The following is a 57,671-nucleotide window of genomic DNA, read 5'->3' as shown; positions in this document are numbered from 1 at the left end:
TGGCCGGGGTGCCGACATTCAGCGCAGCGTGCACCTGCCCCGCGGGGTCCCGCAGGGGTACGGCCAGCGAGCGCAGGCCCGGTTCCAGCTCCTGATCACTGATCACCCAGCCCCGCTCACGGATCTGCGCTATGGTCTCGCGCAATGCTTCGGGAGTGGTCAGGGTGCGGCTGGTGCGGGGTTGCAGATCGGCGTGCTCCAGATACTCGTCCAGCGCCGCATCGTCCAGTGCCGCCAGCAGTATCTGGCCCATGGATGTGCAGTAGGCAGGCAGCCGGCTGCCGATGCTCAGGTCGATGGAGACCAGCCGCAGGGGGATCGATGAGCGGGCCACGTAGAGAATCTCGTCCCCCTCCAGGGTGGCCATGGAGCAGGCTTCACTCAGACGATCGCTGAGCCGGTCGAGAATCGGTTGCGCAGTAACCGCCAGCGGCGTGGAGGACAGGTAGGCGTGGCCCAGGGTCAGCACCTTGGGCAGCAGCGAGAAGGTTCGCCCGTCGGTGGTGACGTAACCCAGCTTCATCAGCGTCAGCAGGCAGCGCCGTACCGACGCCCGGGGAATCTCGGTGCGGTGGCTGATCTGGGCGATGGTCAGATGCCGCTTGCGCTCCTGGAAGGCATGGATCACCGCCAGCCCCCGGGCCAGCGAGGTCATGAAATCCGGGTCACCGGTCAGCGCATCGATACGCCGCGCTGGCGAGGCGATGATCGCCGGAGCCTGGGGGACATTGGCGGAGCGGGACGGGTCGGACATGGGTGCCACCTGCAGCGATGATGACAGTGGATCATCGCCCATCGCTGCGGTGGAGGCAAAATGGAGTGTCGAGTTCCACCTCGACACCAGGCGGTCTGCGGTAACCTCAGATTGTCGGGGTGGACCCGGCCCTCCCTTACAACAGCGTCCAGGTGTAATTGAAGACCAGCCGGTTTTCGTCGATGTCGGTGCGGTAGTTGGAGCGGGCGGTGACGTTGCGCAGGCGGATGTTCAGATTCTTCAACGCGCCGCTCTGCACGGTGTAGCCAATATCCAGATCCCGCTCCCACTCCTCGCCCTCGAAGCCCAGACCGGTATCGACGTTATCGCCCCGGATATAGCGCACCGTGGTCGTCAGACCCGGTACACCCAGCGCAGCGAAGTCGTAGTCGTGGCGCACCTGCCAGGAGCGTTCGTCCGCTCCGGCGAACTCGTAGGTCGGCACCTCGTTGCCCAGCGGACTCACGTTGTTGAACACCCGGGGGAAGGCGTCATCGCCGAACATGGCCTGATAACCGAGGTAGAAAGTATGGCCGCCGTGGCCGGCCGACAGCAGGCTGTAGAGCGCGCGGTTATCGATATCGCCGAGCAGGCGATCACCATCCTCCTCGGAATCGTAGAACCCGATATTGGCACCCAGCATCCAGTCGCCCACCGGCTCGCTGTGCTTGAGGTTGTAGAAGCGCTGGTTGTAGATGTCCTGCAGCTGCGCATACCACACCGCCGCCGAGGTGCGCTGGTCGTTGAAGGCGTACTCGGCGGCCGCATAATTGAAGCGATCCGTTGCGGCATCCCCGCCCAGCTGCGGCAAGTGCCCGAGCTTGGCGCGCATCTTGCCATCACCCGCCTCGTTCAGCAGGCTGCCCGAGCGGAACTGGCCCGCCTGCAGCGTCAGGCCGGGCAGCTCCCGGGAGACGATGCTGGCGCCCTGGTAGCTCGGCGGCAACAGGCGGATATCACTGAAGGTCAGCATCGGCAGGTTCGGCGTCTGCTCGCCGATCTTCAGCTCGGTCTGCAAGACTTTGAGCTTCAGCGCAGCACCCAGGCGGCTGTAGGTATCCGGCGCCTTGCCGTCGCTGTCGGCGGGCAGCAGTCCGGTATTGGCCCGCCCGCTCCCGCTGTCCAGCTTGATACCCAACTGACCGAGCAGATCCACCCCGACGCCGACGGTACCGGCGGTATACCCCGAACTGGCCCGCAGAATGAAACCCTGGGCCCACTCCTCGGCCCTGGATTGCTGGCTGGGTCCGACGATATCGGAGAAATCGCGGCTGAAGTAGTAATTGCGCGCCTGCAGGGTGGCGGAGGCGCCTTCGATAAAGCCCTGGTCGGCTCTGACCAGACTCGGCAGCAGTACGGCGCAGCCCAGGGTCAGGATCAGGGTATGTGGAACCAAGCATGTTTTCATGGCATTTCTCTTTGTTGTTCTGGTTGTAAATGCGTTTATCGCGGGGCGCAGCGTGCCTGACCACGGGCTGGCAGCCCGTGGCGGCGCGAAAACCTGAGAGTGAAATCAGTCAGCGGGCAGCCGTCTCCTGCGGCTCGCTGGCCACCGGGGTTGGGGAGGCTCGGGCCGACCTGCGTCGGGGGCGGCGCAGGCGCAACAGCAGGTGCGCCGCAAGGCCGAAGATCAATCCCCAGAAGGCCGCCGACAGGCCGAGGAAACTCATGCCCGAAGCAGTCACCAGAAAGGTGATCAGCGCGGCCTCCCGGTCATCCGGCACCGCCATGGCCCCGGCCAGCGCACCGCTGATGGCCGCCAGCAGGGCCAGCCCGGCCAGCGCGGCGATCAAGGCGGCGGGAAAGGCGGTGAAGATCGACACCAGGGTCGCACCGAACAATCCCAGCAGCAGGTAGAAGACGCCGCCGGAGACCCCGGCGACATAGCGCCTGGCGGGATCTTCGTGGGCTTCCCTGCCGGTGCAGATGGCTGCGGTAATCGCCGCCAGGGTGAGACCATGGCAACCGAAGGGCGCCAGCAACGCCGACCACACGCCGCTCTGTGTGATCAGCGGGCTGGCCGGGATACTGTGGTAACCGGCGGTCCGCAATACCGTCACCCCGGGCAGAAACTGCCCGGTCAGCGCCACCAGCACCAGCGGCAGGGCAATGTTCAGGGTCGCCTGCCAGGAGAATTCCGGGGTGATCCACTGGGGTATCGCCGGCCCCACCACCAGCGCATCACTGCGCAGCTCGCCCAGGCCCATGGCAATGGATACGCCCACCAGCAACACCGCCAGAACGGCATAGCGCGGCATCAGACGCTTGCCCAGCAGGTAGGTGAAGAACATCGCCAGCACCAGCAGTGGCTGCTGCTGCAGGGAGACAAACAGCCCGGTACCGAAGCTGAACAGGATGCCCGCCAGCATGCCGGCGGAAATCGCCGCCGGCAGCCGGCTGACGATGCGATCGAAGCTGCCGGACAGCCCCACCAGCAGGATGATCAGACTGCTGATCAGATAGGCACCCACCGCCTCATTCAGGCTTATGCCCGGCAGCAGAGTGATCAGCAGCGCCGACCCTGGCGCGTTCCAGGCAATGATCACCGGCACCCGGTAGCGCATGCTCAGGACGATACCCAGTACCCCGCTGCCGATGGAAATCGCCCACACCCAGGAGGTCAGTGCCGCCTGCGGCATATCCGCTGCCTGGGCCACCTGGAAGATGATCACCAGCGGCCCGGCGTAGGAAATCACCGTGGCGATGAAACCGGCCACCACCGCCGAAAGGGACAGGTCCTGCAACAGGGTCTTCATACTGCCTCGCATTAACTTGGAAACTGCCGGCCGGCCTTCAGACCTGGGCAGGGGCCAGCGGCGCGGCCATTTCTTCGGCCTGTTCAGGCGCCGTCTGACGTCTGCTCGACAATACGAACAGCGTCATGGCCAGCGCCGCAATCACACCCGGGATGGCAAAGGCGATGAAGTTCAACTGCAGCGGCAGGTTGATGCCCAGCAGCGCACCGCCAAGCAGCGGCCCGACAATGGCACCATTACGACCGATACCCGAGGCCCAGCCCAGGCCGGTGGAGCGAATCGACAGGCCGTAGAACTGCGCCGCCGCCGCATACAGCAGGATCTGGGTACCGATCACGGTAGCACCGGCAATGGTGATCAGGGTGTAGAGCACCGGCATCGGCGTCTTGAAGCCCAGCAGACTGATGGACGCCACGGAGACCGCAAAGAAGGCCACCACCACCTTGCCCAGGTCGAAGCGGTCACCCAGCCAGCCGCCGAGAATCGCCCCGAACATCCCGCCGAAGTTCAGCGCCAGCAGGAACGACAGGCTGGAACCCAGACTGTAACCGGCGTTGGCCATCAGCTTCGGCAGCCAGGAACCCAGCGCGTAGACCATCAGCAGACAGCAGAAGAACGCCACCCAGATCGACAGGGTGCCGAGCAGGCGGCCGCCACGAAACAGGTCCAGTAACGAGGTCTTGTGACCTGAGGTATCCACCATTTCCAGCGTGGCGTTGACCGGCAGCCGGGCACCCGGCTGTACCCGCTGCAGCATGGCACGGGCTTCCTCGGTGCGCCCCTGGCGTACCAGAAAGCCCACCGACTCGGGCAGATAGCGCAGGATCACCGGCAACAGCAGCAGCGGCACTATGGCTGCGAAGAACATCACTTCCCAACCGAAGCGCGGCAGCAGGAAGATACCCAGACCGGCGGAACACATGCCGCCCAGCGAATAACCGCTGAACATGATCGCCACCAGGGTACTGCGCAGCTTCTTCGGCGCGTACTCATTCATCAGCGCCACCACGTTGGGCATCAGCCCACCGCAGCCCAGTCCGGCGAGAAAGCGGAAGATGCCGAATTCCGTGGGGGTGCTGGCGAAGCCGTTGGCTACCGTGGCGATACTGAACAGCGCAAAACAGATGATGATGCCCTTCTTGCGGCCGATGTGATCAGCCAGGGTGCCGAACAGCAGCGCGCCGAACATCATGCCGAACAGCGCATAACTGCCCAGCGCTCCGGCCTGCAGCGGCGTCAGGCCCCACTCGTCCATGATCACCGGCAATACCACGCCGTAGATGAACAGATCGTAGCCGTCGAAGATCAGCAGCAGCGCACACAGGCTCATGACCACCCAATGGAAGCCATTGAAGCGCGCGTTATCGATAACCTCGTGAACATCCAGTTTTTGCATGACAGCGGTTCTCTTGTTGTTATTGTCCAGATTCGGCAGACACCCCAGCGACAGACTGAGGACGCCCCTGGAATGGAGGCTACGGTGGGTGCGGGGGGATCAATAGCCGTTTTCTGCAACAGCTTTATCCGGTTACTGCAACGGCCTCAGTGATGTCGGCGCAGGGTATCCGACGGCAGCTCGCCAAACTCGTTGCGGTAGCTTTCCGAAAAGCGCCCCAGGTGCATGAAGCCGTAATCCATGGCGATCTCGGTGATGTTGCGTACGCTGCCCGGGGACCGACTCAGTTGCTGGTGAATGCGCTCCAGTCTGCGCTGGCGGATATAGTTCTTTGGTGTGGTCCCTGCCTTGCGCTCGAACAGCAGATACAACGAGCGCGAACTCATGCGCGCCAACTCGGCCAGCTGCTCCACCGAAATATCCTTCTTCAGATGCGCCTCTATATAGTCGGCGATGCGGCGGAAGGAAGGGCAGCTCTCGCCAGCCTGATCACGCTCGATGCTGGTTTCCAGTGTGCACAGCAGCTTGGCTGCCAGTAAGCGTCCGTACTGTTCAACCAGCGGCCCCTGGCACTGAGCACTGCTGGCCTCCTGACAGATCAGCCGGAGCAGTTCAACCACGCCGGGCAACTGCTGCGCGGAATGCAGGCTGGCCGCAAACCGGATGCCCCCAGCGGGCGATGAGCCCTGGCTCTCACTGCATGCCTGTTGCACCAGACCCACGGGCAACTTGACGATCAGTTTTTCGCAGTCGCGGGAATAGGTCAGATCCACCGGGTCTTCGGGATTGATCACCAGCATCTCGCCCGGGCTCAGATAGTGCTCCTGCCCACGGCTGAGCCAGCGACAGTGGCCGCTGAGCTGCAATTGCAGATGGTAGACGGTTTCCAGTGCCGTGGATCTGACCTGAATCTGCTCGCCGTAGCGCAGGCTGCACAGGTCCAGCTGACCAAACGACCGATGCCGCAGACTGGCCTGCTGATCGGAACGGCGGGCGCCGTGGATGCCATGAACGCCCACGTGCTGATTGACGTAATCCGACACCCTGCGCGGATCGGCCTGATGGTAAACAATACTTTCGGGCCCCAACAGACTGACCATGACATGACACCTCGCTGACACCGCTGAGCCATAAACCTGAGCCAGCATAGGAAATCCGGGCGGCATACCACAGGCCCGCGTTCGATAATCGCACACTTTTCGGCGCTGTCCGCGGGGCAGCGGACCGCTATACTCAGAACAAACCCACTGGCCAGCATTGGAGAGCCAGCCATGTCCCTGCCCCAGCAAGTCCGCCTGGTCGAAGTCGGCCCCCGGGACGGTCTGCAGAACGAAGCCAGGCCGGTTACCCTGGTCCAGCGTGTTGAGCTGGTGGACAGACTGTCCGCCGCCGGGCTGGGTCATATCGAAGCAGGCAGCTTTGTCTCGCCACGCTGGGTGCCGCAGATGGCCGACTCCGCCGCCGTCTTCGGCAACATTCGCCGCCGCAGCGGCGTGCGCTACAGCGCGCTGGTGCCGAACCTGCAGGGCATGGAGGCGGCGATCGCTGCCGGGGCAACGGAAGTCGCGGTCTTTGCCTCTGCCTCCGAAGGCTTCTCCCAGCGCAATATCAACTGTTCGATCAGCGAAAGCCTGCAGCGTTTCGCCCCGGTCATGGCACTGGCCGGCGAGCAGGGCATGGCGGTGCGCGGTTACCTCTCCTGCGTGCTGGGCTGTCCCTATGACGGCCGCGTCGATCCGCAGCAGGTCGCCGCTGTCAGCGCCGAGTTACTGGCGATGGGCTGTTATGAAATATCCCTCGGCGACACCATCGGGGTCGGCGTGGCCAGCGCTACCCGGCAGCTGATCGAGACAGTCAGCCGACGTGTGCCCCGCGAACAACTGGCCGGACACTTCCATGACACCTACGGCCAGGCCCAGAGCAATATCTACGCTGCCCTGCTGGAAGGCGTCAGCGTGTTCGACAGTTCCGTCGCCGGGCTGGGCGGCTGCCCCTACGCCAGGGGCGCCAGCGGCAACGTGGCCAGTGAGGATGTGCTCTATATGCTCAACGGCATGGGGATTGATACCGGGGTGGATATTGAACAGTTGGTGAGGACCGGACAGTGGATCTGCCAGGTGCTGGGGCGGGACAATGGCTCGCGGGTCGGTCGAGCGATGGGCAAGGTGTAAGCCCGGGATGTCGAGCGCGACCCGGAGTGTCGAGCGCGACCCGGTCGAGTTCCATCTCGACACAGCGAGCTTGCCGCAACCCCACGGCCGGGATGGAACCCGGCCCTCCCAGGCGCGACCGGGAATGTCGAGTTCCACCTCGACACAGCGAGCTTGCAGCAACCCCTCCATGGCCGGAATGGAACCCGGCCCTCCCAGGCGCGACCGGGTGTGTCGAGTTCCACCTCGACACAGCGAGCTTGCCGCAAACCCCATGGCCGGGATGGAACCCGGCCCTCCCAGGCGCGACCGGGAGTGTCGAGTTCCACCTCGACACAGCGCGCTTGCCGCAAACCCCACGGCCGGGATGGAACCCGGCCCTCCCAGGCGCGACCGGGAGTGTCGAGTTCCACCTCGACACAGCGTGCTGGCAGCAACCTCCATGGCCGGGATGGAACCCGGCCCTCCCAGGCGCGACCGGAGTGTCGAGTTCCACCTCGACACAGCGTACTGGCAGCAAACCCCATGGCCGGGATGGAACCCGGCCCTCCCAGGCGCGACCTGAACGTCGAGTTCCATCTCGACACACCGAGCTTGCAGCAACCCCATGGGCCGGGATGGAACCCGGCCCTCCCAGGCGCGACCGGGAGTGTCGAGTTCCACCTCGACACAGCGCGCTTGCCGAAAAACCCCACGGCCGGGATGGAACCCGGCCCTCCAAGAATACGGAACAGGAGGAAAAGCATGCCCCACCCCCTCTGGACACCGAGCCGCGAGCAGATTGCCGCCAGCCGGATGGACGCCTTCCGGCGTCAGGTGAATCAACAGTTCGGATTATCGCTGGCCGACTACGCCCAGCTGCATGAATGGAGCATCCAGGAGCGGGCTGATTTCTGGCAGGCGTTGGTGGCGTTCTTTCAGGTGCAGTTCACCACTCCCCCGAGCCGAATCCTGGAAGAAAGCGGACACATGACCGAGGCCCGCTGGTTCAGCGGCGCGACCCTGAACTACGCCGCCCACCTGTTGCAGGGCCCAGACCAGCAGCCGGCACTGATCAGCATCAGCGAATCCGGCGAGCGCCAGCAGCTCAGTTTTGCCGAGCTGAGGGCCCATGTCGCCGGCCTGCAGCGCAGCCTGAGCGCGGCGGGGGTAACTGCCGGAGACCGGGTGGCGGCGATCCTGCCCAATGGCTGGCAGGCGGTGGTGGCGCTGCTGGCAACCAGCAGCCTGGGCGCGGTATGGTCCTCTTGCTCGCCGGACTTCGGCAGCCGGGGCATCGTTGATCGTTTCGGGCAGATCGAGCCAAAGGTTCTGATTGCCTGCGGCGGCTACCAGTATGCGGGCAAGCGCATCGATCTGGGCCAGCGGCTGGCCGAGGTGCTGCCGCAGTTGTCCAGCGTGAAGCAGCTGATACTCGTCGATGCCGAACGCGGCACCCAACGCCCCGAGCGCACCAACGTCCCGGCCACCGACTGGGACAGTTTCTACCAGCCGGGCGGTGTGCCGACTTTCCTGCCCCTGCCCTTCGACCACCCTCTGTATATACTCTACTCCAGCGGCACCACCGGCGTACCCAAATGCATCGTGCATCGCAGCGGCGGTGTGCTGCTGCAGCACCTGAAGGAGCTGGGCCTGCATACCGACCTGAACACCGGCAACCGGCTGTTCTACTACACCACCTGCGGCTGGATGATGTGGAACTGGCTGGTCTCAGGGCTGGCGGTGAATGCCACCTTGGTGCTCTACGATGGCGCACCTTTCCACCCGCACCCTGAGCGCCTGATTGATCTGATCGACAGCGAAGGCATCCATGCCTTCGGCATCAGCGCCCGCTATCTCGCCGCGCTGGAGAAGGAACAGGTGCGTCCCGCCCTGAGCCACCGGCTCGACAGCCTGCGCTGCATCCTTTCCACTGGCTCGCCGTTGTCGCCGGAAGGATTCGATTACGTCTACCGCGACATCAAGCCGGACGTGCAGCTGTCCTCCATCTCCGGCGGCACCGATATCGTTTCCTGCTTTGCGCTGGGCAGCCCGACGCTGCCGGTCTGGCGCGGCGAATTGCAGGGTGCGGGCCTGGGCATGGCGGTGGAGGTATGGAATGGCCAGGGCGAACAGGTAATCGGCGAAAAAGGCGAGCTGGTCTGCACCCGCGCCTTCCCGTCCATGCCGCTGGGTTTCTGGAACGATGCGGACGGCAGCCGCTATCGCGCCGCCTACTTCGAGCGTTTCCCCGGGGTCTGGGCCCATGGTGACTATGCCGAGCAGCGGCCCCACGGCGGCCTGATCATCCACGGGCGCTCGGACGCGGTGCTCAACCCCGGCGGCGTGCGCATCGGCACCGCGGAAATCTACCGGCAGGTGGAGCGTATCGACGAGATGCTGGAATCGGTCGCCATCGGTCAGCAATGGCAGGGGGATGTGCGCGTGGTGCTCTTTGTGCAGTTGCGTGAGGGGGTGGAGCTGGACGCCGCGCTGGAGCGACGCATCCGCGAGGAGATCCGCCAGCACGCCAGCCCACGGCATGTGCCGGCACGCATCGTTGCGGTGCAGGACATACCGCGTACCCGCAGCGGCAAGATAGTGGAGCTGGCCGTGCGCAATGTGGTGCACGGCCAGCCGGTGAACAATACCGAAGCCCTGGCCAACCCGGAGGCGCTGGACTGCTACCGCGACCGGGTCGAGCTGCAGAGCTGAGACATCACTCGGCCTGCTCGCCCTCGGGCTTGTAATAGCCCACGGCGACCAGGTAGCTGCCTACCCGACGGGCAAAGGCGTGCTTGGTCTCGACTTCACCGGTGATGGGATGCTCCCACTGGTAGGCGAACTCGATGGCACCCTCGGCATTGACCCGGGTCAGATCCTCGGCACTGATCGGACGACCCACGCGGTTGGCCAGAGCGCTCAGATCGCGACCCACCAGGCGCAGATTGGAGCCATGGGCGACGATACGCTGGCTGTCCATCTCGACCACGAAGACGTAGAGGTCGTCCTTGTAGAAGCGCTCATCCAGTGCGTTGATCGCCTTGAAGGTTTCCCGTGCATCGGCTCCGACCGCCTCAACCGCCGAGTTCAGCAGCTGCAGCGCCTCCTCCGAGGTGGCACGCGGCCGGTAGTAGCCCACCGCCAGGACCGTATCCCCTACCCGCTGGAAGTAGACGTGCTTGGTGATCTTGCGGCCACCGGTATCCCAGCTGCCCCAGGGGTAGTCGGCCTCGAGGATCTCGCCGCTCTCGGGCTGGCTCAGCGCCCGCTGGAACTTGGGCTTGAGCTCATCATCGATGGTATTCATGATGTCCCGCCCGATCAGCATGACCGACGGCCCGCCACTGGCGAGCATGATGCCGTTGGTGTTGATGGCGAATACGTAGAGATCATCCTTGACAAAGGGCCCCTGCCGGCTGAACACCGCCAGCGCCTTGTCGCCATTCTCCTTGTAATACTCAACAGCTTCGGTGAGCAGGGCGCGGGCCGCCGCACCATCATCTTCGCTCTGCGCGTGGGCTGCCCCGACTGACATCCCCATCCACAGAAGCACGAGCAACATCCAGTTTCTCAGCATCATCTACATCCTCATTGCCATAGGGTCGTAACAGTATCAGCCAGAATAGGGGTAAAAACCACGTCCCGCCTTGCGGCCCAGGTAGCCCGCCTCGACCATCTCGCGCAGCAGCGGCGCAGGTCGGTACTTGCTGTCACCGAAGCCGGTGTGGAATACCTCCATCACCTGCAGCAGGGTATCCAGGCCGATCAGATCCGCCAATGCCAGCGGGCCGATCGGGTGGTTGCAGCCCAGGCGCATGCCAAGATCGATGTCTTCGGCACTGGCGATGCCTTCCTGCAGCACGAAGATGGCTTCGTTGATCATTGGTACCAGGATGCGGTTGACCGCAAAGCCGGGACTGTTGCGCACGCTGACAGCCGTCTTGTTGATGCGGCCGACGAACTCGCTGGCGGCGGCGCGGGTCTGCTCCGAGGTCTGCAGCCCGGCAATCAGCTCCACCAGCAGCATTACCGGCACCGGATTGAAGAAGTGCATGCCGATGCAGCGCTCGGGGCGGCTGCTGACGCTGGCGATGCGGGTGATGGAGATGGACGAGGTGTTGGTGGCAATGATCGCGTCCGGGCGCACCACCTCGTCCACCTGCCGGATGATCGCCTCCTTGATGTGCAGCACCTCGGTGGCAGCTTCGATCACCAGATCCGCCTCGGTCAGATCGGCCATGGCGGTGGTGGTGCGTACCCGCGCCAGGGTTTCCTGCTTCTGATTTTCCGACAGCTGATCCTTGCGCACCAGCCGGTCCAGGCTGCCGGCCATGGTGGACATGGCCCGGTCCAGTGCCTCGGCGGAAATATCCACCAGGGTGACCGACAGTCCCGCTGCGGCGCAAACCTGGGCGATACCGTTACCCATGGTGCCGGCGCCGATGACGCCTACTTGCTGAATTGTCATTGTTCTCTCTCTTTCATCGTCAGGTTGAATCAGACGCGCTCATAGATGGCGGCAATCCCCTGGCCGCCGCCGATGCACATGGTTACCAGCGCATAACGACTGCCGGTGCGCTGCAGCTCGTAGATGGCCTTGACGCTGATGATGGCGCCAGTGGCTCCCACCGGGTGGCCGAGGGAGATGCCCGAGCCGTTGGGGTTGACCCTGGTCGGGTCCAGCTCCAGCTCCTGCATCACGGCGCAGGCCTGGGCGGCGAAGGCTTCGTTGGCCTCGATGACATCGATATCCTGCAATGTCAGGCCGGTGCGCTGCAGCACCTGGCGCACCGCGGGGACCGGGCCGATGCCCATGTAATCCGGGTCCACCCCGGCATGGGCGTAGCCCACCAGGCGCGCCATGGGGGTGAGCTGCAGATCTTTGACCGCCTGTTCCGAGGCGAGCATCAGCGCGGCGGCGCCATCGTTCAGGCCCGACGCATTGCCGGGGGTGACGGTACCGTTCTCCGGCTGGAACACCGGGCGCATACCGGCCAGCTGTTCGGCGGTGACGCCGGCGCGCACGTGTTCATCCACTTCAAACAGCTGCGTACCCTTGCGCGTCCTGATCTCGACCGGAGCAATCTGGGAAGCGAAATAACCGTTTTCAATGGCCTGTGCCGCGCGGCGCTGACTTTCCGCTGCGAGTTCGTCCTGAGCCTGGCGGGAGATACCGTAGCGCGCCGCCACATTCTCGGCGGTGACGCCCATATGCATGCGCTTCCACGGGTCATGCAGAATGCCGTTCATGTAATCGAGCGCCGTGGCGTCGCCCAGCCGGCCACCCCAGCGCATGGCCGGCAGCATGTACGGGCCACGGCTCATGCTTTCAGCACCGCCGCCCACCGCCACCTCGGCGTCTCCCAGCATGATGCTCTGCGCTGCGGAAACAATTGCCTGCAGACCCGAACCGCAGAGGCGGTTGACGTTGAAGGCCGGCGTTTCCTTTGGAATGCCAGCATCCATGGCCGCAACGCGACTGAGGTAGGCGTCCTTCGGTTCGGTGGGGATCACGTTACCCATGACCACGTGACCGACCTGATCCGGCGCCACCCCGGAGCGTTCCAGCGCCGCCTTGACTGCCGTGGTGGCCAGGCTGCACAGCGCCGTATCCTTTAACGTACCGCCGAAGGTACCGATAGCCGTACGCGCTGCGCCGACCACATAAACTGCTGATGTTGTCATTCTTGTATTCCTGCTTGTGCGAAACCTGCGAGCTGACCACGAGCGCTCGATCTCAGTCAATGCACATTGCGCATCTGACCTGAAAAGCCTCTCAAGTTCTATTGTCTTCCGTAACGATAGTTTCCCTCCCCATCAACCGCCCCCGTTCCCGCTCCGCCTGCTCCCGCAGAAAATCCCAGGTCACCCGCATCCGCGCAATGTCCTTCAGCTCGATGGGCATCAGCATCCAGAAGGTGCGGATGAAGCGGATCTGCGCCGGCATGATCAGTTGCAGGCGCGGGTCCTGGTCGGCGGTGAATGCGGGCAGGATGCCCAGGCCGGCGCCCGCGGCAATCGCTTCCTGCTGCGCCAGCACGCTGGTACTGCGCACACCCACTGCACCGGAGCCGGCAATCTCGTCGAGAAATAGCAGGTCCTTGCTGAACACCAGATCGTCCACATAGCTGACAAAGCGGTGCTTCTCCAGATCGGCCCGGCTGTTGATCGGGCCGTGCTGTTCGAGGTAATCCCTGCCGGCGTACAACCGCAGCACATAGTCGGACAGTTTGGTGATGATGAAGGGGCCGCGTTCCGGCCGCTCCAGGGTGATGACGATATCCGCTTCATGGCGGGACAGGCGCACCGCCCGGGGCAGCGCCAGCAGATCAAGGTTCAGATGGGGATGGCGCTGGCTCAGCTCGCCAAGCTGCGCAGCAACCATGGTGCCATAGCCCTCGGTTGCGCCGATGCGAACCTGCCCGGACAGGCTGTCGCCCGGGTTGGGCAGCGCCTGCTCGATGCGCACGCTGGCCCCTTCCATCAACTCCACCTGCGGCAACAGGCTGCGGCCGGCCTCGGTCAGGGTATAGCCGCTGGTGTCACGCAGAAACAGCGCCACGCCGAGATTCTTCTCCAGTGCCTGCACCCGCCGCGACACCGTGGTGTGGTCCACGCCCAGCCGCCGCGCCGCCGTAGTCAGTCGCCCCGCCCTGCTTAATTCGAGAAAAAACCGCAGGTTATCCCAATCCATCCTAGCTACCTGTGCAAAAACGCAGACCCAACTTGCGAATGAGCCAATTGTTTATGGGAAAAACGCACTGCTACTATCCATGACATCTTCCAAGACGACAAGGGCCGCGGCCCCAGAGGACAACAATGAGCAATAACAACATCCCTACCGTCAAGCTGCTGATCAACGGCGAGTTCGTTGAGTCGAAGACTGACCAATGGCGCGACGTGGTCAACCCGGCCACTCAGGAAGTCCTGGCCCGTGTGCCCTTCGCCACCCAGGACGAAATCAACGCCGCCGTGGCCAACGCCAAGGAAGCCTTCAAGACCTGGCGCAAGACACCGATCGGCGCCCGTGCCCGCATCTTCCTCAAGTACCAGCAACTGATCCGCGAGAACATGAAGGAGCTGGCTGCCATCCTCACCGCCGAGCAGGGCAAGACCCTGGCCGACGCCGAGGGCGATGTGTTCCGCGGTCTGGAAGTGGTTGAGCATGCCTCCGCCGTGGGCAACCTGCAGCTGGGCGAACTGGCCAACAACGTCGCGGGCGGCGTGGACACCTACACCCTGCTGCAGCCGCTGGGCGTCTGCGCGGGCATCACCCCGTTCAACTTCCCGGCGATGATCCCGCTGTGGATGTTCCCCATGGCCATCGCCACCGGCAACACCTTCGTGCTCAAGCCCTCCGAGCAGGACCCCATGGTCACCATGCGCCTGGCTGAACTGGCGCTGGAAGCCGGTATCCCGCCGGGCGTACTGAACGTGATCCACGGCGGCGTGGATGCGGTGAATGCCGTCTGCGACCACCCGGATATCAAGGCGGTGTCCTTCGTCGGCTCCACCCATGTCGGTACCCACGTCTACAATCGCGCCAGCCAGGCCGGCAAGCGCGTGCAGTGCATGATGGGCGCGAAGAACCACGCCATCGTCATGCCCGACGCCAACAAGGAGCAGACCCTGAACAACCTGGTCGGAGCCGCCTTCGGTGCAGCCGGGCAACGCTGCATGGCCCTGCCGGTCATCATCCTGGTAGGCGAGTCGCGCAACTGGCTGCCCGAGCTGGCCCGCAAGGCCCAGACACTCAAGGTCAGCGCTGGCGTCGAGCCGGGCACCGATGTGGGCCCGGTCATCTCCCGCTCCGCGCTGGATCGCATCAATGGTCTGATCCAGAAAGGGATCGATGAAGGCGCCGAGCTGGTGCTGGACGGCCGCAACCCGGACGTCCCCGGCTACGCCGATGGCAACTTCGTCGGCCCGACCATCCTGGCAGGCGTCAAGCCGGGCATGAGCGTGTACGACACCGAAATCTTCGGGCCGGTGCTCTGCGTGATGGAAGCCGACTCGCTGGACGAGGCGATCGAGATCATCAACGCCAACCCGAACGGCAACGGCACCGCCATCTTCACCCGTTCCGGTGGCATTGCCCGCCGCTTCCAGGAAGACATCGACGTGGGTCAGGTCGGCATCAACGTGCCGATTCCGGTGCCGGTACCGCTGTTCTCCTTCAGCGGCTCGCGCGGCTCCAAGCTGGGCGACCTGGGCCCGTACGGCAAGCAGGTGATCCTGTTCTACACCCAGACCAAGACCATCACCGCCCGCTGGTTCGATGACGACGAGCAGGCCGCTGCGGTTAATACGACCATCACCCTGAAGTGACGCCTGACAGGCCGGCTCAGTAAAGGCCGGCCTCTTTTTGTTGGAGTAGAGACATGAGCTTTGAAACCATCCTGATCGAAACCCGCGAGCGCGTTGGCCTGATTACCCTGAACCGGCCCCAGGCGTTGAACGCCCTGAACACCCAGGTGCTGGACGAGCTGAACCAGGCGCTGGACCAGTTCGAGAACGACCCGAATATCGGTTGCGTGGTACTGACCGGCTCCAGCAAGGCCTTTGCCGCCGGTGCCGATATCAAGCAGATGGCAGAACTGAACTACCCCGGCGTGTACATGGACGACTTCTTTTCCCCCGCCGACCGCATCGCCAACCGCCGCAAGCCGCTGATCGCTGCTGTGGCCGGTTATGCGCTGGGCGGCGGCTGCGAGCTGGCAATGATCTGCGACTTCATCTATGCCGCCGACAACGCCCGCTTCGGCCAGCCGGAAATCAACCTGGGCGTACTGCCCGGTATCGGCGGCACCCAGCGCCTGACCCGCGCCATCGGCAAGGCCAAAGCCATGGAGATGTGCCTGACCGGTCGCCAGATGGATGCCCAGGAAGCCGAGCAGGCGGGCCTGGTTGCACGGATCTTCCCGGTAGATCAACTGCTGGACGAGACCCTGAAGGCCGCCCAGGTCATCGCGGAGAAGTCCCTGCCCAGCGTGATGATGACCAAGGAATGCGTGAACCGCGTGTTCGAAACCAGCCTGGCAGAAGGCGTGCGCTTCGAGCGCCGTGTGTTCCACTCGATCTTCGCCACCGCCGACCAGAAAGAAGGCATGCAGGCTTTTGTCGAGAAGCGCAAACCCGATTTCAAGCACGGCTGAGTGACAGGGCGCGCGCCGCGCGCCATCGCCCCGAGGTCGGGGCTCCTACAAACAGCTAAAAAAGAGCTCGATCATGAATCTGTAGGAGCGGCGCCGGGACGCCGGACCGCCCCGCCGCGATGGCGTGCACAGCACGCCCGACCGCCTGACAACAACAATGAGGCAACCCACATGAAAATAGGCTTTATAGGACTGGGCAACATGGGCGGGCCGATGGCCCGGAACCTGCTCAAGGCAGGGCATCAGCTCACCGTATCCGACCTCTCCCAAAGCGCCGTCGCCGGCCTGGTCGAAGCCGGTGCCAGCGCCGCAGCAAGCATCGCCGAACTGGCGCGCAGCGACGTCGAAATGATCATCACCATGCTGCCCGCCGCTCCCCATGTGAAATCGGTCTATCTGGGTGAAGACGGCCTGCTGGCCAACGTCGCCCCTCAGGTGCGCCTGATCGACAGCTCCACCATCGACCCCATGAGCGCCCGCGAAGTGGCCGCAGCCGCCGAGAAGCAGGGTAATCGCATGGTCGATGCCCCGGTCTCCGGCGGCACCGGCGGCGCCACCGCCGGCACCCTGACCTTCATGGTCGGCGGGGACAAGGCTGACTTCGATGTCGCCCTGCCGGTGCTGCAGGCCATGGGCAAGAACATCGTGCACTGCGGCCCCAGCGGCAACGGCCAGGTGGCCAAGGTTGCCAACAACATGCTGCTGGCCATCACCATGATCGGCACCGCCGAGGCGATGAACCTGGGCGTGTCCCTGGGCATGGACCCGGCGGTACTGGCCGGCATCATCAACACCTCCAGCGGCCGCAACTGGAGCTCCGACACCTACAACCCCTACCCCGGCGTCATGGACAACGTGCCCGCTTCCCGCGGCTACACCGGCGGTTTCGGTACCGACCTGATGCTCAAGGACCTGGGGCTGGCCACCGAGGCCGCCAAGCAGGCGCGCCAGCCGGTCATCCTCGGCGGCCTGGCCCAGCAGCTGTACCAGACCTTCAGCAGTCAGGGTAACGGCGCGCTGGACTTCTCGGCGATCATCAAGCTGTACAACGGAGCAATCAAATGAGCGAGCAGACTGTACTGGTCGAGGTGCGCAACAGCGTCGGTCACCTGACGCTGAACCGGCCGGCCGGACTCAACGCTCTGAACCTGGACATGGTGCGCCAGCTGCGCAGTCAGCTGGACGTCTGGCTGCAGGACGATGGCATCAAGGCGGTGGTACTGCGCGCCAATGGCGAGAAGGCCTTCTGCGCCGGCGGCGACATCCGCGGCCTGTACGACAGCTACCTGGCCGGCGACGGCATGTACATGACCTTCTTCCGCGAGGAATACGCGCTGGATCAGCTGATCCACGCCTATCCCAAACCGGTCCTGGCGCTGATGGACGGCTTCGTGCTGGGTGGGGGCATGGGTCTGGCCCAGGCCGCATCCCACCGGGTGATCACCGAGCGGGTCAAGATGGGCATGCCGGAAACCGGCATCGGCTACTTCCCGGATGTGGGCGGCAGCTACTTCCTGCCCCGCCTGGAAGGCGCCATCGGTCAGTATCTGGGGGTAACCGGCACCCATATCCGTGCGGCCGACGCCCTGTACTGCGGTCTGGCCGACCACTGCCTGGGCAGCGAGCTGATCGGCGAGTTCGACGAGGCACTGAACCAGCTGGACTGGTCCGCCGAGCCGGCGAAGGATCTCGACCAGCTGCTGAACAAACGCGCCTCGCAGAAGATCCCGGGCTCCGAGATCAAGGCCATGCGTTCGGCCATCGACCACCACTTCAGCCAGCCCGACATGCACCGCATCCGCGCCTCCCTGGCAGCCGAGGAATGCCCGGCCTTCCAGGACTGGGCCGAGCGGACCCTGGCAGCCATCGATGCCAAGTCACCGCTGGCCATGTGCGTGACCCTGGAGCTGCTGCGCCAGGGCAGAGAGCTGACCCTGGCCGATTGCTTCGCCCTCGAGCTGTACCTGGACAGCCAGTGGTTTGCCGATGGCGACATCATGGAAGGCGTGCGCGCGCTGATCGTCGACAAGGACAAGAACCCGCACTGGAATCCGCCCACTCTGGCCGAGGTCGACCCGGCACGGGTAGCCGCCTTCTTCGCCGGCTTTGAACCAGGCCAGGCCGCCGAGCGCGCCTGACGGAGAGACAGAAATGCACGATATCGAACTCAATGAAGACCAGCGGATGATCCGCGACATGGCCCGCCAGTTCGCCCAGAGCGAGCTGGCGCCCCGGGCCGCCGAGTGGGACAAGTCCGGCTGGATCGACGATGCCGTGGTGAGCCAGATGGGCGAACTCGGCCTGCTCGGCATGGTGGTGCCCGAGGAATGGGGCGGCAGCTACGTCGACTATGTCGCCTACGCCCTGGCGGTCGAGGAAATCGCCGCCGGCTGCAGCGCTACCGGCGCCATGATGAGCATCCACAACTCCGTGGGCTGCGGCCCCCTGCTCAACTTCGGTACCCCCGAACAGCAGGAAGCCTGGCTGCCGGATCTGGCCGCCGGCCGCAAGATCGGCTGCTTCGCCCTGACCGAGCCCCAGGCAGGCTCGGAAGCCAACAACCTGCGCACCCGCGCGGTACTGGAAAACGGCGAGTGGGTACTCAACGGCGCCAAGCAGTTCGTCAGCAACGCCAAGCGCGCGCACCTGGCCATCGTCTTCGCGGTGACCGACCCGGAACTGGGCAAGAAAGGTCTGTCGGCCTTCCTGGTCCCCACCAACACCGCGGGCTTCAAGATCGAACGCATGGAACACAAGATGGGCATCCGCGGCTCGGACACCTGCGCCGTGACCCTGGACAACTGCCGCATCCCCGAGGCGAATCTGCTCGGCCCCCGCGGCAAGGGTCTGGCCATTGCCCTGTCCAACCTGGAAGGCGGCCGCATCGGCATCGCCGCCCAGTCCGTGGGTATCGCCCGTGCGGCCTTCGAGGCAGCGCTGACCTACGCCCGCGAACGCACCCAGTTCGGTGTCCCCCTGACCGAGCACCAGAGCGTGGCCAACATGCTGGCCGACATGCACACCCGCATCAACGCCGCACGCCTGCTGATCCTGCATGCCGCACGCCTGCGCACCGAAGGCATACCCTGCCTGTCGGAAGCCTCCCAGGCCAAGCTGTTCGCCAGCGAGATCGCCGAGCAGGTGTGCTCCCACGCCGTGCAGATCCACGGCGGCTACGGCTATCTGGAGGATTATCCGGTGGAACGGCTGTACCGCGATGCGCGCATCACCCAGATCTACGAAGGCACCAGCGAAATCCAGCGCCTGCTGATTGCCCGGGAGCTGAAGAACTACCCGCTGTAAACACATACCGGGCAACCCTTGCGGTTGCCCGGCCAACTACTCGACAAAAAACCCGCTTTTTTGATCTACGACCCAACTCGCTCGAGCTAGCACACACTAATGTAGCTCTGGAGCCGTGTAGAAGCCTAAAGTAAACGCAGGGCAACGGGCCTACCGCGCCGTCCGTCTTATTAGGAGGTTCCTATTACGAAGTAAGCAGCCAATGCGACCGCCTAATCGGAAAGCCACAACGCGGTCACAGCATCATCTAACCAGTGACGCCCCATTATTTTCCAAACATCGCAAGTGTGAATTTTTCTACTACGGTCTCGGTCCTTATGTAGTCTCTAACCCTCTCACGCGAGTTGTTACTTGATTCCTTTATAAGAATTTCAAGGTGCGACGCCACTTCTTCGATATGTTCTGCAAACTTATCATTATCCTGAATGATTTTAAAAACATGTCCCCGGACCACCTTCTGTTTTTTTTGCGTAGCCTCTAGCAGATCGGGGGCTTTCCAGAACTTTCTTACTAACGCGTAGAGCGCGTAGAAACGGAAAATTACCCGAGACCTATCTACTTTCGCCGATCGAACCAAATAGTCAAACTTATATATCGCTAAGGCAGCTACGTAATACAACTCCACATTATGATCTTTCAAAAATATTTTATCTGAGTACTCTTTGCGTATTCCACGGTGATCACGAGCTGCACGGTGTGGTTGGAAAAAGAACATAGCAGCTGCTGCTTTCATCAAATCAGATGGGCGTAAGATCCTAGTACGCTCCACGGCGACATCTCTATATTGGTTATCTCGTCTTTCTATAAATATGCGGTCGGCCTGGGCTGCACAATATTCCTCAAGATCCTTCATAAAGGGAAGCAGAGCCCAGAACTGATCTTCCCGCACATCATTCTGGCGATTCGTCCCTATGATTACACTGGAGACAAAATCAGAGTCACTACAACCTATTAGTCTTAATGGGACAGATATCAACTCAGCCTTATCTCGCACATGCGACAATATATTAGTCGTCTGACAACCATTAACTATCTGATAATCCTCAAGCGTAAAAACATCACCCTTCCTATCTATGCTTTTTGATACTATTGTTATCCCATTATTCTTAAAAACAAACGAATCTAGATCACCTCCCTCCAACTCCGATATAATTGATTTATTAATATCAGAGTCAGGATTAAAATCCCTAACGTTGTCATAAAAAATAGCCCGATTTATATGACGCACGCCTTCCTGATCGGCATCACCAAGTGCAATCTCTAGAATTTCTGAGGCAGAAATATATCCAATATAAGCCTCATCCACCTTATCATGGCTGGGCATCGTCACAGCTTTGGGGAAATTTATCTTCGCCGAAGTGGAGTTAGTCGCCGATCTAAATCCATTTTGTATAACCTTCGCCCCCACACACTCTATTTGAATCTTGCTAAAGATATTTAGCTCGTCAAATCTAGCTTTATTTGTGTTTATTAACTTGGCTATAACCTCAGAAACTTGGCCTGTCCCAGTAGTGCAATAGAAGCATCGTAATGTCGGGCTTACCTTGGCCGCAGCCCCATAAATCTCATCTTTAACCTCAACAAGACTCTTTATCTGGTCACCCAAAACCATCTCTTGGGACACAAAAAAGTCATAAACCGCATCTAGAAACTTAGACACGTCCCCGTAATCCATACTTTCGGAGGTTTTCGACTGGAAGAAATGAAATTCGGAAACGTGATTTTTTCCCACAGACAATATCTCAGCTGCCTCATCAGCATCTGTGCACAGTGTACCCTGGATAGATATTGCGACCCCATCAATCCCGAACTCCTCCCCTCTCAGATGCGCCCGGAACGGATCAATATTTTCCCCTAATACCCCATTTTCAATTGAAAATATTGACATCACCTCAAACAAGTCCGAGTCGCTTAATCTTTCAGTTGGGTTCATGTCTCTGAAAGTAGAAAGTTGCGCCTTTATTATTGGATTCATTTCCTTTTTTTCTCCTTCTCAGACTTATCTGTTTTTGATGCAAAGCGGAAAGATAACCGATGTAATATCTTTTGGCCACTACCGTTAGACAGCATTCGGGGAAAAGGGGTGAGCTGCGATGCGATGCCATCATCTCAAGACGTGTCGGCGATTTCCCTCATTAAGAAGCAGCTGCGACGTGGGAGGTACAGATCCACGGCGGCTACGGCTATCTGGAGGATTACCCGGTGGAACGGCTGTACCGCGATGCGCGCATCACCCAGATCTACGAAGGCACCAGCGAAATCCAGCGCCTGCTGATCGCCCGGGAGCTGAAGAACTACCCGCTGTAAACGCATATCGGGCAACCGCAAGGGTTGCCCGGTCCATCGGCCCGATCCTCAGCGCGGCTGCAGGGTAAAGGGTTCCACCAACCCCACCCCGATACACATTCCCACCAGTGCCGGCAGGCTGTCGGCCTGCATGCGTTTCATCACCCGGGAGCGGTAGAGATCCACGGTCTTGACGCTGATGCCCAGCTGCTCGGCTATCTCGCGGTTGCTTCGGCCCTGCACCAGCGGCAGCAGCACGTCCCGCTCCCGTGGGGTGAGCTGATCCAGGCGCTGTTGTACTTCGCTCGCCTGTGGCCCTGCGGCGGCGGGACGCGCACGCTGGCGCAGGGCCCGTTGCACGCTGTCCAGCAGCAGCTGCTCGTTGTAGGGCTTTTCGATGAAGTCCACCGCGCCGGCGCGGAAGGCGCGTACCACTATGGGTACATCGGCATGGGCGCTGACGAAGATCACCGGCAGCTGACTGCCGCGCTCGCGCAGGGCGTCCTGCACCGCCAGCCCGCCCATACCGGGCATGCGGATATCCAGCAGTACGCAGGCCGGTATGTCTTCGCTGCAGCTGTCGAGAAAGGCCTGGCCGGAGGTGAAGGGCACCGCCTGCAGACCTACCGATTCCAGCAGCCAGACGGTGGACTCCAGCATGCCCTGATCGTCGTCCACCACATACACGCGCTGCTGATGCATCTCCATATTCACTTCTCCGTTACCTGTTCCTGTGCGGGCAATACCGGCAGCCAGCCATGCAGGCACAGGCCGCCGCTCTCGGCCGGGCGCGCTTCCAGCCCGCCGCCGAAGCCCTCGATGATGCTTTGACTCATGGACAGCCCCAGTCCCAGGCCGTCTTCCTTGCTGGTGAAGAACGGCGTGAACAGGCTGGCCAGTTGTTCGGGGGCCAGTCCCGGCCCCTGGTCGGTGACTTCCAGATGCACCCGGCGTTCATCCTGGCTCAGCGTCAGCCAGATCCGCGAGGGGCAGTCCGGGTGGGTTTCCTGATTGGCCTCGATGGCATTGCGCAGCAGGTTGAGCAGCACCTGCTGGATCAGCACCGGGTCCACGTGCACATCGGGCAGCTCGGCCGGTATCTGCTGGATGATCTCCACCTGCTGTTGCTGGGCCTCCCAGGCGCAGAGGCGCAGCGCATCGGCCGCCAACTGCGCCGGATTGATGCGCTGCGCCTTGCGCGGCCCCTTGCGCAGAAAGGCGCGCAGCCGCTTGATCACCTCGGCGGCATGCTGGGCGTGACTGTTGATGCGCTCCAGCCCCAGGGTCAGGCGCTGGACCAGCTCGGCATCGGCCTGCATTGCCGTCAGATACCGCTGACTGGCGCTGGCGTAATTGACGATGGCCGCCAGCGGCTGATTGATCTCATGGGCGATGCCCGAGGCCAGCTCGCCGAGGGTGGCCAGGCGGGTGGCGTGGGTCAGCTCCTCCTGCAGGCGCCGGTTGTGCTCCTCGCTGCGCACCCGTTCGGTGATGTCCCGGGACACGCTGACCACCTCCACCACACTGCCGGTATAGGTCTCGCGAATAGCCCGGCTGGCGGTCTCGAACCACAGGTAATGGCCATCCCTGTGGCGGATGCGGTAACTCAGGGTGAGGTAGCCGTCCTGCTCCAGCGCCCGGGAATAGCGCTGCACCAGTTCATCACGCTCCTGGGGGTGGATCAGCTCCTGGATGCGAGTACCGCGCAATTGCTCCGGCCAGTAGCCCAGCAGAGCCCAGGCCGCCGGGGAGGCGTCGAGGAATTCGCCGCCAGGTGTGTGCCGGGAGATGAGGTCGGTGGTGTTCTCGATGATCAGACGATACAGCCGTCGCGCCTGCTGCGCCTGCTGAAAGGTACTCAGGGTCTCGGTGGCATCCCGGGCACGCCCCTGCACATGGCCGTCGGTCAGGGCAAAGAAGCTCCACAGCAGCTGCCGTCCGTCGGGCACCGCCACGCGCACATCCTCGATGGCGCGCTGCTGTTCCAGTACCGCCTGGACCAGATGGGCGAGGTTTTTCGGCAGCAGCAGATCGGGCGCCAGCCCGGCGCTGAGCCAGGCATGCATGGCCGGATTCCAGTCACACAGGCGGGCACGGGCGTCCAGCACCACCGCCGGCTGGGGGTCTGCAGCGGGTAGCCACCAGCCTCGTGCTGGGGCGGCGTGTTTATTCTTATCAGGCACGCATCACCTTATAGGATAACTACTATACCACCTTAGTAATACTTCCAATCCTTTAACGGATAACCTATAAAAGATTCCAAGAACCAGAAGGATGCCGTCTCGATAATGGCATTCTTTCTAAACAAGAGCTAATAAAACGCCATACAGGATAAGTGCCATGTCCATCTTTCAGGAAGGCCTGCCGGCCACCGCCGTCAACCACACTGCCCTGTCGCCGCTGACCTTCATCGAGCGCACCGCCAGTGTCTATCCCGACTATCCCGCCGTGGTACATGGTGCCGTGCGCCGCAACTGGGCCGAGACCTACACCCGTTGCCGTCGCCTGGCCTCCGCCCTGAAGAATCGCGGCATCGGCAAGGGCGACACCGTCGCCGCCCTGCTGCCCAATATTCCGGAAATGCTCGAAGCCCACTTCGGCGTGCCCATGATCGGTGCGGTGCTCAACACCCTGAACGTGCGTCTGGACGCCGAGGCCATCGCCTTCATGCTGCAGCATGGCGAAGCCAGGGTGCTGATCGCCGACCGCGAATTCCATGACATAGTGCACTCGGCCATCGGCATGCTCGACCATCCGCCGCTGGTGATCGACGTCAACGACCCCGAGTACGGCGAAGGTCAGCCCACCAGCGAGCTGGACTACGAAGCCTTCCTCGCCGAGGGCGATCCCGAATTTGCCTGGCAACTGCCGGATGACGAGTGGGACGCCATCAGCCTCAACTACACCTCCGGCACCACCGGCAACCCCAAGGGTGTGGTCTATCACCACCGCGGTGCCTTCCTCAACGCCATGGGCAACCAGATGACCTGGAACATGGGTCAGCACCCGGTCTACCTGTGGACCCTGCCGATGTTCCACTGCAACGGCTGGTGCTACCCCTGGACAGTCACCGCCATGGCCGGTGTGCACGTGTGCCTGCGCCGGGTCGACCCGCAGAAGATCCTCAACCTGATCCACGACGAGCAGGTCACCCACATGTGCGGCGCACCCATCGTGCTCAACGCGCTGGTCAACATGCCCCCGGAAGCCAAGGCCGCCATCGATCATCCGGTGCATGCCATGGTCGCCGGCGCAGCGCCACCGGCCAAGGTCATCGGCGCGGTCGAGGCAATGGGCATCAAGGTGGCCCACGTCTATGGCCTGACCGAAACCTACGGTCCCGTGACCATCTGTGCCTGGCACGGCGAGTGGGATGAGCTGCCGCTGGAGGAGCGTGCCGAGATCAAATCCCGTCAGGGCGTGCGCTACCCGACCCTGGAAGGGGTGATGGTCGCCGACCCCAAGACCCTGCAGCCGGTGCCGAAGGACGGCCAGACCATCGGCGAGATCTTCATGCGCGGCAACACCGTGATGAAGGGCTACCTGAAGAACCCGACCGCCACCGCCGAAGCCTTCGAGGGCGGCTGGTTCCATACCGGCGACCTGGGTGTGTGGCACGAGGACGGTTACGTGCAGATCAAGGACCGCCTCAAGGACATCATCATCTCCGGTGGCGAGAACATCTCCACCATCGAGGTCGAGGGCGTGCTCTACCGGCACCCGGCGGTACTGGAGGCCGCAGTGGTCGCCAAGCCGGATGACAAGTGGGGCGAAACACCCTGCGCCTTCATCACCCTCAAGGCCGGCCAGCGGGTCAGCGAGCAGGACATCATGCGCTTCTGCCGCGAGCATCTGGCCGGGTTCAAGGTGCCCAAGGACGTGGTCTTCCTCGAGCTGCCGAAGACCTCCACCGGCAAGATCCAGAAGTACGTTCTGCGCGAATGGGCCAGCCAGCGCCAGGCCAGCTGATCCGCTGAACACCTGAATACCCCGCAGCCCTCGCTGCGGGGTGCCGGGCGGCCAATCGCCGTACCGCGGCAACATTTCCTGTTTCACAACAACAATAAGCCGACGTCCGTCAGGCCGGGCGCTCCTGCCCTGCACCCGGCGTTCGGCCAGAGGAGTGTTTACATGCAAGTCTACAAGCGCGCCCACGGCGCAGAGCAACCCCACTGGCCCTGCGGTCCCTTCAAGATCCGCCTGCCCTTCATCCACTACCGCTGGGAAACCGCAGAAATGCTCCAGGCGCTGATCATGTTCGTGGTCAGTCTGGGCATGATTCCCCTGCTGCAGACCTACCTGGGCCTGCCCTACGAGGTCGCCCTGGCCTATGTGGTGGTGTGCGGCGTCGGCTTCATGCTGCCGGCCCTGCTCGGGGTGCCCTTCGTCCCCGGCTGGATCACCCCGGGCATTCCGGTGGTGCTGCTGTTTCTCGGCAACTTCGAACCGGGGCCGGAGGCCATCCAGGCGCTGTTCGCCCTGCAGTTCCTGGTATTCCTGATCTTCCTGTTCCTCGGCATCACCCGGCTCGGCACCGTGCTGGTGCGGCTGATCCCCAACTCGATGAAGGGCGGCATCATCATCGGCGCCGGTATCGCCGCGCTGATCGGTGAGATCGATACGGGTGGGCGCCTGGCCAATACGCCTGTGTCTCTGGTGATCGGTAGCCTGGTGTGCTTGTACCTGATGTTCTCGGTGTCCTTCCAGGGCCTGACCAGTCGCTTTCCACTTGCGCGCAAAATCGTCAATTACGGCATGGTGCCGGGCATGCTGATCGCCATCTTCGTCGGCATCGCCACCGGCGAATACGCCATGCCCGACATCCAGTTCGGCATCACTGCGCCTGCCTTCGGCGAGATGTGGAACTACCTGCCCTTCAAGGTCGGCTTCCCGGATGCCCAGGTGTTCATGCTGGCGGTACCGACCGCGGTGATCGCCTACGTGATCGCCTTCGGCGACATCATCGTCGGCCAGTCGCTGATGCAGCGCGCCGATGAGCTGCGCACCGACGAGGTGATCGAGAACAACATCGACCGCGTGCATCTGGTTACTGCCATCCGCAACGCACTGCATGCCTTCTTCGCGCCCTACCCCGGTCTGGCCGGGCCGCTGTGGACGGCTGTGGCCGCCACCATGGCCGAGCGCTACAAGTACGGTCGCCAGGCGATGGACTCCATCTACAGCGGCGCCGGCACCTTCTGGATCAGCGGCTTTCTCGCGCTGTTCATGCTGCCCTTGGTGAGCTTCTTCCAGCCGGTACTGCCGATCGCCCTGTCGCTGACGCTGATCCTCACCGGCTACATCTGCCTGATGGTCGGCTTCGAGCAGCTGCAGAACAACACCGAACGCGGCATCGCCGGCACCATGGGCGTGGTACTGGCAGTCTACGGCGCGGGCTGGGGCCTGGCCGCCGGAGCCGTACTGTACATCCTGGTGGAACGCACCCACCTGCTGAAATTCCGCAGCGTCAGCGACGTCAAGACCACCAGCCAGGAGGGCGCACAATGAACCGACTCAACCTGACCAAAGGCATCGCCATCGCCGCCGCCCTGCTCGGCGGTGGCCTCGGCACCCTGCCCGCCCAGGCCGAATTCTTCGAAGACAGCACCGCCAGCCTCAGCCTGCGCAACCTGTACTTCAACCGCGACTTCCGCCACGCGGCGGCAACCCAGAGCAAGGCCGACGAATGGGCCCAGGGCATGCGCGCCGAATGGCACTCCGGCTACACCCCCGGCCGCCTTGGCCTGGGTGTGGATGCCATCGGCCTGCTCGGCATCAAGCTGGACTCCAGCCCCGAGCGCAGCGGTACCGGCATTCTCAAGCGCAGCACCAGCGACGGCCGTGCCATGGACGAGTACGGCGCGCTGGGCCTGACCGCCCGCCTGCGTCTGGACGGCCATGTACTGCGCCTGGGCACCCTGCTGCCGTCCCTGCCGCTGGCCATGCACAACGACACCCGCCTGCTGCCGCAGACCTTTCGCGGCGCCTGGCTGCAGAGCGATCCGTCAGCGCCCCTCAAGCTGGACCTGGGCCGCTTCGACCGGATCAACCTGCGCGACTCCTCCAACCATGAGCGCATGACCCCGGTCATGGGCGGGGCACGGAACGTGCAGGTCAACGCCGCCGGCGTCGACGCCAGCGCCTTCGACTTTGTCGGTCTGAGCTGGCAAGCCAGTGACCAGACCAAGGTCAGCTGGCACGTCGGCGAGCTGGAGGACATCTACCGCCAGCACTATCTGACCCTGGGTCACGGCTGGCAGCTGGATAACGGTCATCGCCTGAATCTGGATCTGCGCCATGCCGACTCCAGCGACGCCGGGCGCAGCAATATCGACAACCGCATGACCAGTCTGGGCCTGAGCTACCAGGCCGGCATGCACCGCTTCAGCACCAGCTACCAGCACATGGAAGGCGACACCGGCTTTGCCTACATCAACGGCACCGACCCCTTCCTCGCCCACCTGGTGCAGATCCAGGACTTCGCCAACCGCGACGAACGCAGCTGGCAGGTACGTCATGACTATTCCTTCGCCGATCTGGGTCTGCCCGGTCTGAAGCTGATGAACCGCTACACCCATGGCCACAACATCGAGCATGCCGGTGGCCGCGGCAAGGAATGGGAGCGCAACACCGATCTGGTCTACGTGATCCAGAGCGGCGCGCTGAAGAACCTGTCCCTGCACTGGCGCAACGCGACCTATCGCAGCAACTACGCCACCGATATGGACGAGAACCGGCTGATCATCGGCTACACCTTCAATCTGTAACACGCCCCCGGCCGTCGGGTTAGCCCGGCGGCCGGTTAAGGAGAACCCCAATGCGTACTTTCACCACCCTCGAAGGCAACAGCCAGCGACTGGACGGCGGCGCCATGTTCGGCAACGCCCCCAAGGCCCTGTGGTCCCGCTGGGTCGACACCGACGAGCAGAACCGCATCGCCCTCAGCTGCCGGGCTCTGCTGGTGCAGGAGGATGACCGCAACATCCTCATCGAGACCGGCATAGGTGCCTTCTTCTCACCGCAGATGAAAGAGCGCTACGGCGTGGTCGAGGACAATCACGTCCTGCTCGACAGCCTGAAGGAAGTCGGCCTCAGCCATACCGACATCGACGTGGTGGTGCTCACCCACCTGCACTTCGACCACGCCGGCGGTCTGCTCACCGCCTGGGAGGAAGGCAAAGAACCGGAGCTGCTGTTCCCCAACGCCACCTTCGTCATCGGCGAACGCCACTGGGCCCGCGCCCGCCGCCCCCACCCACGGGACCAGGCGTCCTTCATCCCCCAGCTGATCAACCTGCTCAACGCCAGCGGCCGGGTGGAATTGATCAAGGACGGCCAGCAATCCCCTACCCTGGGCAAGGACTGGCGCTTCAGCTTCAGCGACGGCCACACCCCCGGCCTGATGCTGCCCGAATTCAGCATGCCCGACGGCCCGGTGGTCTTCCCCGGCGACCTCATCCCCGGCGCCCCCTGGCTGCACCTGCCCATCACCATGGGCTACGACCGCTTCCCCGAAACCCTTATCGAGGAAAAGGAAGCCCTGCTCAACGACATGGTCGCACGCAACGGCAGACTGGTATTCACCCACGACAGGGACATTGCCGTGGCCTATGTAGAGCGGGATGAGAAGGGCAGATATACGGCGCGGCAGGCGCAGGGGAATGTGCGGAAGGTGGCGATGTAAGGCGGAGAATGGGGTGCTTCGGGAGGCAGGAATTATGGCCCGGCTCGATCCCGTATCCTCAGGCCAGCCAACAGCGCATCGGCAAGGGAATCACTGCCAAGAACATCGAGGTAATGAACAAAGTCGTCATCCAGAATGAAAAAGGCGTGGTAGCGCTCACCACCGGCGCGCGTCTGCGAGTAGGTGAAAAGATCCGTACCGGCAAGCTGGTAATGCCTGGCATCTATGCAGCCAGACATCATGGCGCGCCAGACGGCATCTGCCTCATCCCGATCAGCACCGGAGGCGTCAGACACATCTTCTCTGAATACCAGACGTACGAAGTCCACAAAGGGCAGATCACTGGACTGGTCTTCACGGAGCTCCGACGGCGCCATCCAACGATGGGACAGCGTAGCGCCATCGGCGAATTTGACGATCAGCATTTCCGGAAGATGAGCAATGGTCACCGCCGACTCGCTGAGATCAAGCGCCAGCCTCCCCTTCCCGGCGAGCAGCAGAGTCTGCCCTTCAGCCGCCTGAGCGGCGGGCAGACTGGCTTCTGCAACAGAAGCACTGCAGACTCCCTGCCCGTTGGCAGCGAAGGTAGCTATCAGCAATAACAGTCCAACCCAACGATACATGCCCTGATCTTCCTATTCACATGTCCGGCTGCGAACGCCCGCTGCGCTCATAGGCCGGCTGGTCATACCGATCGTAATTGATCAAAGACTCCTGCCAACGTGCCCCACCCTCCTGGCGCCGTTCCTCGATGCTCTTGCCGAACACATCGAAGTGAATACGCTCCATCACCCTGCCCAGCTCCGCACTGGTAGCAAACCCCATGAAAACCGCACCCTGCATAAAGCCTTCCAGACGGTGGCGGTCCTCCGCTGGCGGTTTGTAGCCGTCCCGGGAGGCGGAAAAGTAACGGCGCAAACGAAGCTCGATTTCGGCCAGATAGCTTTCTTTATTCATTCTGCTTCATTCCCACTCAAAGTGACTGGATGCTCATATTATGCGCCCCCCCAAATCAGCTCATCGCCATTCCAGGCTGCAAGGGTCAGGTTGGAATAACTCATTCGGCGGTATCCGCTGAGGGTTAAAACAGCGGCTCACTGAACGCCTACGATTACCACAAGATTTCCCTGCTTCTCCAATCTGATAACCAGCGTTTCGCCGGGGCCCTTTTGCACGGGCTTCAAGACCCGCGTTCACACCCAGCCGGTTCCGCTCCGGCTGTCCCCTTCCAACCACGCAGTCAGCCTAATATAAAAACAAGCTACACTATCTTCCCTTCCTGAACAGCTCAGCCTTTCTTTTATTAAAATCATCATCAGTTATATACCCCTCACTCTTCAGATCAGCCAACTTACGTATTTCATCTGCCACACTTGGCTCTATATCTCTAGACTGAAGTAAAACTGTATGGCTCGGTGTAGGTCGGGTGAAAGCCCAAACCAGTGCAACGACCCAACCCAGCAGCGTCCAACCAAGAAGTAAGTTCAACACAAATATTGCCCCAGCGGAGTGGTGAGACCTCATCCCTGCCACTATTGCCGGAAGAAAATACACCACCACCAACAACAACATTACTTCCATTAAACCACCCCCATTATCACACAAATCAAACCAACATCAACTACTTAAAGAATATAACTCAAGACAACATATACAACATACAGGAAAATAAAAAACAACCGCAACTTCCATTTGCATCAAAAGCTTGTCGCAGCCCATGTTGAAGCACGACTGGCAGTGAGAATTATGCGCTCTTCGCGTCAATGATCAACTTTGACCACACTACACAACCAGTTGCAGCAGCCAGATAAATAAAGCTCTGCTCAGGTAACGATGGATCACCTAGGGTTAGCTAGCGAGCAAGAAGAGCAATTATGAATCAAATTTTCCCTCTCTTAAGCACCCTTAACGCTTGATTAAGGACTCGACTCCAGTCCATTCCGAACGAGCGACTTGGAGCAATTGTCTTAGTGATGATCTATTAACGTAGCGCGGCTAATATTCTCGATAGCAGGAAAGCGCTCTCAGGATTTTCGCTAAATGATAAAGCTTCTTCTGCATATTCTTGATGCCTGGCCTTTACCGTGGAATCCATTGTCTCCAGAGCAACTACTATATCTAGGGGCTTAAGGGGCGCTTTTTCGGTAGAAGTGAGATCTATGGTATCGGTTGTCAGTTCAAAGCGGCTCTCGCTGCCAATCCATGAAACACCAACATTCCCTTTTATATTTACTCCGTCTTTCCAAACCATATCATTTGGATTTTCTTCACCGGCTAGGGCTTGCTTTATTTCTGATGTGACAGTGGCGATGTCTCCAGAATAGATTTCGCTCTCGCCCATGGTTACCTTTACTTTTGAGAATGCTCTCTGCTCTGCAATTTCGCCGATTTTTTTGAATCCGCCATCAAAGTGCACTGTAGCGTATGTCATTTCTTTTTTTTCAAATGCGCCTAGCCCGTAAAGCGCTGTGCCAGATATTATGACTGCGATCACAATGTTTGATATTTGTTGCTTCATGGTTTTTCCTCTGAAAAATGGGGGTTCCTAACGCCCCAATCTGCCGCACAGCAAGCGTTTTGAGGCCTGTTTTTCAAGGCCGATGCTTGCTGTGTCGGCCAACATTGGCTTATGTGGCCTTACCTTCTCCTCTCAATGTCAATAGTTCCTACCTTTCCTGGCTCAAAATGGCACGTAGCCGTGTATGGAATTTCTGTTCCGAAAGCGTTTTTAGCATCGAAATTCATTTTCAAGACCACATTATGCGTTAGCGGCGCCTTGTAAAAGCTAATGCCCAATAAATTATGGATATCAACCTCACTCGGAATTAACGCTCTATCTTTGATCGCTTCCCGGCAAGCCCTCATTGCGGACGATTGATCCCAGGACTTTTCCTCTTGCGTGAGAACCTTGGTATTCTTTTCTATTTCTTCTTCAGTGAGGTAGATCCTCTGACCATTCGTACAGTCTGCCCAGAACTTTAACCTGCTCAACGTACTTTCGGCACTAAGCTCCACGAACTCTACGGTGTCACACTTGCCGCTCTCGAGAGCCATCTCAGCAGTTCTTCGTCTAAAAGATTCAATTTCGGTCAGCCTGGAGCCGAACTGTGCAATTGTGTCGGGGTATCCCTGCTGAGTATACGGACTCAACGCGTATGATCGAATTCGTGAGCTGTATTTGTCATTAGCAAATATTTCAGTAGTACAACCTATAACTGAAATAACCAAAAAAGCTGTTTTGTAAATATTTTTCATTACCTAGTTCCCTTCTCAAAAACGGCCTTATTGATGGCTTCCAACATCTTTTCCTTATTTTGTACCGAGCTACCAACATTCCCCTCGTTACCGAGTATTATGGAATGACAGCGATTATTGAGCCTTTCCAAATCAATTTCTTGCTCGTGGATAGCACCAAGAATAACGGCTGCGATTTCTTAATATCCGTTTTGTGAATCACTCATTATACTTTACTTATTTGATGGGCTTGCTTGTCTAACGCCCGCAGCATGCGCGGCTTTGTAGTGGAGGCGCAGCCGCAACGAAAAAGCCGTCGCCGTGCCTGCGATTGTTATACCCTTCATGAGAGTAGAGCCAGCACCCAATTCAGGAAAAACCTTAAATACTCTCTTGCAGTCTCACTGAATGTTGGTATCAGTATCAAAACAACGCTCGCGACGAGCCACCAAACCAACTTTCCAGCAAAAGCGCTAAGCACGCCGTTCCTGCATACTTCCCAAAGTGTTGGCTTCCCGATCTGGCTGATTGGTGTCGTCCAGAATTTGTAGACCTCCAATCCCGACTTTGTGACTTTCAAGTCACTATAGTTTGGCCCCAAACAACCATCAGCGCTCTTTGCTCCCTCAATATACCCTTCTGATATCATGTCTAGCAGAGAACAATAAGTTTTGTACCTTGCTGAGTCGTCGGTTCCTCGTCGTATAGCTCGGACTTGGAACTCATCCGTACTAGATAGCTCTCCCTGTTTTACTTTCTCAAATAGCTCTACATCCATTTAGGACTTCCAAGTTAATTTTGGGTATAACGCCGCGCTCTGCGGCAAATTTAGAGCGCAGCGGAAAATTTGTCCGGCAGCAGCGCCTTGTTAAGCATTTTTTTTATGAATATCGAAAAGAAGACCTACTGGTGATTTCTTCACTTTTTTGTTTTCTTCTGCGAGATCTCTAATTGATTTTGGAATGTCTTTTAATTTAGGCACATCAAACATTTGATCTGCTGCTATTGTAGCCATACCCCAAACAGGAGTTCCAGTGACTGCGGCGGCCACTTCAAGTGAACCAACAACTAACCATGAACCTATGTCTTTACCTGCAAATTTCCATTTTTTACTACTGAGATCATCTAGATTTTTTTGGTGCTGGCTAAATGCTAAATTTATATTGTCGAAAATCTGGTCTCGACTGCGATGAAAATTGGCAGGATTGACTTCAATTAGATCATTTACTCCTTTACCTAAAATTCCTCTAATCTCTTCCATAGCGCCTTCTTTTCGTATTTCAATTAGTGCTTCTGGAGGGATGTTTCCAATCCACTGCATCTCACCTGTTGAAAGGTCACTAAGGCCTTTAACGACATGAAGGTCTTGAGATTTTAATTCTGACTCGGCTCTTTCAGCATCGTATTCCATCTTCCATACGAGGTACTGCCAGGATGTCGGAGCATCTATTATGGGAGTGCCATTTAAGCGCCTTGCTTTAACAAGCATTTCGTTGCTTACAGACATGCGACCAAGAGCTTGACTCGCTAACACCACTCCGGGAGTAATTTGACCAAAAGGCTGCATATGCTCACTTTTCATTGCCTTTTCTATTTGGTCTCCAATATCTTCATCCCAATCGGTGTCGAATAAGACTCTACTACCGTCAGATATTTCAGCGACGGTTCTTTCAATTGAGTCCAATGAACCACAAAAGTCCATTAGCTCTTCGAAAGACTCAAAATCTCGACCAAACAATTTACCCGCGTGAACTAACGAGTCCTCTCTTCCTAAACGATGGAAAAACTCACGTTCGCCTTCTTGCAAGACGCCCATATCAGGCAATATAACAACAATCGGATATTCTACATCTGCACACGCCAGCTCCTTGTATTGCAGGATATTCATTGCATGCTTCATGAAGTAGTAGGCTTTATCCGCGAGACTATAATGTTCGAAAATTATCTTAGATCTTAAGAAAGGATCTGGAAGAACAATTGTATCGGTATAAATACCACACTTAGACGCGATATTTTCATCATGCGAAGGGAAAAGGTCACCGCCAAAAATACCCTTTACGTTGTGATGCATATCTTCGACATGGATGTGTGCGATTTCGCCAACGCCTTCCCAAAACTGATCTATCACCTCAAGAAATTTATCTAGATTTTCAGTTATTTCTTTTATCGAACCTTCGCTATTTTGTGCTGCCATTCCTGCATCATGAGGAGTCATTCCTCTTTGATTCATGAGTTTAAAAAATTTTCCAAAGTTGTCTTCAATGAATTTAAAATACATATTTTGTATTTCACTCAATGAAGCTTCCTTTTTTAGCTCCTCACGATCATGCATGGCGGTGACTGCTAGAGCCATAGATCTTACAAGACCGTCTACAGTATCTAGATCTACCTCACCATCTGGACCGGTGCGAACAGCAAGAAGGCTCTTCTCCACATCAAGCCCTTCAGCAATTCTTATCTTCCCTTCTTTAAATTGCTCTTGAAGAATCTTCAAACGTCGGCGAAGCCTTTGTTCGTATTCAACTTCTTCGATTGACTTATCTTCGCTCATTTAGAACTCCAATTTCGATGAGATGCTTAACAGTGATTAGACCGCATGCGGCACTAATACATAACAGTGACTGCGGTATAACTCCGGTTCAGCCAGAACCATGACCGCCATAAAATCTATAAAAATCAATAGATTACGAACGCAACGCCAACTTTACCCGTATTCGCTTGACTGCGTCTTTTCACAATCCATTACTACTGGATAAATCCGCTCCCCAGGCACGCTACCGCCCTACCCTTTCCGGCGGGCATGGCCTGGGTGGTTTATCAAAATTCGGAGAGACTGATGGCTGTCCTTGCCGCTGGGCGGGGATAACCGCAGTCCTTTGCCTGACCCAACCATAGTCGAAAAGTATGGCGCATGGCTACCAGTTGGGGCCGGTTGGGTATCAGTGGAAATCCCGGCTTCTGGTATCCAGCCCCTGCAGCATGGGAGTGAGGTCGGTCAGTCTGCGGGCGATCAGGTGGCGGATGCCTTCCTTGTGTTCGAGCTTGCCCTGTACCTGCAATAACTGTGAGTGCACCAGTTCCTTTCTCTGGCGCTCGGCTAGTGTGCGCCAGACGACGACGTTGATCATGCCGTGTTCGTCTTCGAGGGTGACGAAGGTGACGCCGCTGGCGGTGCCGGGGCGTTGGCGGCCGGTGACCAGGCCGGCGACCTTGACGTGGGTGTTGTCGTTCATCTGCTTGAGCTGTTTGGAGCTGCGGCAGCCCCTGGCCGTGAGCTGGCTGCGCAGCAGGCGCAGGGGGTGTGGGCCCATGGTGGTGCCGACCAGGGCGTAGTCGGCCATGAGGTTTTCGCCGACGCTGGGCAGTGGCAGGGCTACGCCCTGCTCTGCCTGGGCTGGTGCGTCGGTAAACAGGGGCAGTGGTTCCTGTACGCCGGCGACGGCCCAGCGGGCCTGGTGGCGGTGGCCGGCGAGGCCGCGCAGGGCGCCGGCGTCGGCGAGCAGCTCCATGGCTCTGCGGTTAAGTTGGCTGCGCAGGGCCAGCTCCTCTACCGATGTGAAGCCCTGCCGTTGTCTGGTTGCAACCAGCCGGTGGGCATCGTCCTCGCGGAAGCCGCGGATCATGCGCAGGCCGAGGCGGATGCCGTATTCGCCCTTGCGGTCGTGCTCCAGGGTGCAGTCCCAGTCGCTGTAGCGCACGTCTACCGGCCAGGTTTCGATGCCGTGGCGGCGGGCGTCCTGCAGGATCTGATCGGGGCTGTAGAAGCCCATGGGCCAGCTGTTGATCAGGGCGCAGGCGAAGGCGGCCGGTTCGTGGCATTTGAGCCAGCTGCTGGCGTAGGTAAGCAGGGCGAAGCTGGCGGCGTGGGATTCGGGGAAGCCGTAGTCGCCAAAGCCCTTGATCTGCTCGAACAGGCGTTCGGCAAATTCCTTGGTATAGCCGCGCTCGAGCATGCCTTGGGTGAGTTTGTCCCGGTGCGGCTCCAGCCCGCCCTTGCGTTTCCAGGCGGCCATGGAGCGGCGCAGCTGGTCGGCTTCCCCGGCGCTGTAGCCGGCGGCGACTATGGCAATTTCCATGACCTGTTCCTGAAACAGGGGGACGCCGAGGGTACGCTCCAGCACTTTTTTCAGCGCGGGGGATGGATAGCTGACCTCCTCTTCGCCGTTTCGGCGGCGCAGGTAGGGGTGCACCATGTCGCCCTGGATCGGGCCGGGGCGGACGATGGCCACTTCGATCACCAGATCGTAGAACCGTCTGGGTCGCAGCCTGGGCAGCATGCTCATCTGCGCCCGGGATTCGATCTGGAATACGCCTATGGTGTCGGCCTGGCTGATCATGCTGTAGGTCGGCTCATCCCCGGCGGGGATGGCGGCCAGGGTCAGTTCCCGGCCGCGGTAATGGCGGACCAGATCGAAGCAGCGGCGCAGCGCGGTGAGCATGCCCAGCGCCAGCACATCCACCTTGAGCAGGCCGACCGCATCCAGATCGTCCTTGTCCCACTGGATGACGGTGCGGTCTTCCATGGCGGCGTTTTCCACCGGCACCAGGGTATCCAGCGGCTGCTCGGAGATGACGAAGCCGCCGGGGTGCTGGGACAGGTGCCGGGGGAAGCCGATCAGCTGCCCGCACAGGGTCAGGACCCGGTGCAGTACGGGGCTGTCCGGGTCGAACCCGGCCTCGCGCAGGCGCTGGGCATCGGGGATGCGGTCGCTCCAGCGGTTGCAGCAGCGGGCCAGGGCATCCACCTGATCCGGCGGCAGACCGAGGGCCTTGCCGACATCGCGGATGGCACCGGCGGCGTGGTAGCTGCTGACCACCGCGGCCAGTGCCGCGCGGCGGCGGCCATAACGGTTGAAGATGTACTGGATGACCTCTTCCCGGCGCTCATGCTCGAAGTCCACGTCGATGTCCGGCGGTTCGTTGCGCTCGCGGGACAGGAAGCGTTCGAACAGCAGGTTGGAGCGGGCCGGGTCGATCTCGGTGATGCCCAGGGCAAAGCACACCGCCGAGTTGGCAGCCGAGCCACGGCCCTGGCAGAGGATGCCCTGCCCCCGGGCGAAGCGGACGATGTCGTGCACGGTGAGGAAGTAGCTTTCGTATTCCAGTTCGCTGATCAGGGTCAGCTCCTTGTCGAGCTGGGCGCGCAGTTCGCTGGAGATGCCCCGGGGCCAGCGCCAGGCGATGCCTTCCTCGGTGAGGTGGCGCAACCAGCTGGACGGGGTGTGGTCGGCGGGCACCAGCTCCCTGGGGTACTGGTATTTCAGATCGCCCAGATCGAAGCGGCAGCGCCTGGCAATCTCCACTGTGGCCTGAAGCAATGCTGGGGGATAAATCTGGGCCAGCTGCTGCAGCGGACGCAGGTGACGTTCGCCATTGGGGAACAGCCGGTGGCCGGCCTCTTCCAGCGTGCAGTGATGGCGGATGGCGGTCAGGGTGTCCTGCAGGGCCCGCCGGCCCCGGGCGTGCATGTGCACATCGCCGCTGGCCACGGCGGGGATCTCCAGCTGCCGTGCCAGCCCGAGCAGTTGCTCCAGTCTTTGCGCATCGTCCGGGCCGCGGTGCAGCTCGACCGCCAGCCACAGCCGCTGGTCAAAGCGGGTTTTGAGCCATTCGCCGTGCTGCGGGTCCGGCTCCGGCTCGGGCAGCCAGAGCGCCAGCAGGCCGCTGGTGTCGGTTTCCAGATCGTCCCTGAGCAGTTGATAGCTGCCCTTCTCGGTGCGGCGGCGGGCATTGGTGATCAGCTGGCACAGGCGCTGGTAGCCGGTCTTGTCCTCGGCCAGCAGGACCAGCCTGGGGCCGGACTCTACCCGCATTTCGCTGCCGACAATCAGGGGGATGCCATGCGCCTTGGATGCCTCCCAGGCGCGAACTATGCCCGCCAGGGTGCACTCGTCGGTAATGGCCAGGGCCTGATAGCCGTGCTGTCTGGCACGGGCAAAGAGCTCGTCGGCGCTGGAGGCGCCCCGCTGGAAGCTGAAGTTGCTCAGGCAATGCAGTTCGGCGTAGTCGACTGTCATGCGAACCACCCGTGCAGCATCCAGGGGCCCTGCCCGTCCACCGCCTGCCAGACCCAGGCCAGACGTCCGTCCCGGGTGCGCACCACATAGTAGTCGCGACGGCGGTCTGCCCCGTCCCACCAGCCGGACTCGATGCGCTCCGGTCCGGCGAGGATCTCCGGCATCAGCTCGTTCAGGGGCTCGGATTCTGCCAGCAGCCAGCCGGGGCGCTTGCCGAGCTGTACGGGCGGCATGCCGGCACCCTCGGTGTCGCGCCGCCAGGCACATTCGGGCCTGTGATCGGCCACTGCGACCAGACCGTGGATGGCCTCGTCGCCCAGGCGTGCCCGGAGTCGTTCACGCAGCTGATCCCAGGGCTGAACCGGCGGTGGCCGTTCCTCCAGCAGCGAGACCGGTTTGGGAGTGAAAGCCGGCAGGTCACTGGCGCGCAGCCTTACCGCCAGCACGGGTTCGGGAAGCTGCAGTTGCTCCAGCCGGCTGCGGGTGACCTCGAACAGCTGCTGGGCATCGCGCTCGGCACTGAGCAGGCCGATGGGCAGACAGGTCGGTTCGTGATCCCGGTGTTCAAGGGTCAGCTCGAAGCGCTGCACGCTGCAGTCCCGCCCGGCCAGGAAGGCCTGCAGGTCCAGCAACAGGCGGCGGATGGGAAACAGCAAGGCCTGGTGGGAGTCGACCTCGAAGTTGAATTCGATGCGGGCAGCAAACTCGTCCGCCGGCTGGTAACTGCCCAGCGCCACCGGCAGCACGCCGAGCAGCCGGTCGAGATGGGCCAGCACCTCGGCGGGGAAGCGTCGGGCCAGGGTATCCCGTGGCAGGCGGAGTATCTGCCCCAGCTGCTTGAGCCCCATGCGCGACAGTGTGGCCACGCTCTGGGCATCCAGGCCGCTGCGCTGGATCGGCAGGCGCTGGATATGTTCGCGCAGGGCCAGGCTGTCCATGACCGCCAGCCCGTCGTGCACATTGGTCAGCGCCCGGGCGGCGGCGGGGTTGGGGGCCAGCACTATGCGGTGCTGAAAGCCCAGCCCGGTCAGATCCTCCCGCAGGCGCTGCTCGAAGCGCGGCCAGGGGCCGAACAGCCCCAGGCTGGATTCGACCTCCAGCAGCAGTGCATGGGGATAATCCAGACTGACATGGGAGCTGTAGCGGTAGGCCCAGGCGGCGAGAAAGTGCTGCCAGTGGCTGATCTGCTGTTCATCGTATTCGGCCACGGCAAAGTCGGTGACCAGGGTCTGGGCGGCGGTCAGGCTCATGCCCGGCCGCAGGCCCAGGGCCCTGGCCTGGGCATTGACTGCCCGGATCAGGCGACGCGGCACATGCCCGGATACCAGCACCAGGGGCGCATCGGCGTCATCCCGCCCGCGCTGCACCCCATCCAGGGCCAGCCGGGTCAGCAGTATGCAGGCCCAGCGCATGGCGGCTAACCCAGCGCCAGGGGGCGGGCTGCCGGCATGGCACCTCGACTCTTGAGCACCCGGACCTGCCGCGGCCAGGCATCCAGCGCCAGACGCAGGGCGGCGGGGGACGGGTTGTCCGCCTCGCGCAAGGAACGGCAGGCAAACCCCAGGGACTCGCCGGTGGCAGCAGCCAGTTGCAGGCGGCGCAGGCCGCGGTCATTGATCCGCTCGGGCCAGCACAGTACGGCGGCGCAACTGCCGGAGCGCAGGCACTGCTCTGCCGCCCACAGGGCTTCCTTCTCGCTGGCCTGAACCAGTACCAGCCAGCGCAGATCGACCCCTGCCTGCAACCAGGCCGGCGCAAAGGGAATGAAGGGCGGCGCCACCAGCACTACCCGTTCCCGCGCCCGGGTCAGGCGGGCCAGGGTCGGCCACAGCAGCTGCAGTTCGCCACTGCCGGGGTGGGCCAGCAGCAGTTCGCTCAGGGCCGCTTCGGGCCAGCCGCCGCCGGGCAGCACGGCATCCAGTTGCGCATGCCCGGTGGGCTGGGCCGGCGCCACGGCAATATCCGCACCGCCCTTCCACACCCGCCGCTGCTGCAGCAGGGCGTCCAGGGACACCACGGCGCTCATGGCTGCCGCTCCGGTTCGGAGCCGGTTGGAATGGAGGATGGGAAAGCTGGGCCGCGCATGACAGACACCGAATTACTGTATAGGTATACAGCTTATTCACTGGATAATGTCTGGTCAATCCCGGAGCGGAGGTGCCGGATGGATGGCTGTGACAGACAGGACGAGCTGGTGCTCGTCCTTCCCATAGCGGGCTCAGTCGGCCAGTTCGATATGATCCGGGTGGATGCGGATCAGACCCTGCTTGTACAGGCCGCCGATGGCCTTCTTGAAGTTGGCCTTGCTGACGCCGAACTCGGCGGTGATGAGTTGCGGCGGGCTCTTGTCGCTCAGCGCCAGCTTGCCGCCCTGTTCGCGCAGGCGATCGATAATCTGCTGCTCCAGGGCGCTGGCGGCATGGCGACCGACCGGCTGCAGGCTGAGGTTGATCTTGCCGTCGGGGCGGATCTCGCGGATATAGCCCTTCTCGCGCATGCCCCGGCGCAGGAACTTGAAGGCTTCGTTCTTGTGAATCAGTCCCCAGTGGGCGTTGTTGATGATGGCCTTGAAACCCAGATCGGTGACCTCGGCAATCAGCAGATCCACCTCTTCCCCGACCTTGTAGCGGGCCGGCTTCTGGTCCAGGTAGCGGTCCAGCCGGGCGGTGGCCACCAGCCGCTTGCTGTGCTTGTCCAGATAGACGTGAACCACGCAGTAGTCGCCTACCTGCAGCGGGCGCTTTTCTTCGGAGTGCGGCAGCAGCAGGTCCTTGGGCAGGCCCCAGTCGAGGAACAGGCCGGTGCGGTTGATATCCACCACCTTGAGGCTGGCGAAGCCGCCGACCATGACCTTGGGTTTGAGGGTGGTGGCGATCAGCCGGTCGTCGCTGTCGAAGTAGACGAACACATTGAGCCAGTCGCCCACCTCGCTCGGCGTGTCCCTCGGGATGTAGCGCCGGGGCAGGAGGATCTCCCCTTCCATGCCGCCATCCAGATAGAGGCCGAAGTCCGTGTGCTTGAGCACCTCCAGGGTGTTCATCCGTCCGATCAATGCCATTGGGTCATGCTCCTGCCGCCAGATTCGCCGCGTACCGAGCCCGGGCCGCGTGCAGTTTTTTCAGACTGTCGATCATGCGCTGATGCCGGTCCACGCCTTCCAGGTTCATGCTGGTGGGCGTCAGTCCATGGAAGCGGACGCTGCCCTGTACCGAGCCGATCACCGCATCCATGCGCTCGTCACCGAACATGCGGCGGAAGTTGGGCTCGAAGTCGTCCAGCTCCAGCTCGTCGTCCAGCGCCACCTCCAGCACGGCGGCCATGGCCTGATAGAACAACCCGCGCTCGACGGTATTGTCGTTGTACTGGAGAAACTCCTCGACCAGTTCCAGAGCCGGCTCCAGATTGCCCAGCGCGAGGTGGATCAGCAACTTCAGCTCAAGGATAGTCAGTTGCCCCCACACGGTGTTCTCGTCGAACTCGACGCCTATCAGCGTGATGATGTCGCCGTAGTGATCCAGCTCGCTTTCTTCCAGACGCTCCACCAGGCTGTGCAGCTGGTCATCGTCCAGCCGGTGCAGGTTGAGGATATCCTCACGAAAATGCAGCGCCTTGTTGGTGTTGTCCCAGATGAGATCATCCATCGGATAAACCTCGGAGTAGCCCGGCACCAGGATGCGGCAGGCGATGGCGCCCAGGTGACGGAACACCGCCATGTAGACCTCATGGCCCATTTCGGCAAGGATGCCGAACAGCCGCTCTGCCATCTCGGCATTGCTGCTGCGTCCGGCATCGGTGAAGTCCCACTCGACGAACTCGTGATCGGCCCGGGCGCTGAAGAAGCGCCAGGAAATCACGCCGCTGGAGTCGATGAAATGCTCCACATAGTTGTTCGGCTCGGTCACTGCATGACTTTCGAAGGTCGGCTTGGCCAAGTCATTCAGCCCTTCGAAGCTGCGTCCCTGAAGCAGTTCAGTAAGGCTGCGCTCCAGCGCTACCTCGAAGTTGGGATGGGCACCGAAGGAGGCGAATACGCCGCCGGTGCGCGGGTTCATCAGGGTCACGCACATCACCGGGAATTGCCCGCCCAGCGAGGCATCCTTGACCAGCACCGGGAAGCCCTGCTCTTCCAGCGCGCGGATGCCGGCCAGGATGCCCGGGTACTTCTCCAGCACCGTCATCGGCACATCGGGCAGTGCCAGCTCCCCTTCGATGATCTCCTTCTTCACCGCCCGCTCGAAGATCTCTGACAGGCACTGCACCTGGGCCTCGGCCAAAGTATTACCAGCGGCCATGCCGTTGCTCAGATACAGGTTCTCGATCAGGTTGGTGGGGAAATACACCACCCGGTCATCGGACTGGCGGACGTAGGGAATCGAGCAGATGCCACGCTTGATGTTCCCGGAGTTGGTGTCGTAGAGGTGGGTGCCGAGCAGTTCACCCTCCGGGTTGTAGATAGCCAGGCAGTGGTCGTCGAGGATCTCCGCGGGCAGCTCGCCATTGGGCCCCGGCTGGAACCAGCGCTCCTCCGGATAATGCAGGAACTCGGCGTTGGCCAGCTCCGGGCCCCAGTACTGGTCGTTGTAGAAGAAGTTGCAGTTGAGCCGCTCGAGCAGTTCACCCAGCGCCGAGGCCAGGGCACTTTCCTTGGTTGCACCCTTGCCGTTGGTGAAGCACATCTGCGAGTGCGAATCGCGCAGATGCAGGGACCAGACGTTGGGTACGATATTGCGCCAGGAGGCGATCTCGATTTTCATGCCCATGTCCGCCACCAGACCGGACAGGGTGGCGATGGTCTGCTCCAGCGGTACATCCTTGCCGGGGATGCAGGTGCGGGCGTCCGGCGAGGGTGCCAGCAGCAGCCCCTGGGCGTCGGCATCCAGATTCTCCACCACCTCGATGACAAATTCCGGCCCGGTCTGCACCACCTTCTTCACGGTGCAGCGGTCGATGGAGCGCAGTATTCCGAGCCGGTCCTTCTCGGAGATGTCCTCGGGCAGCTCGACCTGGATCTTGAAGGTCTGCTGATAGCGGTTTTCCGGGTCGACGATATTGTTCTGCGACAGACGGATATTCTCGGTCGGGATGCCCCGGGTGTTGCAGTACAGTTTGACGAAGTAGGCCGCACAGAGCGCCGACGAGGCCAGGAAATAATCGAACGGGCCGGGGGCCGAACCGTCGCCCTTGTAACGGATAGGCTGGTCGGCAATGACCGTGAAGTCGTCGAATTTGGCCTCGAGACGAAGGTTGTCGAGGAAGTTGACCTTGATTTCCATGCGGGTACCAGAGCGGGCGAACAGAATGACCGGCCATTATCCGGATTTTCGCCGCCCGGGTCGCGGCTAAATGACTGGTGGCAGGCCGCGATTCAGTTTCTGGCGAGGCCCACCAGCAGATCTTCCGGGCCGGTTACGTCCTGACGGGTACTGCCGATCACCCGGACCGCCTGCTCCGCGCGTTCGGGCTGGAACACGAAACAGGCGCCGGCACGGGCCACCATGGCCTGCCCGGCATTCTTGATCAGGTCCAGATTGAAGCCCTTGCTGGCGGCGACCATGACCGAGCGACGCTGCACATAGAGCGCTTCGAGCAGCCTGTCGTCCAGAGTCTGCTCGGCCCAGGGCATGATGCTGCGCAGGTCCTGCTGGTCGAACTGGTCATTGCTGTGGATGGCGGTGCCGCGCAGCCGCCAGTCGAGCAGCTTCTCGTCATTCAGCCAGAGTTCGGCGTGGCGGTACTCATGCATGGCGCCCACCACCCGCGAGACATACTCGCGGTAGCCGGGCCTGGTCGCCTGGACCAGGGCGACCATGAGCAGGTCGTACTGGTGGGTGCACTGCTGTTTGGCATCGATATCCGGCAGGTTGACCGCAATGCGCTGGCGCAGCGGCTGACCGACGAATTCCTGCAATCTGGCTGCGGCCTGGGGGCACAGGGTCCAGGGGGTGCGGCGAGCGGTGCTGTCGACCGAGGTGATACGCTGCCCATCATGCCCCAGGGTCAGGACAAAATAGTGATGCTCATCTTCCATGGCCACCTGGCACTGGGTATCGGTGACATCGAAGATGACGCGGCGGAAGAAGACGTGCGGTGAATCCAATGCTGGCATGCTGAGCCCCGACTGCTGTTCTTGTATTTGGCTTTGACCTGGGCAGATCTGTCTCGACAGTGGACAGGTTACCCACATTCGGGTGTGGCAACAAAGATCATTTAGCCCGAAAATACCCGATCACAGCGTGGGTCCGCGCTCATTACAATCAGAACACAGGATGATCCATGTATCAGTTGATCGGCGCGCCGGTTTCCCTCTACACCGGCAAGGTACGCAGCTATCTGCAGTTCAAGGGCATCCCCTTCACCGAGCAGTTGGCCACGCCCCAGGTCTATCGCGACCTGATCATTCCGCGCACCGGGGTGCGCTACATCCCGGTGCTGGTCACCCCGCAGGACCAGGTACTGCAGGACTCCACCGAGATCATCGACCATCTGGAGCAGCAGTTTCCCGAACCCGCCATCTACCCCACCGGCCCCTCCCAGAAGCTGATCGCCCTGCTGCTGGAGACCTACGGTGACGAATGGCTGGTGATTCCGGCGATGCTCTACCGCTGGATGATCGATGAGAACCGCGAGTTCGCCATTGCCGAATTCGGTCGCGTGCGCCTGCCCGAGGCCAGCGCCGGGGAGCAGTATCAGGCCGGTCTGGAAGCCTCCGGCCCCTTCGCCGGTGCCCTGCCCCGGCTCGGCGTTACCCCGCACTCCCGGGCGGCGCTGGAGCAGAGCTATCTGGCGCTGCTCGCGGAACTGGACCGGCACTTTGCCGAGCACGACTTCCTGCTGGGGGGTCGCCCCAGCATCGGCGATTACGGTCTGATCGGCCCCCTGTATGCCCACCTCTATCGGGACCCGGCCTCGGGCCGGCTGATGCGCGAGAAGGCGCCCCAGGTCGCAGCCTGGGTGGAACGGATGATAGATCCGCCCGCCGCCGGGGGTTTCCTGCCTGACGATGAGCTGCCCCCCCACCCTGCTGCCGGTGCTGCAGCGCATGTTCACCGAGCAGGTTCCTGTGCTGCAGGAGACGGCGCGCCAGCTGCAGCAGTGGGCCGACGCCAATCCGGATACCCTGGAAATCCCCCGCGCCATCGGCAGCCTGCGCTACCGCGTGGGCGATACCGAGGAGGAGCGGCTGGTGTTTTCCTACAACCTGTGGATGTGGCAGCGGGCGCTGGACCACTACGCCGAGATGGATGATCAGGCAAGGCAGACGGTGACCGCGCTGCTCGGCGAGCAGGCGGCAGCGGCTCTGGCGACACCCCTGCCGGTGCGCGTGCGCCGCGAGAACAACCGGCTGGTGCGGGGCTGAACCCGAGAAGGTACGGCTTCAGCCAGCTGGATAGAAAAAGCCGGCTCAACGCCGGCGCAGAAATTCCAGGTCTTCCGGGCGGGTGACCTTGATATTGTCCGCCCGGCCTTCGATCAGCCGTGGCGCCTGCCCTGCCCATTCGATGGCCGAGGCTTCGTCGGTGATATTGGCGCCGGCGGCCAGTGCCTCGCCCAGCGCACGGCGCAAGGCACCGAGGCGGAACATCTGCGGCGTATAGGCCTGCCAGAACTGGGATCGGTCCGGCGTGCCAGTCACCCGGCCATCGGCACCGACCATTTTCAGGGTATCGCGTACCGGTACGGCCAGCAGGCCGCCAACCGGGTCGTCACGCAATTCTGCCAGCAGACGGTGCAGATCGGACTCGGCCAGATTGGGCCGGGCGGCATCATGCACCAGCACCCAGTCAGCGTCATCGGCACCCAGCTCGACCAGCCGGTCCAGCCCGCTGAGCACCGAGTCCGCCCGCTCCCTTCCGCCATCGGCGCGCTGGATGCGCTCATCGCTGGCACAGGGCAGATCCGGCCACCAGCCATCATCCACGGACAGGCACACCACCAGACCCCGCAGGCCGGGCTGGCCGAGGAAGCAATCCAGGGTATGTTCGATGAGGGTGCGCCCGGCAAGGGGCAGGTACTGCTTGGGGCGGTCGGCCTGCATCCGCGAGCCGACGCCCGCTGCAGGAATCACCACCCAGAAGGGAATGAGGGGGTCAGTCATCGCCACTCAACTGGAACAGGGTTTCGCCTTCCTTGACCATGCCGAGTTCGTGACGGGCACGTTCCTCGATGGTCTCCAGCCCCTGCTTCAGCTCGATGACTTCGGCGGTCAGGACGCGATTACGTTCCAGCAGCTTCTCGTTCTCGCGCTGCTGTTCGGCAATCTCCTGCTTGAGCTGGGCAACATGCGCCAGACTGCCTTCACCGACCCACAGGCGATACTGCAGGGCGGCGAGCAGGGCCAGCGATATTACCCAGAGCCATTTCAAGCGCAGATTCTCCCTAGGGGCGGACCAGGGTCCGCCCTCTGCCGGCTATCAGCCGCGGAACTCGGCACGGCCCTTGTAGGGAGCCTTGTCACCCAGTTGCTCTTCGATGCGCAGCAGCTGGTTGTACTTGGACACCCGGTCGGAGCGGCACAGCGAACCGGTCTTGATCTGGCCGGCGGCGGTACCCACGGCCAGATCGGCAATGGTGTGGTCCTCGGTCTCGCCACTGCGGTGGGAGATGACGGCGGTGAAGCCGGCGGCCTTGGCCATGCGAATGGCTTCCAGGGTCTCGGTCAGCGAGCCGATCTGGTTGAACTTGATCAGGATGGAGTTGCCGATCTTCTCGTCGATGCCGCGCTTGAGGATCCTGGTGTTGGTCACGAACAGGTCGTCACCGACCAGCTGGACCTTCTCGCCGATCTTGTCGGTCAGCACCTTCCAGCCGGCCCAGTCGGACTCGTCCATGCCGTCTTCGATGGAGATGATCGGGTAGCGCTGGGTCAGACCGGCCAGGTAGTCGGCAAAACCTTCGGCGTTGAATACCTTGCCTTCACCGGACAGGTTGTAGTTGCCGTCCTTGTAGAACTCGCTGGAGGCGCAGTCCAGGGCCAGGGTCACGTCCTCGCCCAGCTTGTAGCCGGCGTTGGCAACGGCTTCGGCGATGGCGGCCAGGGCGTCTTCGTTGGACGCCAGGTTCGGCGCGAAGCCACCTTCGTCACCCACGGCGGTGCTCAAACCACGGCCCTGGAGTACGGCCTTGAGGTGATGGAAGATTTCGGCACCCATGCGCAGGGCATCGGCGAAGGTCTTGGCGCCCACCGGCTGGACCATGAACTCCTGGATGTCGACGTTGTTGTCGGCGTGCTCGCCACCGTTGATGATGTTCATCATCGGCACCGGCATGCTGTACTGGCCGGAGGTGCCGTTCAGGTCGGCAATGTGCGCGTACAGCGGCACGCCCTTGGCCTGGGCGGCGGCCTTGGCGGCGGCCAGGGATACAGCGAGGATCGCGTTGGCGCCCAGCTTGGCCTTGTTCTCGGTACCGTCCAGTTCGATCATCGCGCGGTCCAGGCCTGCCTGGTCCAGCGCATCACGGCCGGTCAGCAGTTCACGGATCGGGCCGTTGATGTTGGCCACGGCCTTGAGCACACCCTTGCCCATGTAGCGGCTCTTGTCACCGTCACGCAGCTCCAGCGCTTCGCGCGAGCCGGTGGAGGCGCCGGAGGGGGCACAGGCACTGCCAACGATGCCACCTTCCAGAATCACATCCGCTTCAACGGTCGGGTTACCGCGCGAGTCCAGTACTTCACGACCCTTGATTTCAATGATCTTCGCCATGGCTGCTGCTTTCTCCATCTGAAACAGTTTTGTGTAGTTGAGAGGAAATCGTCCTGGGTGTTGGTCAGGCCGTATCGAGTTGCGGGAAACTTTTCACCAGCTCATCCAGCGCCTTGAGCTGGCCCAGGAAAGGCTCCAGCTTGTCCAGGCGCAGGGCACAGGGGCCATCGCACTTGGCGTTATCCGGGTCGGGATGGGCTTCGAGGAACAGGCCGGCCAGGCCCTGGCTCATACCGGCCTTGGCCAGATCGGTCACCTGGGCGCGGCGGCCACCTGCGGAATCACTGCGACCACCGGGCATCTGCAGGGAGTGGGTCACGTCGAAGAAGACCGGGTACTCGAACTGCTTCATGATGCCGAACCCGAGCATGTCCACCACCAGGTTGTTGTAGCCGAAGCTGGAACCGCGCTCACAGAGGATCAGCCGATCGTTGCCGGCCTCCTCGCACTTGGTGAGGATGTGGCGCATTTCCTGGGGGGCCAGGAACTGCGCCTTCTTGATGTTGATGACGGCATCGGTTTTCGCCATCGCCACGACCAGATCGGTCTGCCGGGACAGGAAGGCCGGCAGCTGGATGATGTCGCAGACCTCGGCCACCGGTGCGGCCTGATAGGGCTCATGAACATCGGTGATGAGCGGCACGTTGAAGGTGCGCTTGATCTCTTCGAAGATCTTCAACCCCTCTTCCATGCCAGGGCCGCGGAACGAGCTGATCGAGGAACGGTTGGCCTTGTCGAAACTGGCCTTGAACACGTAAGGGATGCCGAGCTTTTCGGTCACCCTGACATATTCCTCGCAGATGCGCATGGCCAGGTCACGGGACTCCAGCACGTTCATGCCGCCGAACAGCACAAAGGGTTTGTCGTTGGCGATCTCGATATCGCCAACGCGTACTATCTTCTGGGCCATGCTCTGCTCCTCAGATCTTTCTGGCTGCACGCTGCTTCAGTGCGGCGTCAACAAAGCCGCTGAACAGCGGGTGCCCGTCACGCGGGGTGGAGGTGAACTCCGGATGGAATTGACAGGCAACGAACCACGGATGTTCCGGGACTTCGACCATTTCCACCAGGGCACCGTCCATGGAACGTCCCGATATGCGCAATCCCGCCTTTTCCAGCTCGGGCAACAGGTTGTTGTTGACCTCGTAGCGATGGCGGTGGCGCTCGACAATAACATCCTGGCCGTAGGCCTCACGGGCCTTGCTGCCCTCGACAAGCGCACATTCCTGCGCGCCCAGGCGCATGGTGCCGCCCAGATCGGAGCCTTCGTCCCGTGTCTCGGTCTCGCCGGTGGCGGTCTGCCACTCGGTGATCAGGCCGACCACGGGATGCTCGCTGGTCTTGTCGAACTCGGTGGAGTTGGCGTCCTTCCAGCCCAGCACATTGCGGGCGAACTCGATAACCGCCACCTGCATGCCCAGGCAGATGCCCAGGTAGGGAATGTTGTTCTCCCGGGCATACTGCGCCGCGGCAATCTTGCCTTCCACACCGCGCAGACCGAAGCCGCCGGGGACCAGAATGGCGTCCACGTCTTCCAGCTGGCCGGTGCCGTTCTCCTCGATGGTTTCCGAGTCGATGTAACGCAGGTTGACCTTGGTGCGGCTCTGGATGCCGGCGTGGCTCATGGCCTCGATCAGCGACTTGTAGGCATCCAGCAGCTCCATGTACTTGCCGACCATGGCGACGGTGACTTCCTTCTCGGGATGCAGCTTGGCATCCACCACCCGCTCCCACTCGGAGAGGTCGGCGCCACCGCATTCCAGACCGAAGCGCTCGACCACGTAATCATCCAGCCCCTGGGCATGGAGAATGCCGGGGATGCGGTAGATGGTATCGGCGTCCGGCAGGCTGATCACTGCGCGCTCTTCGACGTTGGTGAACAGGGCGATCTTGCGGCGGGATGACAGGTCGATCGGCTGTTCGGAACGGCACACCAGCACGTCCGGCTGCAGACCGATGGAGCGCAGCTCCTTCACCGAGTGCTGGGTCGGCTTGGTCTTGGTCTCACCGGCGGTGGCGATGAAGGGCACCAGGGTCAGGTGCATGAGCATGGCGCGACGGGCGCCCACTTCCAGGCGCAGCTGGCGGATGGCCTCCAGGAAGGGTTGCGACTCGATGTCGCCCACGGTGCCGCCGATCTCGACCATGGCGACGTCGGCATCGCCGGCGCCGCGGATGATACGGGTCTTGATCTCGTCGGTGATGTGCGGGATCACCTGGATGGTGGCGCCCAGATAATCACCACGGCGCTCCTTGCGCAGCACATCTTCATAGACGCGGCCGGTGGTGAAGTTGTTGTTCTGGGTCATGCGGGTACGGATGAAGCGCTCGTAGTGGCCCAGATCGAGGTCGGTCTCGGCTCCATCGTCAGTGACGAAGACTTCGCCGTGCTGGAACGGGCTCATGGTGCCCGGGTCCACGTTGATGTACGGGTCCAGTTTGAGCATGGTGACCTTGAGGCCACGTGCTTCGAGAATCGCCGCCAGGGATGCCGAGGCGATGCCCTTGCCCAAAGAAGATACAACACCACCCGTGACGAAGATGTAGCGCGTCATGAAGAACCCGTAGATTGAAGTTAAGCGGTCGCGACCGCAGGAATTCGAAGGGAGACGAAAGTCTCGTCAAGATGGGAAGTCAGGATACCAGACAGCCCGAATCCGCTCAATGCGGAATCGGCTCCCAACGCACACTGAATCCATCGGCCCCGGCCCCCTTCAGCATCTGTTCCGCATTCCAGCGACCAGCCACGGACACCAGCTGGTCGTCGCAGTATAGCAAGGGCACCGCAGGGCGCAGCCAGGCAGGAATATCAGCCTCCTGAAACAGCTTTTTCAGACTCTGCGCCGGTCGCCCCGGCAGCTTTATCTGCTCGCCGCCGCGACGGTAGGCGATCCGCCAGTTGCCGTCCTGCCAGATAAGCGGTCCGCCCTTCTGGACAAGCAGACGGCCATTGCCTGCGGCCAGTGTTGTGCTCTGCAGCGATACCAGAGGCTGCTCAATGCCTGCCGGCATGCCGCCGCCCGGCAGCAGCCAGAGCCGGCCCGACGAACGGTATATCCGTGCGCCCGCCATTCCCAGTTCGGGCTGAGTGTCCTGCTGGGCGTTGAGCTGCTCCAGCAGGGTGTTCAGATGGCGCTGATCCGGCAGCCGCAGGCCATGGCGACGCAGCCAGTAGCGCAAGAGGTTGGCCTGCCGGGCTGAGCTCAACCGCAGCAGTGCCTGGAGTTCCAGACTCGGCCAGCCCTCCAGCCAGCCATCCTCAACCGGCGTCGCGGCCCGTTGCAGATCCTCATCGGCGCGCTCGTCGAGCAGCACCACCGCCTCGCTGGCATGCCCGGCCAGACGCAACAGGTTGTCCGGCAACGTGCTCCAGTGTTCACGCAGACAGGGTAGCAGCTGATGCCGCAGCGCGGTACGCGCATAGCGGGGGTCGGCGTTGGCCGGGTCTTCTATCCAACTCAACTGCTGGGCAGTAGCCCAGTCGGCAAGCTGGTCGCGGGTCCAGCGCAACAGCGGCCGCAACAACTGCCCCTGCCCGAGCGGACGACTGACCGGCATTCCGGTCATACCGTGCACCCCGGCACCGCGCATGAGCCGGAACAGCAGGGTCTCCAGCTGATCGTCGGCGTGGTGCGCCAGCAGCAGCCAGTCTCCGGGCTGCAGGCATTGTTCGAATACCCCGTAACGGGCATCCCGGGCCAGTTCTTCCACGTTGCCGCCTTCGGGTAGCCGCACACGATGAACAGATAGTTCTATCTGCCGAACGTCACATTCGTGCTGGCAATGGGCGACCCAGTTGTCGGCGTCGGGATGCAGACCATGGTGGACATGGATGGCCTTGATGGGGGGAAGGGAATGCCGGCGCCGCAGCTGGTCCACGGCCTCGAGCAGCACCATGGAATCCAGACCGCCGGACAGCCCCAGCCAGCAGACCGGGGCATCCATGCAGGGTGCCAGTTGCCCCAGCACATCCTGCAGATTGAGCATTACTTGAGTCCGAACGCCATCAGCCGCTCGTAACGGCTGTCCAGCAGTTCCTCGGTGGTGCGGCGGTCGAGCTGCTCCAGTTCGGCCAGCAGCTGGGCCTTGATGCGGGAGGCGGTTTCCGGCACATCGCGGTGGGCGCCACCCAGCGGCTCGGTGATCAGATTGTCGACCAGACCCAGCTCCTTCAGCCGCGGCGCAGTCACGCCCATGGCCTCGGCGGCGTCGGAGGCCTTCTCCGCACTCTTCCACAGGATCGAGGCGCAGCCTTCAGGAGAGATCACCGAGTAGATGGAATACTGCAGCATCATCAGACGGTCGCAGACGCCAATCGCCAGCGCCCCACCGGAGCCACCTTCGCCAATCACGGTCGAGATGATGGGGGTTTTCAGACGGGACATGACCTGCAGGTTCCAGGCAATGGCTTCGCTCTGACCGCGCTCCTCGGCATCGATGCCCGGGTAGGCACCCGGGGTGTCGATGAAGGTGATGATCGGCATCTTGAAGCGCTCGGCCATCTGCATCAGACGGCAGGCCTTGCGATAGCCCTCGGGCTTGGGCATGCCGAAGTTGCGGCGCACCTTCTCCTTCACGTCGCGGCCCTTCTGGTGACCGATGACCATGACGGGGCGACCATCCAGTCGGGCGATGCCTCCGACAATGGCAGCGTCGTCGGCAAAGTGACGGTCGCCGTGCAACTCTTCGAAGTCGGTGAAGATGTGTTTGATGTAGTCCAACGTGTAGGGACGCTGGGGATGGCGCGACATCTGGGTCACCTGCCAGCTTGAGAGATTGGCGAAAATGCTCTCGGTCAGAGTCTGGCTCTTGGCCTGCAGGCGGGTGATTTCCTCGGTGATGTTCAGCGAGTTGTCGCTGCCAACCAGCCGCAGCTCTTCAATCTTGGCCTGCAGATCGGCGATCGGCTGTTCGAATTCGAGGTATTTCTGGCTTCTGATCATAAGCGACGATTATCCACAGCCCCCACGGGGCGTCCTGTAATTTTTGCGTTACCTTACGGGAATGGTCGGAACGCGTCGAGCGGTCCGCCCCGTACTTTTTCTATCTGTAGTGCAGAGAGACGCTGTCCTTGCCCAACTGGTCACGCAGCGTCTGCACCAGTTCGTCCGCCGGCTCGACCCGCCAGCCGTCGCCAAGACGAAGCAGAGCCTCGGCGTCCGGGCGTTGCAGCTCGACGGTAACAGGGCATTCTCCCTTGTACTGCTGCAGCACGCCCGCCAGCTGGCTGAGGCAGGACGGCTCGTGGCGCCGGGTGTCGAGGCTGATGCGCACGCTGTCGAGCAAGGCGGTACGGGCCTCTTCCAGGCTCATCACCCGCTTGGCCCGCACCCGCATGCCACCGGAGAAATCGTCCACTGCCACCTCCCCTTCCACCACGAGCAGCGCGTCTTTCTGCAGCAGCGCCTGAGCAGCCTGGAAGGCTTCGGCGAACAGCGACACCTCGACCCGGGCGGAGCGGTCATCCAGGGTGACGAAGCCTACCTTGTCTCCGCGCTTGCTCTTCATCACCCGCATATCGAAGACCAGACCGGCGATGGTCTGCGCCTCTCGGGACGGCTTGAGGTCAATGATCCGCTGGCGTGCGAAGCGGCGCACTTCCTGTTCATACTCGTCGATCGGGTGTCCGGTCAGGTAGAGCCCCAAGGTGTCCTTCTCCCCGCGCAGGCGTTCCTTGAAGCTCCATTCCCGAACGTTGCGATAGGCCTCGAACACATCCCGGTCCGCCGCCGGACCGAGCAGGTCACCGAACAGGTCATCATGTCCGCTGTCCGCACTGCGCAGGGTCTGCTCGGCGGCGGCGATGGCCTCTTCCATGGCGGCGGCCAGTGCCGCACGGTTGCGGTCCACGTCCTTCAGATAGGCCTGCTGCTCGGTATGGAAGAACGGTCCGAGCGAGTCCAGCGCGCCGGAGCGGATCAGCGCTTCCATCACCCGCTTGTTGATCCGCTTGAGATCGACCCGGGCGCAGAAATCGAACAGATCGGTGAACGGCCCACCCTCCTGGCGAGTCTGCACGATGGTCTCCACCGGGCCTTCCCCTACTCCCTTGATGGCCCCCAGACCGTAGACCACACTGCCACCGTCATCCACCGTGAACTTGTAGGAAGAAAGATTCACATCCGGCGCCTTCATCCGCAGCTTCATGCTGCGGCACTCCTCGATCAGCGTCACCACCTTGTCGGTGTTGTGCATATCCGCCGAGAGTACCGCCGCCATGAACGGCGCTGGGTAATGGGCTTTCAGCCAGGCCGTCTGGTAGGAGACCAGACCGTAGGCCGCCGAGTGCGACTTATTGAAGCCGTAACCGGCGAACTTCTCCACCAGGTCAAAGATGTTGCCGGCCAGATCCGCCGAGATGCCGTTCTTCTCGCAGCCCGCGAGGAAGATCGCCCTCTGCTCGGCCATCTCTTCTGGCTTCTTCTTGCCCATGGCCCGACGCAGCATGTCCGCGCCGCCAAGGGTATAACCAGCCATGATCTGGGCAATCTGCATCACCTGTTCCTGATACAGGATGATGCCGTAGGTCGGCTTCAGTACCGGCTCGAGACCGGCATACTGGTAATCCGGGTGCGGATAGGAAATCTGCTCTCGACCATGCTTGCGGTTGATGAAGTCGTCGACCATGCCCGACTGCAGGGGGCCCGGGCGGAACAATGCCACCAGAGCGATCATGTCTTCCAGGCAGTCCGGCTTGAGCTTCTTGATCAGCTCCTTCATGCCGCGGGATTCCAGCTGGAATACAGCCGTGGTCTCGGCCTTCTGCAGCATGGCGTAGGTGGGTGCGTCGTCCAGCGGAATGCGGTCGATATCCAGCGGCGGCTTGCCCTCTTCCGCGCGGATCGCATTGATGGTGTCCAGCGCCCAGTCGATGATGGTCAGGGTGCGCAGCCCGAGGAAGTCGAACTTGACCAGCCCCGCCGCTTCCACGTCGTCCTTGTCGAACTGGGTCACCAGGCCTTCACCGGCCTCGTCGCAATACAGGGGCGCAAAGTCGGTCAGCTTGGTCGGCGCGATCACCACACCACCGGCGTGCTTGCCGACGTTACGGGTGATGCCCTCAAGCTTGAGCGCCATTTCCCAGATTTCCTGGGCTTCCTCGTCCACCTCGAGGAATTCGCGCAGCGGCTCTTCCTGCTCGTAGGCCTTCTGCAGGGTCATGCCGACCTCGAAGGGGATCATCTTCGACAGCCGGTCCGCCAGCCCGTAGGACTTGCCCTGCACCCGGGCGACGTCACGCACCACCGCCTTGGCGGCCATGGTGCCGAAAGTAATGATCTGCGAGACCGCATCGCGGCCATAGGTGTCAGCCACGTATTCGATCACCCGGTCGCGGCCTTCCATGCAGAAGTCGATGTCGAAGTCGGGCATGGAAACCCGTTCCGGGTTGAGGAATCGCTCGAACAGCAGGTCGTATTCAAGCGGGTCCAGATCGGTGATCAACAATGCATAGGCGACCAGCGAGCCGGCACCCGAACCCCGGCCAGGGCCCACCGGTACGCCGTTGCTCTTGGCCCACTTGATGAAGTCCATGACCACCAGAAAGTAACCCGGGAAGCCCATCTGGATGATGATATCCAGTTCGAACTTCAGCCGGTCCAGATAGACCTGGCGGCGCTCCTCGTAGTTTTCCGAGTCGGGCGGGAGGATCACCTTGAAGCGTTCTTCCAGTCCTTCGAGGGAGACTTTGCGGAAGTAATCATCCATGGTCATGCCGTCGGGCACCGGAAAATCGGGCAGGAAGTAGGTGCCGAGCTTGACCTCAACGTTACAGCGCTTGGCGATCTCCACACTGTTGGCCAGCGCTTCGGGGATATCCGAGAACAGCGCGGCCATTTCCTCAGGGGTCTTCAGGTACTGCTCTTCACTGTACTGGCGGGTACGCCGCGGGTCGCCCAGCACACGGCCTTCACCGATGCAGACGCGGGTTTCATGAGCCTCGTAATCTTCGCGCTTGAGGAAGCGCACATCGTTTGTGGCAACCACAGGGCAGACATGGCGACCGGCCAGCGCGACGGCGGCGTGCAGATGTTCTTCATCGCGGGGCCGGCTGGTGCGTTGCAGTTCGAGATAGAAGCGCCCCGGAAAAACTTCCATCCAGTATTTCAGCAGACGATCCGCCTGAGCCGGGTCGTTGGAAAGCAAGGCCTGACCGACCTCCCCTTCCTTCGCTCCGGAGAGAGCGATCACCCCTTCGCTGGCAGCGGCCACCCAATCACGCTCGACGGTAGCCAGCCCGTTGCGCTGACCCTCGGTGTAGCCCCGGGAAATCAGTTCGGTGAGATTGCGGTAGCCCTGGTTGTTCATCGCCAGCAGAGTCATGCGGCTGACCTGATCGGGGTCCTCCTCGCTGGTCAACCAGATATCCACCCCGACGATCGGCTTGATCCCCGCGCCCATGGCCGAGCGGTAGAACTTGACCAGGCTGCACATGTTGCTCTGATCGGTAACCGCCACCGCCGGCATTCCGGCCGCCGCCACCGCCTTGGCGAACGGCTTGATCCGAACCAGGCCATCAACCAGCGAAAACTCGGTATGCACACGCAGATGGACGAAGGGAACGCTCATATTCTTCCTGATTGGGGGGATGGTAGGTAACCGCAGGATTGTAACGAGGGGGGGCGGTGGGGGCCAGCGATGCGTGCTGCTCCGTGGGCGCATGTTGGGCTGGCCGCTGGGCTGGACTTGTGTGATGTGCTGCGGCTCGTCAGGCCGCGATCAGCTGTCAATCACCGCCTTTGCCCCGAAATTCTTTCAGAGGATTGGGGCTCTGAAGGGCGCAGCGGAAAGTAAATTGGGTCACTAGAAAACGGTCCTCTGAATGCATGGTTTGAACTGTTTCCGGCATACCGATGCGAGAAAAGCTGAAATCCAGGTTACGGACCACCTTCTCGGCACCATCGGCTGGCCCAGTAGGGTCCGTTATTGTTGGATTATCCCGATACCAGGTTTCCGAAAACCAATCGCTTACCCATTCTTTCCCATTGTCCGCCATGTCGTAGATACCCAGAGGGTTAAGCGGTAGCCGGCTACCAACCGGAACATAATCGGCACCCTCCCCAACCTGCTCATAGAGGTCGCGGTGAGCATGAAGCGGTTTGCCGTCATGAGTGGAGAAGATCCAGTCCGTACTGCCTCGATTCCGCGCGGCAAACTCCCATTGCGCCGACGTAGGTAATGCTAAGGGCAGCTGTGTACGTTGGCCGAGCCAATGGCAGTAATCATTGGCCTCTTCCCATGTAACCTGGGCGGG

At 61.5% G+C, this 57,671-nt stretch carries 46 protein-coding genes and 1 pseudogene (2 of these 47 running past the window's edge); 14 read left to right on the top strand and 33 right to left on the bottom strand.

From position 1 onward, the window contains the following. From IEW63_RS01890 to IEW63_RS01870, 5 genes are all read right to left on the bottom strand, one after another. Nucleotides 1-754, bottom strand: partial view of an IclR family transcriptional regulator domain-containing protein gene (locus IEW63_RS01890; RefSeq protein ID WP_188634894.1) — the 5' portion only. Its footprint begins 89 nt before the window's first position; 754 of the gene's 843 nt are visible here — the first part of the coding sequence; the start codon lies at nt 752-754; its stop codon lies beyond the left edge, outside the window. 136 nt (nt 755-890) lie between these two features. Beyond that, the gene (locus IEW63_RS01885) at nt 891-2,162 is read right to left on the bottom strand and encodes an OprD family porin (RefSeq protein ID WP_188634893.1); all 1,272 of its coding nucleotides are present in this window, start codon (nt 2,160-2,162) and stop codon (nt 891-893) included. A 109-nt stretch (nt 2,163-2,271) separates the two neighbouring features. Continuing rightward, complete coding sequence (locus IEW63_RS01880; protein WP_272872564.1) at nt 2,272-3,510, bottom strand: benzoate/H(+) symporter BenE family transporter; 1,239 nt, start codon at nt 3,508-3,510, stop codon at nt 2,272-2,274. A gap of 37 nt (nt 3,511-3,547) precedes the next feature. After that, on the bottom strand, nt 3,548-4,906 hold the full coding sequence (locus tag IEW63_RS01875) for an MFS transporter (protein WP_188634891.1): 1,359 nt from the start codon (nt 4,904-4,906) through the stop codon (nt 3,548-3,550). A 146-nt stretch (nt 4,907-5,052) separates the two neighbouring features. Continuing rightward, complete coding sequence (locus IEW63_RS01870) at nt 5,053-6,006, bottom strand: AraC family transcriptional regulator (protein WP_188634890.1); 954 nt, start codon at nt 6,004-6,006, stop codon at nt 5,053-5,055. Between the two features lie 171 nt (nt 6,007-6,177). Between IEW63_RS01870 and IEW63_RS01865 the strand changes: the two genes are divergently transcribed. Together IEW63_RS01865 and IEW63_RS01860 are read left to right on the top strand one after the other, a co-directional pair. Then, a complete protein-coding gene (locus tag IEW63_RS01865; RefSeq protein WP_188634889.1) occupies nt 6,178-7,077 on the top strand; it encodes a hydroxymethylglutaryl-CoA lyase in 900 nt (299 codons plus the stop codon). A gap of 723 nt (nt 7,078-7,800) precedes the next feature. After that, a complete protein-coding gene (locus tag IEW63_RS01860; RefSeq protein ID WP_188634888.1) occupies nt 7,801-9,750 on the top strand; it encodes an acetoacetate--CoA ligase in 1,950 nt (649 codons plus the stop codon). Nucleotides 9,751-9,754: 4 nt separating this feature from the next. Here IEW63_RS01860 and IEW63_RS01855 read toward each other — a convergent pair whose 3' ends face one another. From IEW63_RS01855 to IEW63_RS01840, 4 genes are all read right to left on the bottom strand, one after another. Beyond that, complete coding sequence (locus IEW63_RS01855; RefSeq protein WP_229710280.1) at nt 9,755-10,573, bottom strand: cache domain-containing protein; 819 nt, start codon at nt 10,571-10,573, stop codon at nt 9,755-9,757. Between the two features lie 78 nt (nt 10,574-10,651). Then, nucleotides 10,652-11,506, bottom strand: a complete 855-nt coding sequence (locus IEW63_RS01850) for a 3-hydroxybutyryl-CoA dehydrogenase (protein ID WP_188634887.1) — start codon at nt 11,504-11,506, stop codon at nt 10,652-10,654. Between the two features lie 29 nt (nt 11,507-11,535). Next, nucleotides 11,536-12,723, bottom strand: coding sequence for an acetyl-CoA C-acyltransferase family protein (locus tag IEW63_RS01845; protein ID WP_188634886.1), 1,188 nt, complete (start codon nt 12,721-12,723; stop codon nt 11,536-11,538). Between the two features lie 91 nt (nt 12,724-12,814). Beyond that, nucleotides 12,815-13,732, bottom strand: coding sequence for a LysR family transcriptional regulator (locus tag IEW63_RS01840; protein WP_188634885.1), 918 nt, complete (start codon nt 13,730-13,732; stop codon nt 12,815-12,817). 125 nt (nt 13,733-13,857) lie between these two features. Between IEW63_RS01840 and IEW63_RS01835 the strand changes: the two genes are divergently transcribed. The 5 genes from IEW63_RS01835 (at nt 13,858) to IEW63_RS01815 (ending at nt 19,496) form a co-directional block, all read left to right on the top strand. Continuing rightward, nucleotides 13,858-15,366 (top strand): CoA-acylating methylmalonate-semialdehyde dehydrogenase, encoded by a 1,509-nt coding sequence (locus tag IEW63_RS01835; protein WP_188634884.1) that lies wholly within the window; start codon nt 13,858-13,860, stop codon nt 15,364-15,366. A gap of 53 nt (nt 15,367-15,419) precedes the next feature. Then, complete coding sequence (locus tag IEW63_RS01830; RefSeq protein ID WP_188634883.1) at nt 15,420-16,193, top strand: enoyl-CoA hydratase; 774 nt, start codon at nt 15,420-15,422, stop codon at nt 16,191-16,193. A 171-nt stretch (nt 16,194-16,364) separates the two neighbouring features. Beyond that, nucleotides 16,365-17,258, top strand: a complete 894-nt coding sequence (gene mmsB, locus IEW63_RS01825; protein ID WP_188634882.1) for a 3-hydroxyisobutyrate dehydrogenase — start codon at nt 16,365-16,367, stop codon at nt 17,256-17,258. Next, nucleotides 17,255-18,331 (top strand): enoyl-CoA hydratase/isomerase family protein, encoded by a 1,077-nt coding sequence (locus IEW63_RS01820; protein WP_188634881.1) that lies wholly within the window; start codon nt 17,255-17,257, stop codon nt 18,329-18,331. Before mmsB ends, IEW63_RS01820 begins: the two co-directional genes overlap by 4 nt. 13 nt (nt 18,332-18,344) lie before the next feature. Beyond that, the gene (locus IEW63_RS01815) at nt 18,345-19,496 is read left to right on the top strand and encodes an acyl-CoA dehydrogenase family protein (RefSeq protein WP_188634880.1); all 1,152 of its coding nucleotides are present in this window, start codon (nt 18,345-18,347) and stop codon (nt 19,494-19,496) included. Nucleotides 19,497-19,761: 265 nt separating this feature from the next. Here IEW63_RS01815 and IEW63_RS01810 read toward each other — a convergent pair whose 3' ends face one another. Further along, the gene (locus IEW63_RS01810; RefSeq protein WP_188634879.1) at nt 19,762-21,471 is read right to left on the bottom strand and encodes an AIPR family protein; all 1,710 of its coding nucleotides are present in this window, start codon (nt 21,469-21,471) and stop codon (nt 19,762-19,764) included. Between the two features lie 179 nt (nt 21,472-21,650). Here IEW63_RS01810 and IEW63_RS01805 point away from each other — a divergent pair. Continuing rightward, nucleotides 21,651-21,803: pseudogene (locus tag IEW63_RS01805) on the top strand (acyl-CoA dehydrogenase family protein); the annotation flags it as partial. A gap of 48 nt (nt 21,804-21,851) precedes the next feature. Here the strand turns inward: IEW63_RS01805 and IEW63_RS01800 are convergent. Both IEW63_RS01800 and IEW63_RS01795 read right to left on the bottom strand, forming a co-directional pair. Further along, nucleotides 21,852-22,490 carry a response regulator transcription factor gene (locus IEW63_RS01800; RefSeq protein ID WP_229710279.1) on the bottom strand — a complete coding sequence of 213 codons (639 nt, stop codon included), beginning with the start codon at nt 22,488-22,490 and terminating at the stop codon, nt 21,852-21,854. A gap of 2 nt (nt 22,491-22,492) precedes the next feature. Continuing rightward, a complete protein-coding gene (locus tag IEW63_RS01795; RefSeq protein WP_229710278.1) occupies nt 22,493-23,965 on the bottom strand; it encodes a sensor histidine kinase in 1,473 nt (490 codons plus the stop codon). A gap of 157 nt (nt 23,966-24,122) precedes the next feature. On the opposite strand from IEW63_RS01795, the gene IEW63_RS01790 reads away from it, so the two are divergent. The 4 genes from IEW63_RS01790 to IEW63_RS01775 all read left to right on the top strand — a co-directional run bounded on the left by IEW63_RS01790 (nt 24,123) and on the right by IEW63_RS01775 (nt 29,466). Next, nucleotides 24,123-25,751: an acyl-CoA synthetase gene (locus IEW63_RS01790; RefSeq protein ID WP_188634878.1), complete on the top strand. Its 1,629-nt coding sequence runs from the start codon at nt 24,123-24,125 to the stop codon at nt 25,749-25,751. Nucleotides 25,752-25,913: 162 nt separating this feature from the next. Continuing rightward, nucleotides 25,914-27,290: a solute carrier family 23 protein gene (locus tag IEW63_RS01785; RefSeq protein ID WP_188634877.1), complete on the top strand. Its 1,377-nt coding sequence runs from the start codon at nt 25,914-25,916 to the stop codon at nt 27,288-27,290. Then, nucleotides 27,287-28,549, top strand: coding sequence for an OprD family porin (locus IEW63_RS01780; protein WP_188634876.1), 1,263 nt, complete (start codon nt 27,287-27,289; stop codon nt 28,547-28,549). Before IEW63_RS01785 ends, IEW63_RS01780 begins: the two co-directional genes overlap by 4 nt. A gap of 50 nt (nt 28,550-28,599) precedes the next feature. Further along, complete coding sequence (locus tag IEW63_RS01775; RefSeq protein WP_188634875.1) at nt 28,600-29,466, top strand: MBL fold metallo-hydrolase; 867 nt, start codon at nt 28,600-28,602, stop codon at nt 29,464-29,466. Between the two features lie 32 nt (nt 29,467-29,498). On the opposite strand, the gene IEW63_RS01770 is transcribed toward IEW63_RS01775, so the two are convergent. The 12 genes from IEW63_RS01770 to IEW63_RS01715 form a co-directional block, all read right to left on the bottom strand. Continuing rightward, nucleotides 29,499-30,089 carry a hypothetical protein gene (locus IEW63_RS01770; RefSeq protein WP_188634874.1) on the bottom strand — a complete coding sequence of 197 codons (591 nt, stop codon included), beginning with the start codon at nt 30,087-30,089 and terminating at the stop codon, nt 29,499-29,501. Between the two features lie 16 nt (nt 30,090-30,105). Further along, a complete protein-coding gene (locus tag IEW63_RS01765; protein WP_188634873.1) occupies nt 30,106-30,423 on the bottom strand; it encodes a hypothetical protein in 318 nt (105 codons plus the stop codon). 309 nt (nt 30,424-30,732) lie between these two features. Further along, nucleotides 30,733-31,038 (bottom strand): superinfection immunity protein, encoded by a 306-nt coding sequence (locus IEW63_RS01760; RefSeq protein ID WP_272872573.1) that lies wholly within the window; start codon nt 31,036-31,038, stop codon nt 30,733-30,735. Between the two features lie 409 nt (nt 31,039-31,447). Next, nucleotides 31,448-31,984 (bottom strand): hypothetical protein, encoded by a 537-nt coding sequence (locus IEW63_RS01755; RefSeq protein WP_188634871.1) that lies wholly within the window; start codon nt 31,982-31,984, stop codon nt 31,448-31,450. A gap of 119 nt (nt 31,985-32,103) precedes the next feature. Next, entirely contained in the window at nt 32,104-32,721 is a 618-nt protein-coding gene (locus IEW63_RS01750) for a hypothetical protein (RefSeq protein WP_188634870.1), read from the bottom strand. 847 nt (nt 32,722-33,568) lie between these two features. After that, entirely contained in the window at nt 33,569-35,251 is a 1,683-nt protein-coding gene (locus IEW63_RS01745) for a hypothetical protein (protein ID WP_188634869.1), read from the bottom strand. Between the two features lie 388 nt (nt 35,252-35,639). Then, nucleotides 35,640-38,717: an error-prone DNA polymerase gene (locus IEW63_RS01740; protein WP_188634868.1), complete on the bottom strand. Its 3,078-nt coding sequence runs from the start codon at nt 38,715-38,717 to the stop codon at nt 35,640-35,642. Then, entirely contained in the window at nt 38,714-40,129 is a 1,416-nt protein-coding gene (locus IEW63_RS01735; RefSeq protein WP_188634867.1) for a Y-family DNA polymerase, read from the bottom strand. The genes IEW63_RS01740 and IEW63_RS01735 overlap by 4 nt, the downstream gene beginning before the upstream one ends. A 5-nt stretch (nt 40,130-40,134) precedes the next feature. After that, nucleotides 40,135-40,743 (bottom strand): translesion DNA synthesis-associated protein ImuA, encoded by a 609-nt coding sequence (imuA, locus tag IEW63_RS01730; protein ID WP_188634866.1) that lies wholly within the window; start codon nt 40,741-40,743, stop codon nt 40,135-40,137. Between the two features lie 192 nt (nt 40,744-40,935). Then, complete coding sequence (locus tag IEW63_RS01725) at nt 40,936-41,775, bottom strand: CvfB family protein (RefSeq protein ID WP_090536320.1); 840 nt, start codon at nt 41,773-41,775, stop codon at nt 40,936-40,938. Nucleotides 41,776-41,779: 4 nt separating this feature from the next. After that, the gene (locus IEW63_RS01720; protein ID WP_188634865.1) at nt 41,780-43,990 is read right to left on the bottom strand and encodes an OsmC domain/YcaO domain-containing protein; all 2,211 of its coding nucleotides are present in this window, start codon (nt 43,988-43,990) and stop codon (nt 41,780-41,782) included. A gap of 92 nt (nt 43,991-44,082) precedes the next feature. Then, nucleotides 44,083-44,814: a DUF2889 domain-containing protein gene (locus IEW63_RS01715; RefSeq protein ID WP_229710277.1), complete on the bottom strand. Its 732-nt coding sequence runs from the start codon at nt 44,812-44,814 to the stop codon at nt 44,083-44,085. A 176-nt stretch (nt 44,815-44,990) separates the two neighbouring features. Here IEW63_RS01715 and IEW63_RS01710 point away from each other — a divergent pair, with 176 nt between their 5' ends. After that, a complete protein-coding gene (locus IEW63_RS01710) occupies nt 44,991-45,962 on the top strand; it encodes a glutathione S-transferase family protein (RefSeq protein ID WP_229710276.1) in 972 nt (323 codons plus the stop codon). Continuing rightward, on the top strand, nt 45,901-46,074 hold the full coding sequence (locus IEW63_RS14590; RefSeq protein WP_229710275.1) for a hypothetical protein: 174 nt from the start codon (nt 45,901-45,903) through the stop codon (nt 46,072-46,074). Before IEW63_RS01710 ends, IEW63_RS14590 begins: the two co-directional genes overlap by 62 nt. A gap of 45 nt (nt 46,075-46,119) precedes the next feature. On the opposite strand, the gene ispD is transcribed toward IEW63_RS14590, so the two are convergent. The 9 genes from ispD to IEW63_RS01665 form a co-directional block, all read right to left on the bottom strand. Beyond that, complete coding sequence (gene ispD / locus IEW63_RS01705; protein ID WP_188634863.1) at nt 46,120-46,812, bottom strand: 2-C-methyl-D-erythritol 4-phosphate cytidylyltransferase; 693 nt, start codon at nt 46,810-46,812, stop codon at nt 46,120-46,122. After that, nucleotides 46,805-47,086: a cell division protein FtsB gene (gene ftsB, locus IEW63_RS01700; RefSeq protein ID WP_090536310.1), complete on the bottom strand. Its 282-nt coding sequence runs from the start codon at nt 47,084-47,086 to the stop codon at nt 46,805-46,807. The genes ispD and ftsB overlap by 8 nt, the downstream gene beginning before the upstream one ends. Before the next feature lie 42 nt (nt 47,087-47,128). Beyond that, nucleotides 47,129-48,418 carry a phosphopyruvate hydratase gene (gene eno / locus IEW63_RS01695; RefSeq protein WP_188634862.1) on the bottom strand — a complete coding sequence of 430 codons (1,290 nt, stop codon included), beginning with the start codon at nt 48,416-48,418 and terminating at the stop codon, nt 47,129-47,131. 64 nt (nt 48,419-48,482) lie between these two features. Further along, nucleotides 48,483-49,328 carry a 3-deoxy-8-phosphooctulonate synthase gene (kdsA, locus tag IEW63_RS01690; RefSeq protein ID WP_188634861.1) on the bottom strand — a complete coding sequence of 282 codons (846 nt, stop codon included), beginning with the start codon at nt 49,326-49,328 and terminating at the stop codon, nt 48,483-48,485. Nucleotides 49,329-49,338: 10 nt separating this feature from the next. Further along, nucleotides 49,339-50,973 (bottom strand): CTP synthase, encoded by a 1,635-nt coding sequence (gene pyrG / locus IEW63_RS01685; RefSeq protein WP_188634860.1) that lies wholly within the window; start codon nt 50,971-50,973, stop codon nt 49,339-49,341. A gap of 106 nt (nt 50,974-51,079) precedes the next feature. After that, entirely contained in the window at nt 51,080-52,405 is a 1,326-nt protein-coding gene (gene tilS / locus IEW63_RS01680; protein ID WP_188634859.1) for a tRNA lysidine(34) synthetase TilS, read from the bottom strand. Beyond that, entirely contained in the window at nt 52,405-53,361 is a 957-nt protein-coding gene (gene accA / locus IEW63_RS01675; RefSeq protein ID WP_188634858.1) for an acetyl-CoA carboxylase carboxyl transferase subunit alpha, read from the bottom strand. The genes tilS and accA overlap by 1 nt, the downstream gene beginning before the upstream one ends. A gap of 100 nt (nt 53,362-53,461) precedes the next feature. Next, nucleotides 53,462-56,986: a DNA polymerase III subunit alpha gene (gene dnaE, locus IEW63_RS01670; protein WP_188634857.1), complete on the bottom strand. Its 3,525-nt coding sequence runs from the start codon at nt 56,984-56,986 to the stop codon at nt 53,462-53,464. Nucleotides 56,987-57,143: 157 nt separating this feature from the next. Next, nucleotides 57,144-57,671, bottom strand: the 3' portion of a protein-coding gene (locus tag IEW63_RS01665; RefSeq protein ID WP_188634856.1) for a formylglycine-generating enzyme family protein. Its footprint extends 426 nt past the window's final position; the window shows 528 of its 954 coding nt (coding positions 427-954); its start codon lies off the right edge, out of view; the stop codon is at nt 57,144-57,146.

Origin of the sequence: Halopseudomonas pertucinogena (assembly GCF_014646575.1) — a bacterium.
GTDB classification, from domain to species: domain Bacteria; phylum Pseudomonadota; class Gammaproteobacteria; order Pseudomonadales; family Pseudomonadaceae; genus Halopseudomonas; species Halopseudomonas pertucinogena.
Note: the sequence above shows the minus strand (reverse complement) of the source record. Positions and strands in the feature narration are given on the sequence as shown.

Bases quoted from the DNA above. Each gene is read 5' to 3' on its own strand.
- IEW63_RS01800 (WP_229710279.1), bottom strand. From the start codon at position 22,490: ATGGAGATGCATCAGCAGCGCGTGTATGTGGTGGACGACGATCAGGGC.
- IEW63_RS01860 (WP_188634888.1), top strand. From the start codon at position 7,801: ATGCCCCACCCCCTCTGGACACCGAGCCGCGAGCAGATTGCCGCCAGC.
- IEW63_RS01770 (WP_188634874.1), bottom strand. From the start codon at position 30,089: ATGTATCGTTGGGTTGGACTGTTATTGCTGATAGCTACCTTCGCTGCC.
- IEW63_RS01785 (WP_188634877.1), top strand. From the start codon at position 25,914: ATGCAAGTCTACAAGCGCGCCCACGGCGCAGAGCAACCCCACTGGCCC.
- IEW63_RS01835 (WP_188634884.1), top strand. From the start codon at position 13,858: ATGAGCAATAACAACATCCCTACCGTCAAGCTGCTGATCAACGGCGAG.
- mmsB (WP_188634882.1), top strand. From the start codon at position 16,365: ATGAAAATAGGCTTTATAGGACTGGGCAACATGGGCGGGCCGATGGCC.
- IEW63_RS01850 (WP_188634887.1), bottom strand. From the start codon at position 11,506: ATGACAATTCAGCAAGTAGGCGTCATCGGCGCCGGCACCATGGGTAAC.
- IEW63_RS01720 (WP_188634865.1), bottom strand. From the start codon at position 43,990: ATGGAAATCAAGGTCAACTTCCTCGACAACCTTCGTCTCGAGGCCAAA.
- IEW63_RS01820 (WP_188634881.1), top strand. From the start codon at position 17,255: ATGAGCGAGCAGACTGTACTGGTCGAGGTGCGCAACAGCGTCGGTCAC.
- IEW63_RS01875 (WP_188634891.1), bottom strand. From the start codon at position 4,906: ATGCAAAAACTGGATGTTCACGAGGTTATCGATAACGCGCGCTTCAAT.
- pyrG (WP_188634860.1), bottom strand. From the start codon at position 50,973: ATGACGCGCTACATCTTCGTCACGGGTGGTGTTGTATCTTCTTTGGGC.
- IEW63_RS01760 (WP_272872573.1), bottom strand. From the start codon at position 31,038: ATGTTGTTGTTGGTGGTGGTGTATTTTCTTCCGGCAATAGTGGCAGGG.
- IEW63_RS01750 (WP_188634870.1), bottom strand. From the start codon at position 32,721: ATGAAAAATATTTACAAAACAGCTTTTTTGGTTATTTCAGTTATAGGT.
- IEW63_RS01745 (WP_188634869.1), bottom strand. From the start codon at position 35,251: ATGAGCGAAGATAAGTCAATCGAAGAAGTTGAATACGAACAAAGGCTT.
- IEW63_RS01830 (WP_188634883.1), top strand. From the start codon at position 15,420: ATGAGCTTTGAAACCATCCTGATCGAAACCCGCGAGCGCGTTGGCCTG.
- IEW63_RS01775 (WP_188634875.1), top strand. From the start codon at position 28,600: ATGCGTACTTTCACCACCCTCGAAGGCAACAGCCAGCGACTGGACGGC.
- ispD (WP_188634863.1), bottom strand. From the start codon at position 46,812: ATGACTGACCCCCTCATTCCCTTCTGGGTGGTGATTCCTGCAGCGGGC.
- IEW63_RS01815 (WP_188634880.1), top strand. From the start codon at position 18,345: ATGCACGATATCGAACTCAATGAAGACCAGCGGATGATCCGCGACATG.
- tilS (WP_188634859.1), bottom strand. From the start codon at position 52,405: ATGCTCAATCTGCAGGATGTGCTGGGGCAACTGGCACCCTGCATGGAT.
- IEW63_RS01880 (WP_272872564.1), bottom strand. From the start codon at position 3,510: ATGAAGACCCTGTTGCAGGACCTGTCCCTTTCGGCGGTGGTGGCCGGT.
- IEW63_RS01870 (WP_188634890.1), bottom strand. From the start codon at position 6,006: ATGGTCAGTCTGTTGGGGCCCGAAAGTATTGTTTACCATCAGGCCGAT.
- IEW63_RS01865 (WP_188634889.1), top strand. From the start codon at position 6,178: ATGTCCCTGCCCCAGCAAGTCCGCCTGGTCGAAGTCGGCCCCCGGGAC.
- IEW63_RS01840 (WP_188634885.1), bottom strand. From the start codon at position 13,732: ATGGATTGGGATAACCTGCGGTTTTTTCTCGAATTAAGCAGGGCGGGG.
- IEW63_RS01740 (WP_188634868.1), bottom strand. From the start codon at position 38,717: ATGACAGTCGACTACGCCGAACTGCATTGCCTGAGCAACTTCAGCTTC.
- IEW63_RS01780 (WP_188634876.1), top strand. From the start codon at position 27,287: ATGAACCGACTCAACCTGACCAAAGGCATCGCCATCGCCGCCGCCCTG.
- IEW63_RS01790 (WP_188634878.1), top strand. From the start codon at position 24,123: ATGTCCATCTTTCAGGAAGGCCTGCCGGCCACCGCCGTCAACCACACT.
- IEW63_RS01765 (WP_188634873.1), bottom strand. From the start codon at position 30,423: ATGAATAAAGAAAGCTATCTGGCCGAAATCGAGCTTCGTTTGCGCCGT.
- imuA (WP_188634866.1), bottom strand. From the start codon at position 40,743: ATGAGCGCCGTGGTGTCCCTGGACGCCCTGCTGCAGCAGCGGCGGGTG.
- accA (WP_188634858.1), bottom strand. From the start codon at position 53,361: ATGATCAGAAGCCAGAAATACCTCGAATTCGAACAGCCGATCGCCGAT.
- IEW63_RS01855 (WP_229710280.1), bottom strand. From the start codon at position 10,573: ATGTCAGTCGGGGCAGCCCACGCGCAGAGCGAAGATGATGGTGCGGCG.
- kdsA (WP_188634861.1), bottom strand. From the start codon at position 49,328: ATGGCCCAGAAGATAGTACGCGTTGGCGATATCGAGATCGCCAACGAC.
- IEW63_RS01735 (WP_188634867.1), bottom strand. From the start codon at position 40,129: ATGCGCTGGGCCTGCATACTGCTGACCCGGCTGGCCCTGGATGGGGTG.
- dnaE (WP_188634857.1), bottom strand. From the start codon at position 56,986: ATGAGCGTTCCCTTCGTCCATCTGCGTGTGCATACCGAGTTTTCGCTG.
- IEW63_RS01725 (WP_090536320.1), bottom strand. From the start codon at position 41,775: ATGGCATTGATCGGACGGATGAACACCCTGGAGGTGCTCAAGCACACG.
- eno (WP_188634862.1), bottom strand. From the start codon at position 48,418: ATGGCGAAGATCATTGAAATCAAGGGTCGTGAAGTACTGGACTCGCGC.
- IEW63_RS01845 (WP_188634886.1), bottom strand. From the start codon at position 12,723: ATGACAACATCAGCAGTTTATGTGGTCGGCGCAGCGCGTACGGCTATC.
- IEW63_RS01810 (WP_188634879.1), bottom strand. From the start codon at position 21,471: ATGAATCCAATAATAAAGGCGCAACTTTCTACTTTCAGAGACATGAAC.
- IEW63_RS01710 (WP_229710276.1), top strand. From the start codon at position 44,991: ATGTATCAGTTGATCGGCGCGCCGGTTTCCCTCTACACCGGCAAGGTA.
- IEW63_RS01755 (WP_188634871.1), bottom strand. From the start codon at position 31,984: ATGAAGCAACAAATATCAAACATTGTGATCGCAGTCATAATATCTGGC.
- IEW63_RS01885 (WP_188634893.1), bottom strand. From the start codon at position 2,162: ATGAAAACATGCTTGGTTCCACATACCCTGATCCTGACCCTGGGCTGC.